The organism is Halomonas getboli (assembly GCF_023094245.1).
In the GTDB taxonomy this organism is placed as follows: Bacteria; Pseudomonadota; Gammaproteobacteria; order Pseudomonadales; family Halomonadaceae; genus Halomonas; species Halomonas getboli.
Map to the genome: position 1 here is coordinate 338,017 of NZ_JALMEW010000005.1, position 41,951 is coordinate 379,967.

Here is a 41,951-nt window from a genome sequence, read left to right on the forward strand (position 1 = left end):
CCTACAAGATGGGCGAGCAGCCGACGTACACCGCCGAGCACCCCGAGGGCCGGCCGTCCGCTGAAGCCGACCAGGCATCGCTTCGTGAAGGAGTCCGCGCATGAGCCAGCTCAATCGTCTCGCCCAGGGCGGCCGCATCGACCGCTCTCGTCAGCTGAGCTTCACCTTCAACGGGAAGACGTATCAGGGCCATGCCGGTGACACCCTGGCCTCCGCCCTGCTGGCCAACGGCGTCGACATCGTCAACCGCAGCTTCAAGTACTCGCGTCCCCGCGGCATCTTCGCCGCCGGCGCCGAGGAGCCGAACGCGCTGGTCCAGCTCGGTGCCACCGAAGCCGGCCAGGTGCCGAACGTGCGCGCCACCCAGCAGGCGCTGTACGACGGTCTGACCGCGCGCAGCACCAACGGCTGGCCCAACGTCCAGCGCGACCTGATGGGGCTGGTCGGCAAGCTGGGCGGCGGCTTCATGCCGCCGGGCTTCTACTACAAGACCTTCATGGCCCCGGCCTCCATGTGGATGACCTACGAGAAGTACATCCGCAAGGGCGCCGGCCTCGGTCGCAGCCCGATGGAAAGCGATCCGGACATCTACGACCACATGCACCAGCACTGCGACGTGCTGGTGGTCGGCGCCGGCCCGGCCGGCCTGGCCGCCGCCCTGGCCGCCGCCAGGAGCGGCGCGCGGGTGATCGTCGCCGACGAGCAGGAAGAGATGGGCGGCACGCTGCTCGACTCCCGCGAGCTGCTCGACGACAAGCCGGCCGACCAGTGGGTCGCCGAGACCGTCGAAGCGCTGTCCGGCATGGACAACGTCACCCTGTTGCCGCGCACCACTGCCAACGGCTATCACGATCACAACTTCGTGACCCTGCACGAGCGCCGTACCGAGCACCTGGCCGACACCGCGCCGCTCAAGGACGGCCTGCGTCAGGTCCGTTCACGCCTGCATCGCGTGCGTGCCGGCCGCGTCGTGCTGGCCACCGGCGCCCACGAGCGTCCGCTGGTCTACGGCAACAACGACGTGCCGGGCAACATGCTGGCCGGCGCCGTTTCCACCTACGTCCGCCGCTACGGCGTGGTGCCGGGCAACAAGCTGGTGTTGTCCGTCAGCAACGACCACGCCTACCGCGCCGCCCTGGACTGGGTCGAGGCCGGCCGCGAAGTGGTCGCCATCGCCGACGCCCGGGCCAACCCGGACGGTGAGCTGGTCGAGCAGGCCCGCGCCAAGGGCATCCGTATCATCGCCGGCTCCGCGGTCGTCGAGGCCAAGGGCGACTCGCGCGTCAGCGCCGCCCGCATCGCCAAGGTCGACCTCCAGGGCTTCCGCGTGGTCGGTGGCTCCGAGACCCTGAGCTGCGACACCATCGCCAGCTCCGGCGGCTACAGCCCGGTCATCCACCTGGCGTCCCACACCGGCAGCCGTCCGACCTGGAACGAGGAGCTGCTCGGCTTCGTCCCGAACACCGTGAAGGGCGTCGCCGCCGCCGGTGGCGCGCGTGGCGTCTATGCCACCGGCGCGGTGCTGGCCGACGGCGTCGAGGCCGGCCTTGACGCGGCCGCCGAGGCCGGCTTCTCCGCCGCCTCCGTGAGCCTGCCCCAGGTCGCCGAGCGCCGTGACGGCGCCGCCGTGGCGCTCTACCAGGTGCCCCACGAGAAGGCGACCCTGCGCGCGCCGAAGCAATTCGTCGACCTGCAGAACGACGTCACCGCGGCCGGCATCGAAGTGGCCACCCGCGAGGGCTTCGAGTCCATCGAGCACGTCAAGCGCTACACCGCGATGGGCTTCGGCACCGACCAGGGCAAGCTCGGCAACATCAACGGCATGGCCATCGCCGCTCGCGTCCTGGGGCGCTCGATCCCCGAGGTCGGCACCACGGTGTTCCGTCCGAACTACACCCCGGTGACCTTCGGTTCCATCGTCGGCCGCCACTGCGGCGAGCTGTTCGAGCCCGAGCGCTACACCGCCATGCATCAGTGGCACGTGGAGCAGGGCGCCGCGTTCGAGGACGTGGGCCAGTGGAAGCGCCCCTGGTACTTCCCGCGCAAGGTCAACGGTAAGGTCGAGACCATGCACGAGGCGGTCGCCCGCGAGTGCCTGGCGGTGCGCGAGAAGGTGGGCATCCTCGATGCCTCCACCCTGGGCAAGATCGACATCCAGGGCCCGGACGCGCGCGAGTTCCTGGGTCGCGTCTACACCAACAAGTGGGCCAAGCTGGCCCCCGGCCGCGTCCGCTATGGCCTGATGTGCAAGGACGACGGCATGGTGTTCGACGACGGCACCACCAGCTGCCTCGGCGACAACCACTTCCTGATGACCACCAGCACCGGCGGCGCCGCCACCGTGCTCGAGTGGCTCGAGATCTGGCACCAGACCGAGTGGCCGGAGCTGGACGTCTACTTCAACTCGGTGACCGATCACTGGGCGACCATGACCATCACCGGTCCGGAAGCGCGCAAACTGATGGAAGAGGTCACCACCGAGGTCGACCTCGACAAGGACAGCTTCAAGTTCATGGACTGGAAGGAAGGCAAGGTGGCCGGCGTGCCGGCGCGCATCTTCCGCATCTCCTTCACCGGTGAGCTGGCCTACGAGATCAACGTCCAGGCCAACTACGCCCTGCATGTCTGGGAGACGCTGTTCGCCCACGGCGACAAGTACGGCCTGACGCCGTACGGCACCGAGACCATGCACGTGCTGCGCGCCGAGAAGGGCTTCATCATCGCCGGTCAGGACACCGACGGCTCGGTGACGCCGGAAGACCTCGGCATGCACTGGGCGATCGGCTACGACAAGCCGTTCTCCTGGATCGGCAAGCGTGCCCTGACGCGTCCGGATACCTCGCGCGAGAACCGCAAGCAGATGGTCGGCCTCAAGCCGAAGGATCCGAAGGTGGTGCTGGAAGAGGGCGCGCAGATCGTGCTCGACCCGAACCACGCGATCCCGATGCCGATGGAAGGTCACGTGACCTCCAGCTACTACAGCCCGACCCTGGAATCCGGCTTCGCCCTGGCCGTGGTCAAGGGCGGTCACAAGAAGATGGGCGAGACCGTCTATCTGCCCATGGTCGACGGCCAGGTCCACGAGGCCGAGATCGTCAGCCCCATCTTCCTCGACCCCAAGGGAGAGCGTCAGAATGTCTAACGTTGCCACCTTCGATACCCACACCGAGGCCAAGATCCCGGTCGAATCGCCGCTCACCTACAGCTATCGTCGTTCGGGGGCCCCGGCCCCCACCGCCAAGAGCCGGGTGGTGATGCGCGAGAAGGCCTTCCTCGGCCACCTGGTGCTGCGCGGCGGCGCCGTGGTGCTCGACGGCGCGGTGCGCGCGGTGCTCGGCATCTCCCTGCCCGGCGAGCCCCAGGGCCTGGTCCTGGACGACGAGGGCCAACGCTCGATCCAGTGGATCTCCCCGGACGAGTGGCTGGTGATCGTGCCCGGCGGCGAGGAGTTCGAGCTCGAGAACCGCCTGCGCGCGGCGCTGGGCGACGCCCACTTCGCGATCAGCAACGTCAGCGGCGGCCAGACCCTGGTCGAGCTCGAGGGCGAGGCCGCCCGCGAGGTGCTGATGAAGTCGGTGGTCTATGACGTCCATCCGAGCCACTTCCCGGTCGGCAAGGGCGTGACCACCATCTTCGCCAAGACCACCGTGGTGCTGCGTCGTCCGAGCGAGGAGCGCTGGGAGCTGGTGGTGCGCCGCAGCTTCGCCGACTACACCTATCGCTGGCTGCTGGATGCCGGAGAAGAGTACGCTATCGGCGTCGAGCGCTGAGCGTCGCCGGTCGCAGAAGATCAGATCAGGCCGGGGCTCGCCCCGGCCTGCTTCGTCAGGAGACATCCCATGAGCCATCGTAGCGTCGGCAAGAGCGCCGATACCTGGATTCTCACTGCCCAGTGCCCCAGCCGCCTGGGTACCGTCGACGTGGTGACCCGCTTCCTGAAGGAGAGCCGCTGCTACATCACCGAGCAGCAGTCCTTCGACGATCATCACGGCGAGCGCTTCTTCATCCGCACCGAGTTCCGCCCGCTGGAGCCGGACTTCGACGCCGAGGTCTTCCAGGCCGCCTTCGCCGCCCGGGCCGCCGAGTTCGAGATGGCCTTCGAGCTGACTGCGCCGGACGCGCGGATGCCGGTGGTGATCATGGTATCCAAGGCCGATCACTGCCTCAACGACCTGCTGTATCGCTACCGTACCGGCCAGCTGCCGATCGAGATTCGCGCGGTGGTGTCCAACCACCCGGACCTCGAGCCGCTGGCCGACTGGCACGGGCTGCCGTATTACCACTTCCCGATCACCGCCGAGACCAAGGCCGAGCAGGAGGCCAAGGTCTGGCAGGTGGTCGAGGAGACCGGCGCCGAGCTGGTGATCCTGGCCCGCTACATGCAGGTGCTCTCCAGCGACATGTGCGAGAAGCTCTCCGGCCGGGCGATCAACATCCATCACTCGCTGCTGCCGGGCTTCAAGGGCGCCAAGCCCTATCACCAGGCCTTCGAGAAGGGCGTCAAGCTGGTCGGTGCCACCGCGCACTACATCAACGACGACCTAGACGAGGGGCCGATCATCACCCAGGGCGTGGAGCCGGTCGGCCACGCGGATTCGCCCGAGGACCTGGTGGCCAAGGGCCGCGACATCGAATGCCTGACCCTGGCGCGTGCGGTGGAGGCCCACGTGGCGCGTCGGGTGTTCCTGCACGGCCGGCGTACGGTGGTGTTCTCGCGCTAGTTGCCGCCTCCTCGCCGCATCCCCGCCGCCGTCCCTCCGGGCGGCGCTGCACGGCCATCGTCTCCCCGGCGATGGCCGTCGTCCTTTCCGCTCTCCTCCCGCCGCGGCCGCTCGTCACTCGTTCAATAGTCGTAGGGCGGGGGTTTCGCCTGTGCCGCCCACGATGGTGAATTGTTATATATAACAGCGTGTTACTTCGTGTAAGGGCCGTGGCGTCGAGCGATCTACGTTGAAAGTCGCTGTTGGCCGCGGCTCGCGAGGACACTACGTTTTGATGCGGAAGGTATTTCCAGAGACATGGATCCTGTTGTCCATGCCGCCGGGCCTCCAGGCCGCCGGGCGACATGGGGTGAAACCAGCCAAGACAACAACAAGCCTCCCGTCGTCGCCGCGAGCGGGGCGGGCGCAACACCAACGAGGAGTCCTCGCCATGCAAGACGACCAGCAGCCCAAGCGCACTGCGACCGACACCGTCGAATCGTCGATCACCGGTGCCGGCAATCGTCGTAACTTCCTGAAGGCCGCCGCGATCGGCTCCGCGGCGGCGGTGGCGGCCCCCTGGGTCGGCAATGTCCAGGCCCAGCAGGGCATCCGCATCCGCATGCAGTCTTCCTGGCAGCCTGGTACCACCGGCTATCGGATCTTCGAGGAGTGGGCCAAGGGAGTGGCCGAGGCCACCGGCGGAGAAGTCTCCATCGAGCCGTTCCCGGCCGGCGCCGTGGCCGGGGCCTTCGAGGTCGCCGATGCGGTGCGCAACGGCGTGCTCGACGGCCAGAACTGGTTCACCGTCTACTGGCCCGGCAAGATGCCGGCCGGTGTCTTCCTCACCGCCTATCCCATGGGGCTCTCGGTGCCCCATCAGTGGGACATCATGTTCGGCGCCTACGGCGGCTTCGGCATCGCCAAGGACCTCTATCGCAAGCAGGGCCAGGAGCTGCTGGGCTATGTCCATCACGACCTCAACCTGATCCACTCCAAGGTGCCGCTGCGCAGCTTCGACGACTTCAAGGGCGTCAAGATCCGCATGCCCGGCGGCATCGTCGCCGAGACCTTCGCCTCCATCGGCGCCCAGACCACCCTGCTGCCGGGTTCGGAGGTCTATCCGGCCCTCGAGAAAGGCACCATCGACGCCGCCGACTACACCGGCGCGGCGGTCAACTACGAGCTGGGCTTCTGGCAGGTCGCCGACTACATCATCATGGGCCCGCCCTCCACGCCCTGCCTGCACCAGGCGGTCGACCTGATGGATATCTCGGTCAACCGCCGCGTGTTCGAACGCATGTCGCCGCAGACCCAGGACCTCATGCATGACCTGGTGGCGGCCTATTCACGCGAGCACTACGCGGCGATCCAGAAGGCCAACGCCGAGGCCTGGCCCAAGTACCGCGAGAAGGGCGTGGAGATCATCCACCTGTCCGAGAATGACGCCGATCGCTTCCGCGAAGCCGCCATCCCGCTGTGGTTCAAGTGGGCCAACAAGGACCCGGATGCCGCGCGGCTGTTCAAGGCCCATCTCGACACCATGATGGATCCGGCGGTGGCGCTGATCACCGACGAGGACATCAAGGACTACGAGCTCAACGTCTAAGCATCAGCCTGCCGGGCCGGTGGTCGTCCATGGGCGGCCATCGGCCCGGTCGGTGATAGACCCGTGCATCCCGCCATTCCCCGAGTCGTTGATCCGTGGCCGTCGCCGGGAAGCGATGGCGCAACGGAGGAGTGTCCATGAACCTTGATATCGAATTCGTCCTGCCCCACTGGCTCTACTGGTCCGTGCTGGCCTTTCTGCCGCTGGTGGTGATGTTCTTCGTCGACCGCAGCTTCCGCCGCGGCGCCGTGGTCAGCGGCGGCGATACCGCCGAGGTCCCCGGCGAAGCCCCGGTGGAGCGCTACCAGCCGCCGGGTAACCTCTTCACTGCCGCCGTCGACCGGGTCTCCGGCTTCTTCGGCCGCTATGTCGCCTACTGGTCGCTGATCGCGCCTTTCGCCTTCGCCTACGAGGTGCTGGTGCGCTACGCCTTCAACTCGCCGACCAACTGGGTCCACGAGTCGATGACCCTGATGTTCGGCATGCAGTACCTGATCGCCGGGGCCTTCGCCCTGCGCGAGGGCGGTCATGTGCGGGTGGATATCCTCTACCAGCGTGCCCGTCCGCTGAACAAGGCGGCCCTGGACCTGCTGACCTCGGTGTTCTTCTTCATCTTCACCCTCGCGCTGCTGGTGACCGGCTGGAAGTTCTTCTCCCAGGCGGTCAGCGACAAGTTCTTCTTCGGCTCGAGCTACGCCAACGAGACTTCCTTCACCGAGTGGGCCATCGAGTTCTACCCGGTGAAGTTCATGCTCTTCTTCGGTGCCCTGCTGCTGCTGCTGCAAGGGGTCGCCCAGCTGATCCGTGACTTCCAGGCCTTTCGCCACCATCACGCCCGCGAGCGCCAGGGCCGCGGCTTCGCCCACCTGCTGGTGGCGCTGGGCGCGCTGCTGGCCGCCTGGGGGCTGTTCGAGATGGTCAACATCAGCGTCACCGACTATCAGAGCCTGGCCGGCAGCCTCGAGCACAGCCTCAGCGGCCTGGGCATCGGCGGCCTGACCCTGGTGATGTTCGGCACCCTGATGGTGGTGCTGGTGGCAGGCCTGCCGCTGGCCTTCGTCACCGGCGGCCTGGGGGTGACCTTCCTCTACCTGGTGGGCGACCAGCACATGCTCAACCTGATGCCGTCGCGCATCTTCCCGATGATGACCAACTATCAGCTGTCGGCCATCCCGCTGTTCATCTTCATGGCCTCGGTGCTGGAGAAGGCCGGGATCATCGAGGAGCTGTTCGACGTCGTCTACAAGTGGATGGGCGGGCTCAAGGCCGGCCTGGCCATTGCCACCATCATCGCCTCGACGCTGCTCGCGGCGATGGTCGGGGTGATCGGCGCGGCGGTGGTGACCATGGGGCTGATCGCACTGCCGGCGATGCTCAAGCGCAACTACAACCCCGAGATCGCGCTGGGGTCGATCATGGCCGGCGGCACCCTGGGGATTCTGATTCCGCCGTCGATCCTGGCCATCATCTATGGCGTCATCGCCCAGCAGTCGGTGGGCGAACTCTATCTCGGCTCGCTGATTCCCGGCCTGCTGCTGGCCGCCATGTATGCTGGCTACTGCTGGCTGCGCGGCACCCTGAACATCCGCATGGCGCCGCCGATGCCGGTGGAGGATCGCGTCGACATGAGCGAGAAGCTGCGCCTGCTGCGCAACATGCTGGCGCCCATCGTGCTGGTCATCCTGGTGCTGGGCATCATCTTCACCGGCATCGCCACCCCGGTGGAGGCGGCCGGCATCGGCACCTTCGGCGCGCTGGTGGTGGCGGCGATGCACAAGCGCCTGACCTGGGCCAACCTGCACGCCGCCTGCATGACCACTCTGGTGGCCTCGGCGATGGTGATGTGGATCATCTTCGGCGCCAGCATCTTCGTCGGCTTCTACATCCTGCAGGGCGGCCAGACCTTCGTGCAGGAGCTGATCTCCGGTGCGGGCCTCGGCCCCTACGCGGTGCTGGCGGTGATGATGGTGCTGCTGGTGGCGCTGGGCATGTTCCTCGACTGGGTGGGCATCCTGCTGCTGGCGGTGCCGATCTTCGTGCCGTTGATCCAGGGGCTGTCCTTCGACGGGGTGTTCGGGCTGCCCGGCGTGGCGCCCTCCGACGTCTCGCTGTGGTTCGGGGTCATCTACCTGGTGAACATGCAGATGTCGTTCCTGAGCCCGCCGTTCGGCTATGCGCTGTTCTACATCAAGGGCGTGTGCCCGCCGCATATCACCATGGCGCAGATCTTCCGCTCGTCCTTCCCGTTCCTGGGGCTTCAGGCGCTGGGGCTGCTGCTGGTGATCCTGTTCCCGGCGCTGGTCACCTGGTTGCCTAACCTGGCCTATGGCTGATCCGGCAGACGCCGACCCTTGACGACAACGCTCCCGCTTGGGAGCGTTGTTTTTTCAAACTGTTACACGATCATGGTGAACCCTTGGCCGAGTTCCCCGTCACAGGGGGGCAGTCAACGCATGCATGACAATGATTTTCGGAGGTATCTATGCAACGAATCACCGCCCTGTTCTCCGCCGCCCTGCTCAGCGCCGGCCTGATGAGTTCCATGGCCTATGCCCAGGACGACGCCGCTGGCGCCGCGACCCAGCAGGCCCCGGCCGAGGCACAGGCGCCGGCCCAGGACTTCTCCGACGCCCAGCTGCAGAAGTTTGCCGATGCCTCCGAGCAGATCGCGATGATTTCTCAGGATTACACCCAGCAGCTGCAGAACGCCGAGGGCGATGAGGCCAAGCAGCAGGTGCGCCAGGAGGCCAACGACAAGATGGTCGACGCGGTGAAGAACAGCGGCCTCGAGGTAGAGACCTTCAACGCCATCGGCAAGGCGATCCAGCAGGATCCCGAGCTGATGCAGCGCGTCCAGGGCATGGCGCAGGGCAACGGCGAATCCGCTTCCTAATCCTGTCATCCCGCTAGATCCCTGTGCGATGAAAGGCCACCCCACGGGGTGGCCTTTCTGCGTTCGGGAGCGGCGTTCCTTTCCGTGACGGCAACGCTTTACACCGCCCCTGGCCCCTTTCAGACTTGAGGCATCTCTCAACCACCGAGCGGGCACCTGGCCATGGATGTGGAACTGCTGGAAATCCGTCAGCATCTGGGGCGCTTCCCGCCCTTCGAGACGCTCTCCGACGAGCTGCTGGACGAGGTGGCGAGCCAGGTCGAGGTGGCCTACTTCAAGGCCGACACCGATATCCTGACCCTCGACCAGGAGCTCCACGAGCTGTGCTATATCCGCAGCGGCGCCGTGGAGGTCTATCGACGCGGCGGCGAACTCTACAACCGCCGGGGGGAGGGCGAGATCTTCGGCCAGTTCAGCCTGCTGCGGAACAACCGGGTCCGCTATCCGGTGCGGACCATGGAAGACTCGCTGATCTACTTCATTCCCGAGTCGGTCTTCCATCACCTGTGCGAGGTCGACGACGACTTCGCCGACTTCGTCGAGCTTTCTCGCCCGCGGCTCGAGAGCGTGGTCGAGGAGCAGAAGAAGAACAACGACATGATGATCACCCGGGTGCGCAAGCTGGTCACGCGCTATCCGCTGATGGTCGAGGCCTCGACCAGCGTCCAGGAGGCCGCCAGCCAGATCACCGATTTCCAGGCCTCGGCGGTGCTGGTGCTGGATACGCCCACCGAGGACGACAATCCGCGCTACTCCTTCGTCGACAGCGAGGAGCGATCCTGGCAGCTGCGCGGCATTCTCACCGACAGCGACTTTCGCACCCGGGTGGTGGCGGAGGGGCTGTCGCCGGACACGCCGGTCGGCGACGTCGTGGCCGGGAACGTCATCGCGATCCAGTCCGACGAGTCGGTGCAGGAGGCGATGCTGATCATGCTGCGCCACAACATCCATCACCTGCCGGTCATGTATCGCCGCCGACCGGTGGGCATCGTGCACCTGTCGGACATCATCCGCTACGAGACCCAGAGCAGCCTCTATCTGGTCAGCAACATCTATCACCAGCCCAGCGCCGAGGGCCTGGCCCGTCTGGCGCCGGACGTGCGGGCGGCCTTCGTGCGCATGGTCGAGGAGGGCGCCGACTCGCGCATGCTGGGCAGCGCCCTGTCGACCATCGGACGCAGCTTCACCCGCCGCCTGCTGGAGCTGGGCGAGGAGCGCCTGGGGCCGCCGCCGGTGCCCTACTGCTTCATGGCGCTGGGCTCCATGGCGCGCAACGAGCAGTCGATCTCCACCGACCAGGACAACGCCCTGGTGCTGTCAGACGACTTCGACCCCGAGCAGCACGATGCCTACTTCCTCGCGCTGGCCCAGTTCGTCAGCGACGGCCTGGATGCCTGCGGCTACCCCTACTGCAAGGGCGACATCATGGCTACCAACAAGAGCTGGCGGCAGCCGTTGTCGGTGTGGAAACGCTACTTCAGCGAGTGGATCGCCGACCCGAGCCCGGAGCGGCTGCTGCACAGCTCGATCTTCTTCGATCTCGACGCCGTTTACGGGGAGCACGTGCTGGTGGAGCAGCTCCAGGACCTGGTGGCCCAGCAGGCCGCACGGCATCCGCGCTTCCTGGCGGCGATGGCGCGCAATGCCCTCAACCGCACACCGCCGCTGGGCTTCTTCCGCACCTTCGTGATGGAGAAGGACGGCAAGCACAACAACTCGATCAACCTGAAGCGCCGCGGTACCGCGCCGATGGTCGACCTGATCCGGGTGCACGCCCTAGCCTGCGGCTCCAGCGCCCAGAACAGCTTCGACCGCCTCGACGACATCGACCGCACCCAGCTGCTGGCGCCCGGGGTCAGCGACCGGCTGCGCTATGCCCTGGAGTTCCTGTCGATGTCGCGTATCCACCACCAGGTGATCGACATCCAGCACGACCAGACGCCGGACAACAACATCGAGCCGGAGAACGTCTCGAGCAGCGAGCGTCATCACCTCAAGGATGCCTTCCAGGCGCTGAGTCACGCCCAGAAGTTCCTCAAGTTCCGCTACCCGATGCCCGCCCGGGGCAAGTGAGCGAGGTGCAGGGATGCTGATGCGACGCAGGACCCAGATTCCCGACTGGACGAGCTACCTGGCGAGCCGCGCCGAGCTGGCCCGAGACGCGCGCCTGGCGCGCTTCTTCGCCGCGGGCGCCCCGGCCCCGGAAACGCCGATCGGCGAGGCCCCGCTGGTGGCGCTGGACATGGAGACCACCGGCCTCGATGCCCGACGCAACTCCATCGTCAGCATCGGGCTGGTGCCCTTCACCCTAGGGCGCGTCTTGCCGGGCCGGAGCCGCTACTGGATCGTGCGACCGCGGCGCACGCTCAGCGCCGAGTCGGTGACCTTCCATCACATTACCCATGCCGATATCGCCGAGGCCCCGGAGCTGGACGACATCCTGGGCGAGCTGCTCGAGGCCCTGGCCGGGCGACTGGCGGTGGTGCACTACCGGCATATCGAGCGCCCCTTCCTCGACGTGGCGGTCAAGGCGCGGCTGGGGGAGGGCGTGGTCTACCCGATGATCGACACCATGTCGCTCGAGGCGCGTATCCACCGCCAGTCGATGGTGGCGCGCTTCAAGCGCTGGATCGGACATCCGCCGGCGTCGATTCGGCTGTTCGACAGCCGCGCGCGCTATGGCCTGCCGCCGTACCAGGGGCACCACGCCCTGACGGATGCGCTGGCCACTGCGGAGCTGCTGCAGGCGCAGATCGCCCATCATTACAGCCCCGAGACGCCGGTGGGGACGCTCTGGAGCTGATGCTGGACCCGCAGGAACGCGTCTTCTCGTCGAGTGCCGGGGGGGGGGAAGCGGCGCGAGGGGGTTTTTTGGACCAGGGATGGGTTCATCGCGCCCTCGCGACGTCGGCATGGCACCTGCCCCGGCTAGTAATCGATGCCGCGCCGCGCCTCCAGGCCTGCATTGAAGGCGTGGCGCACCTCCGCCATCTCGGTGATGGTGTCGGCCATCTCGCGTAGCTCGCGGTGGGCGTTGCGTCCGGTGACGATCACCGTCTGCTCGACGGGGCGATTTTCCAGCGCCTGCCTGACTGTGGTGATGTCCAGATAGCCGAACTTGAGCATGTAGGTGATCTCGTCGAGCACCACCAAGTAGACCTCGGGGTCGGCGAGCATCTTCTCGGCGTCGGCCCACACCGTGCGGCAGGCTTCGGTGTCGCTCTCGCGGTTCTGGGTTTCCCAGGTGAAGCCGGTGGCCATGATCGCCACCTCCAGGTGGGGGTCGTCCTCGAGCCGGTTGCGCTCGCCGCACTCCCACTGGCCCTTGATGAACTGCACCACGCCGACCTTGTAGCCGTAGCCCAGCGCGCGGGTCACGGTCCCCCAGGCGGCGGTGGTCTTGCCCTTGCCGTTGCCGGTGAACACCAGCAGCTGGCCGCGCCGTTCATCGGCCGCGGCGACCTTTTCGTCGACGCGGGACTTGAGGGTCTGCATGGCCTTGCGGTGGCGGTCGTCACGCTCGCTCATCTCGGCTCCTGTGCGTATCGAGGTGGGGAGGGAAGCCTACCCCAGGCGGCGGGTGGCGTCAGCCGCTGGTGCGCCCCGCTTGAGCCGACTATGTCGAGGTGTGGTCGCAGACTGAAAAGATTTCATCGCTGATGCCAAAGACAGCATCCTCCATGGCGCTCAGAATCCTCGAGTAGTGCTTCTGGAAGCCCCGTCATGTCCGCGATCCTTCGCCCCGCGACCGCCGCCGATCTCGCCGCGCTGCATGCCCTGGAGCAGCTGGCCTTCAGCGGTGACCGCTTCACCCGTCGCCAGCTCTGGCACCTGCTCAACCGCGCCCATGCCCTGACGCTGTTGGCCGAGGACGGCACGGGCCGGCTGCTCGGCTACGGTACCCTGCTGTTTCGCCAGGGCAGCGACCGGGCGCGGCTCTACTCGTTCTGCGTGCATCCCGAGGCGCGCGGCGTCGGCCTCGGTCGTCGCATGCTCGAATGGCTGGAGGCCGAGGCCTGGGAGCGGGGCGGCGACTGGCTGGTGCTCGAGGTGCGCGTCGACAATCACGCCGCGCTGGCGCTCTACCGGGGCACGGGCTTCGCGCCGAGCGAATGGATGGCCGACTACTACGAGGACGGTTGTGCCGCCTGGCGCATGAGCAAGGCGTTGACGCCGCTAATCGCCGGCGCCGAGGCCCGGGCCGGCTAGATGTGGGCGGCCCCTGGCGCTTAGAATGGCGCCATCGTCCATCATCGGGAATTCACCATGCCCTCCTTCGATATCGTCTCCGAGTTCGACAAGCACGAGGCGAGCAACGCCGTCGACCAGGCCAACCGCGAGCTGCAGAGCCGCTTCGACTTCAAGGGCGTGACCGCTTCCTTCGCGCTCGAGGGCGAGACCGTCAGCCTCGAGGCCGAGGTCGACTTTCAGCTGCGTCAGATGCTCGACATGCTGCGCAACAAGCTGATCGGACGCGGCATCGATCCGCGTTGCCTGGAGGTCGACGAGCCCGAGCTCTCCGGCGTGCGTGCCCGCCAGACCGTGCGCCTCAAGCAGGGGCTCGAGCAGAAGGAGGCCAAGGACATCGTCAAGCGCATCAAGGACACCAAGCTCAAGGTCCAGGCCCAGATCCAGGGCGAGAAGGTGCGCGTCACCGGCAAGAAGCGCGACGACCTGCAGCAGGTCATGGCCCTGCTCAAGGGCGAGGACGGTCCCGACCTGGCGCTGCAGTTCGACAACTTCCGCGACTGAGCCCGCCGTTCGCCGCCATCGCCCGGCGCTGTTGTCCTCATTGGCGATGGCGATTGGCAGCGGAGAGCGGCTTGGGCTTCAATATGCCCAAGCCCTGACGCCAAAGGAGTGAGCGCTCGATGTCACCTGCGCGCCGCATCGTTTACCTGACCATTGCCGGGACCAGCTTCGCCCTGGGCGTGATCGGCGCCTTCCTGCCGCTGATGCCCACCACCTGCTTCATGTTGGTGGCGGTGTGGGCGGCCTCCAAGGGCTCGCCGCGCTTCGCCGGCTGGATTCGCTCGCACCCGCGCTTCGGGGCCACCATCGTGGCCTGGGAATCCGAGCGGGCCATTCCCCGCCATGCCAAGTGGACCGCCGGCGTCATGCTGCTGATCTCGATGGTGATCCTGGCCTTCGTCATCGGCTTGCTGTGGCTGAAGCTGGCGCTGATCCTTGGCCTGGCCGCGCTCACCGGCTGGATCCTGACGCGCCCGGAGCCGGTCGCCGATTCCTGACGCGTCCGACGAGCCGCGTCGCCGTCGAACGCATCGAGGTTGATGGTGCACTTTGAGGTCGAGGCTGGGAGCGCCGTACAATGGTTGGCAATCTTCACAGGAGCCAGCCTCGATGTCCGAACCCCAGCCGATCTATCTGAGCGATTATCGTCCTCCCGCCTACCGCGTCACCCACACCGAGCTGACCTTCGATCTGGACCCCGCGGCCACCCGCGTCAAGGCGCGCCTGCACCTGGAACGTCATCCCCAGCGCGAGGCCGGCGAGCCGCTGGAACTGGACGGCGAGCAGCTCTCGCTCAAGACCATCGCCATCGATGGCCAGCCGCTGGGCGACGACGAATACACCCTGACCGAGCAGGGCCTGCGCATCGAGCGCGCACCGGCGCGCTTCCTGCTGGACACCGAGGTGGAAATCGCCCCCGAGGCCAACACCGCCCTGGAGGGGCTCTACCAGTCCGGCGGCATGTTCTGCACCCAGTGCGAGGCCGAGGGCTTCCGGCGCATCACCTTCTATCCCGATCGCCCCGACGTCATGGCGACCTTCTCCACCACCGTGATCGGCCGCGCCGACCGCGAGCCGGTGCTGCTGTCCAATGGCAACCCGGTGGAGCGCGGCGAGCTGCCGAACGGCCGCCACTTCGTCACCTGGGAAGATCCGCATCCCAAGCCCTGCTACCTGTTCGCGCTGGTGGCCGGCGACCTAGAGAAGGTCGAGGACCGCTTCACCACCATGAGCGGCCGCGAGGTGACGCTGCAGATCTGGGTCGAGCAAGAGAACCTCGGCAAGACCGACCACGCCATGGCTTCGCTCAAGCGCGCCATGCGCTGGGACGAGGAGACCTACGGCCGCGAGTACGATCTCGACCTGTTCATGATCGTGGCGGTCAACGACTTCAACATGGGCGCCATGGAGAACAAGGGGCTCAACATCTTCAACTCGGCGGCGGTGCTGACCCATCCCGACACCGCCACCGATGCCGCCTTCCAACGCGTCGAGGGCATCGTCGCCCACGAGTACTTCCACAACTGGTCCGGCAACCGCGTCACCTGCCGCGACTGGTTCCAGCTGTCGCTGAAGGAGGGCTTCACCGTCTTCCGCGACCAGACCTTCAGCGCCGACATCAACTCCGCCCCGGTCAAACGCATCGAGGAAGTGTCCTTCTTCCGTACCGCCCAGTTCGCCGAGGACGCCGGCCCCACCGCGCACCCCGTGCGGCCTGACCACTACATCGAGATCGGCAACTTCTACACCCTGACCATCTATGAGAAGGGCGCCGAGATCGTGCGCATGCTGCGTAACCTGGTGGGCTGGGAGGCCTTCCGCCGCGGCAGCGACCTGTACTTCTCGCGCTTCGACGGCCAGGCGGTGACCATCGAGGACTTCGTGGCCTGCATGGCCGAGGCCTCCGGCCAGGATCTCGACCAGTTCATGCGCTGGTACTCCCAGGCCGGCACCCCGGAGATCGACGCCCACGGCGAGTACGACTACGCCAACGGCGCCTATCGCCTGCTGCTGCGTCAGCGCACCCCGGCCACGCCGGGCCAGCCCGACAAGCAGCCGCTGCACATTCCCATGCGCCTGGGTCTGGTCGGCACCAAGAGCGGCCGCGACCTGCCGCTGACCCTGGACGGCGAGTCGCTCGGTACCGACGGCGTGATCCATCTGAGCGAGGAAGAGCAGGAGTTCCTGTTCACCGACGTGGAGGAGGCGCCGGTACCGTCGCTGGCGCGCGGCTTCTCGGCCCCGGCCAAGCTGCACTTCCCCTATTCCCGCGAGGACCTGGCCTTCCTGCAGACCCACGACAGCGACGGCTTCAACCGCTGGGACGCCGGCCAGCGCCTGTCTCTGCTGGCCCTGGACGACCTGATCGCCGCCCACCGCAATGGCGTCGAGAAGGTGATGGATCCGCGAGTGGTGGAAGCCTTCCGCGCGCTGCTGAACGGCGAGACCGACGACAAGGCGGTGCTGGCCGAGATGCTGACGCTGCCCTCCGAGGCCTACATCGCCGAGCAGCAACCGCTGGTCGACGTGGATGCCATCCATGCCGCCCGCCAGTTCGTGAAGCAGTCTCTGGCCACGGCCCTGCGCGATGACTTCCGTCGCGTCTACGAGGAGAACGTCAGCGACGCGCCCTACGCGCCGGAGCCCGAACAGATCGCCGCGCGCAGCCTCAAGAACGTGGCGCTGTCATACCTGGTCAGCATCGAGGACGAGGAGGGCCTCGAGCTGGCACGTCGCCAGTTCGAGGCCGGCCACAACATGACCGACGTGCGTGCCGCCCTGACGCTGCTGGTGCACTCCAGCCGCGACGAGCTGGCCGATCCGGCACTGCGTGCCTTCGGCGAGAAGTGGGCTCATGACCCGCTGGTCATGGACCAGTGGTTCGGCATCCAGGTCACCCGTCCGCAGGCCGACGCCCTGGACCGGGTCAAGTTCCTGATGGATCACCCGGCCTTCTCGCTGACCAACCCCAACAAGGTGCGTGCGCTGATCGGCGCCTTCGCCGGCCAGAACCGGGTCAACTTCCACCGCCTCGACGGTGAGGGCTACAAGCTGCTGGCCGACGTGGTCATCGAGCTCAACCGCCTGAACCCCGAGATCGCTTCGCGGCTGGTGACCCCTCTGACTCGCTGGCAGCGCTTCGACGAGGCCCGTCAGGCACTGATGAAGGGCGAGCTCGAGCGCATTCGCGAAGAAAAACTCTCGCCGAACGTGTATGAGGTGATCGAGAAGGCGCTGGCCTGATTGACGCGGCCACGGCCAGACGAAAGACGCCGCCCGGAAGGGCGGCGTCTTTGTTTAATCAGCAAGAACTGAACTGGGCGTGTAGGCTGTGCGTCGTGAGCGAGGATAGGTGGGGGCGCCTAGCCTGGTCACCGCCGGAGCGGAGCTACCGGAGTGTAGCCTGCTACATGAGGATAGCGACGGTCCGACGCTTCGGCACCGCCGGTGGCCAAGATATCGAGCGCAGCAGCTCAGCCACCGCCCAGCTAGCTGATCAGCCAGCTCAGCACGCTCACCCCCAGCAGCACCCAGATCAGGGTGGCGACCACGGCTCGCCGTCGCAGGGCGGCGAAGGCCTTCCACAGCAGCCACAGGCCGAGCACCAGCACCAGCAGACTGAGCAGGTTGGCGGGGATGCCGAGCGCCCCGGCGACGCCGCCAATCAGGCTGCCGGCGGCGTCGTCCAGGCCGTTCAGGCCGGCGCTGAGCGCATCGACGATGAAGCGGATGACGTGGCCGATGAACTGGCCGATGGCGGTGAAGAAGTCGTTCATGCGCGGGCAATCTCGGGAAAAGGGGCGTCGGGGCGCGGCGCCATGGTAGCACGCCCGCCGGGACGGGCGCGGCAATTCGGGCGGTGCTCTAGCCCAGCAGGCTGGTGCGCGAGGCCAGCCCGGCTTCCTCGGCGGCGCTGTCGGCCAGTGCGCGGCCGGCCTCGTCGTAGACGTGGAAGACGGCGCTGGCGCCGAGCTCGCGGATCGGCTCGATCTCCTCGGGGTATTCCACCACCGCGGTGATGCGCCCGGGAAAGTGGCGCGAACGCAGCTGCCGCAGGGCGGCCAGGTTACCGGCGTGGTGCGGCATGGCCAGCACCACCAGGCGCACCTCGGACGACATCAGCAACTTGTCCCAGAACTCCGAGTCCACGGCGTCGCCCTCGACGACGTTGAAGCCCATGGCGGTGAGGCGTTCGATGCTCTTGGGATTGCTGTCGATGCCCAGCACCTGCAGGCCGTATTCCTTCTGCAGCCGCCGGTAGACGCCCTTGCCGATGCGGCCCATGCCCAGCACCACCGCCTCGGCGTCGCCGACCTCGATGGGGCGGTCGCTGGGCGTCAGGTCATGCTCGTCGATCTCGGGCAGGCGCGGCTCCAGCCAGCGATAGAAGCGTTCGCCGACGCCGTTGACCACCGCCGAGGCGGCGAAGCTCAGCGCCACCGCCAGCGACAGCACCACCAGGAAGCTCTCCGGCAGCCAGCCCTTGGCGGTGGCGATGGCGCCGACGATCAGCCCGAACTCCGAGTAGTTGGTCAGGCTCAGGGCGGTCAGCACCGAGGTGCGGTGGCGCATGCGGAAGCGCATGAACACCAGCTGATAAAGCAGGCCCTTGAGCGGCAGCGCCAGCACCAGCAGCAGGGCGGCGCCGAGCAGCGCCCAGCTGGGCATGGCCGTCAGTCCCAGGCTGAGGAAGAAGCCCACCAGCAGCAGCTCCTTGAGGCTGAACATCGAACGCGCCAGGGCCTGGGCGGCGGGGTGGGGCGCCAGCAGCAGGCCGATGACCAGGGCGCCTAGATCGCCTTTGAGCCCCACCGCCGAGAACAGCGCATAGCCCAGCACCAGCGCCAGCAGCATGCCGAACAGCATCTGCATCTCGCCGTGGCCGAGGCGGTCGAGCAGCGCACGCAACGCCGGGGCCAGCGGGATCAGCAGCAGCAGCCCCAGCGCCCAGGGGCTCGGCAGGCTGCCGTTGGAGGCGGTGAGGAAGACGACGGCGAAGATGTCCTGCATGATCAGCACGCCGATGGCCAGGCGGCCGTAGGCGGTTTGGCTCTCGCTGCGCTTCTCCAGCACCTTGACCACGAACACCGTGCTGGAGAACGACAGCGCGAAGCCCAGCAGGGCCAGGGTCGGCCAGCCGGCCTCGGCCAGCAGCGGCAGGCCGAGTCCCTTCAGCAGCCCGAGCAGCGCCACCATGGCCAGGCTGGAGATCAGCATGTGTAGCGTGGCGCCGCCCCAGACGTCGCGCCGCAGCAGGGTGCGCACGTCGAGCTTGAGGCCGATGCTGAACAGCAGCAGGGTGACGCCGACATTGGCCACCAGCTCGAGCAACGGGGTGGAGGAAAACCCCAGTGCGTTGAGCACGAACCCGCCGGCCAGGAAGCCCACCAGGGGCGGCAGGCGCAGGCACATGGCGGCGAGGCCGCCGAGGAAGGCTGCCAGGAGGTAGGCCGGTGCGATCATGACAACTCCCTGTGTCGTGAGGGTCGAAGGGTACCGAGAGAAGACAGATAGTGTAAGGACGTCATAGAGTGAATGGGATTCATCCATCGAGCATGCCGGCCGCGCGTGAAATGGCCATGACGAGGATCAAGGAGAAGGAACGTGAGACCATGGTAACGCTGATCCTAAACGGCAAGTCGGCGCAGCTGCCGGCGGTCCGCCAGGCGGTCAATGCCTGTCGGGAGGCCGGTGCCGAGCTCGAGGTGAAGGTCACCTGGGAGGCGGGCGACGCCGCCCGCATGGCCGAACAGGCGGGGCGCGACGGCGTCGGGCGGGTCATCGTCGGCGGCGGCGACGGCTCGATCAACGAGGCGGTCAACGGCCTGATGCGGCTGCCGGCCGAGCGGCGTCCGGGGCTCGGCCTGCTGCCGCTGGGCAGCGCCAACGACCTGGCCAGCGCCCTGGGGCTGGCCCTGGAGCCTTTGGCCGCGCTGAAGGCGGCGCTGTCGCTGCCGCTGCATGCGGTGGACGTGCCTCGGCTCGATGACCAGTACTTCCTCAACATGGCCACCGGCGGCTTCGGCGCCGAGATCACCTCCTCGACGCCCAAGAGCCTGAAGCGGCTGCTGGGCGGCGGCGCCTACTCGCTGATCGGCGCGCTGAAGGCCTGGCAGTATCGGCCCTATCCAGCGCGGCTGTGCTGGGCGGAAGGTCAGCGCGAGGCGTCGCTGTTCGTGCTGGCGCTGGGCAACGGCACCCGCTCCGGCGGCGGCCAGCATCTGACCCCGGAGGCGCGCATCGACGATGGCCTGCTGGACGTGCTGATCCTGCGTGACTTCGCCTCGCTGCGCGACATGGCGGCGATGCGCCGCGAGCTGCAGCGCCGGCCGCGGGAGGGCACCTTCGTCGAGGCCTTCCGTACCGCCTGGCTCAGCGTCGAGGCCCATGGTGACCTGCCGCTGACCCTCGACGGCGAGCCCTGCCATCGCCGCGCCTTCCGGGTCGAGGTCACGCCGGGCGCGCTGTCGCTGGCGCTGCCGGACGACTGCCCGCTGCTGTCGGCGCCGGTGACTGGCCAGCCGGCGACGGCCGCGGCATCATGAAACCCTTCTGGCTCACGGAGGTGCATCCATGTTGACTCCCTTTCATCTTGCCATGCCGGTGCGCGACCTGGACGAGGCACGGCGCTTCTACGGCGAACTGCTGGGCTGCCCCGAGGGGCGCAGCAGCGAGACCTGGATCGACTTCAACCTCTACGGCCACCAGTTCGTCTGCCATCTCGACCCTTCTCTCGGCGAGTCGCCGCGAGAGACCCATCGCAATCCGGTGGACGGCCACGGCGTGCCGGTGCCGCACTTCGGCGTGGTGCTGGAGATGGACGACTGGGAGGCGCTGGTCGACCGGCTCACCGCCGCCGGCGTCCGCTTCGAGATCGAGCCCTACGTGCGCTTCGCCGGCGAGCCGGGGGAGCAGGCCACGATGTTCTTCCGCGATCCCAGCGGCAATGCCATCGAGTTCAAGGCCTTCCGCGATATCGACGGCCAGCTGTTCGCGCGCTGACGCGCCTTGCGGCGCCGGGTCCCCTTTGGTGCAATGACACGACACCCATTTATGAGAAGGAAGGCCATGATCCCCTGGAAACCGCTCGTCCTGGCGGTCACGCTCGCCCTGGCAGGCTGTGGCAACGACGAGGGCGAACCGAGCGGCGAGACCGCGCCCGCCGGCGACACGACGAGCGCGGCGCCCGTTGCTGATGAGGGGAACGCCTCTCAGGCCGCCGCCACGGCGGAACCGAGCCAGAGCGACCAAGCCGAGGCGGCGTCCGGCGCCGATGCGTCCGTCGAGGCAGACATGCCTGCCGGGGACGCGTCGGCCACGCCGGATGCCGCGGCCGAGGAGGCCGCGCCGGCCGGCGTGCCCGAGACTGCCGACGCCGTGCCCTCGGGCGAGATGGCGCCACCCTCCGAGCAGGAAACCGATGCCGAGGTCGAGCAGATCCTGCAGGACACCGAGCGTCGCTTCGAGGAGGCCAAGCAGAACATCGACAGCCAGTACGAGGAAGTGTCGCGGCAGGCACCCGACGAGGTGTCATCAGGCGAAGCGTCGCCCGGCGAGACGTTGCCCGGCGAGACGTCGCTGCCGGAGACGGACGCGACGGAGGCGAGCCCGCTGGACGATGCCCTCGGGACCGAGCCGATGTCGACCGACGGCCTCGCGCCGAGCTCCGACCCCGAGGTCGAGGCGATTCTGCAGGAGACGGAGCGCCGCTTCGAGGAGGCCAGCCGCAAGATCGACGAGCAGTTCGAGCAGGCCGAGCAGGGCGTGCCCAGCGAGATCCGTGAATCGACTCGTGTGCCGCAGGAGGAGGGTGCAGTCGCCGATGGCGAGACCTCCGGCAGCGACTCGCCCTGATCGGGGCCACGAAAAAGGCCCGCCGTAAGGCGGGCCTTCTTCTTATCGACCCGCCGGCGATACCGACGGGTCGATCGTCGTGTCGGTCGAGATTACTCGGCGACGCGAACGTTGGAGGCCTGAAGGCCTTTCTTTCCCTGAGTCACTTCGAAGGAGACCTTCTGGCCGTCCTGCAGGGACTTGAAGCCTTCAGCCTGGATTTCGGAGAAGTGGACGAACAGGTCATCGCCGCCGTCTTCCGGAGAGATGAAGCCGTAGCCCTTGGTGTCGTTGAACCACTTGACAGTGCCAGTTGCCATTGTCGATTTCCTTAACTAGCTAATATATGATGCTGGGCCGTGTTGGCCGCCAGTGCGGCACGAGCCCGTCTTGCGTGGGCAGACAAAGAAGAAGTGCGCACCGGGTGCATCGAAAGGAATCGAAGTACAACTGACGACTTTCTACTTGCTAACCTACGCAGCGGATAGTGCATCAGCACCAGGGTTGCGTCAACATCGTGGCGCAGTGAAACTGGTGCCTCCGCCCGCTAGGTCAATGTAGCCACTCCCTTCTCCGGCGTCCAGCGACCTCAAGGGCATCGACGAGACTTTTCCATGGAACACACACGTATCGCGTCCCAGGATACCCACAGCAAGGTGATCGGCTATCTGCTGTGGCTGTTCGGCTTCCTCGGCGCGCACCGCTTCTACTACGGCAAGCCGGTCACCGGCACGATCTGGTTCTTCACCTTCGGACTGCTGGGCATCGGCTGGCTGATCGATCTGTTCCTGATCCCGTCCATGGATCGCCAGGCCGATCTGCGCTTCCAGGCCGGGCCGACCAACTACACCCTGGCCTGGCTGCTGCTCACCTTCCTCGGCGTCTTCGGCGTGCACCGACTCTATCTCGGCAAGTGGATCACCGGCCTGATCTACCTGTGCACCTTCGGACTGTTCGGACTGGGCGTGCTCTACGATTTCTGGACGCTCAACGACCAGATATCGATGCGCCACGCCAAGCGCGGCGTGTTCGGCGGCTGAGGGCGGCATGATGTGGTTCGACGCGCAATTCTGGCCCTTTCTGGTGGCCATCACCCTGCTCAGCATCACGCCGGGGGTAGACACCCTGCTGGTGATCCGCAACACCGCCCGAGGCGGCCTGCGGGACGGCGTGCTGACCAGCCTGGCCATCTGCGCCGGGCTGTTCGTGCATGCCACCGTCTCGGCGCTGGGCATCTCGCTGATCCTGCTGCAGTCGGCCTGGGCCTTCGGCGTGCTCAAGCTGGCCGGCGCCGCCTACCTGATCTGGCTGGGCATCGCCAGCCTGGGCGCGGCGCGGCGCGGTCAGGGGCTGCCGGTCGGAGCGGTCGACGGCGAGCGGCGGCGAGTATCGGCCTGGCGGCCGCTGCGCGAAGGGCTACTGTCCAACGTGCTCAACCCCAAGACGGTGGTCTTCTACATGGCCTTCCTGCCGCAGTTCATCGCCCCCGGCGATCCGGCCCTGGCCAAGTCGCTGTGGCTCGCCGGCGTGCACTTCGTGATCGCCAACGTGTGGCAGATCGCCGTGGTACTGCTGGTCGGCCGCGCCGGCCGCTGGCTGGCGAGCCCGGCGCTGTCGCGCTGGCTCAACGGCCTCACCGGTGGCGTGCTGGTGGCCTTCGGCGCCAAGCTGGCGCTGACCAGGGCGCCGGCGTAAGTGAGGAGTGAGAGGTAAGGAGTGAGAGGTAAGGAGTGAGAGGTAAGGAGAAGGCGGAAGCCTTGCCTTTGTTCCTAACACCTCACCCCCTGTTCACCTCGCGCCTCGCGCCTCGCACCTCGCCCCTCACACCTCGCCCCTCACACCTCGCCCCTCACCATCTACCTCCTGGCCAGCAGCGAGCCGTTGTACTCGCCGCTGCGCTCCGCCTCGGTCAGCAGCGACACGCCGCGGGCGTCGCCGCCGTTGGCCAGGCTCTCGAAGATCACCCGGTAGGCCAGCACTGCCTGCACGTAGTGGCGCGTCTCGCGGAACGGGATCGACTCGACGAACAGGTCGAACTGCTGGGGCGCGTCGCGGAGCCAGCGGTCGACCCGACGCGGGCCGGCGTTGTAGGCCGCCGTGGCGGCCAGGCGGTTGCCGCGATAGCGTTCCAGCATCTCGCCGATATAGGCGCTGCCCAGGCGGATATTGGTCGAGGGCTCGAGCAGCCCGAAGCGGCCCGGGTCCGCGATGCCGAGCTGGCGGCTGACCTGGGTGGCGGTGCCCGGCATCAGCTGCATCAGGCCTCGGGCGCCGACCGGCGACAGGGCGTCGGGGTTATAGGCGCTCTCGCGGCGAGCGATGCCCATCAGCAGGTAGGGGTCGACGTCGTTGACGCGGCCCCAGCGCAGGAAATCGTCGCGGTAGGCTTCGGGGAAGCGCCATTCGAGGGCGTCCCACAGCCGGGCGGCGATGGTGGTCTGTACCAGCCGGGCGGGCCAGCCGCGGCGCGCCGCGTAGTCGGCCATGGCCATGGCCTGCTGGGGCATGGCGCGGGCGGCGGCGGCGTACCACTCGCTGCTGGCCAGTCCCGGCTCGTCGATGCGCAGCAGCGCCTCGGCGCGGCGTACCGCCGGCAGGCGGCCGATCTCGCGGCGACGGGCCTCGTCGACCGAGGTGTCGGCCTGGTTCAGGGCGTAGGGCTGGCCGAGGTGATCGGCGGCGGCGAAGCCGTAGAAGCTGCGCTGATCGGCGGCGCGGGCGTAGGCCGCTTTCGCGCCCGCGGCGTCGCCGAGCTGTTCCTTGGCGCGCGCCTGCCAGTACTGCCAGCGGGCCTCGCTGGCCTCTTCCGCGGGCAGGCGGCCGGCCCAGTCCAGCACGCCGGCCCAGTCGCGATCGGCCAGGGCGACCCGGATGCGCAGCACGGTGAGGTCGGTGTCGTCGAGGCGCGGCAGCACGCCGTCGACCCAGCCGCGGTTGGGCGCGACGTCGCGCACCAGCGAGTAGAAGGCCAGGTCGTGTTCGATGGCGTGGCGATGGGCGTCGTCGATGGCCAACCGCGACGACAGCTGCTGCCAGGCTGCCAGCGCCGCCTCGGTGTCGGCGCGGGTGTAGTCATGCATGGCGGCGGCGAACAGCGCGCCGCTGCCGCGACAGCCCGGGCCGATGCAGCTCGGCACTCGGGTGATCGCCGAGATGTCGTCGTCGATACGTTCCAGGGCGGCGCGGGCGCCGCGCCAGTCGTCGCCCAGCTGGCGGCCGAGGTAGCTCACCATGCCGCTTTCGCCGGCCTGCCAGGCCAGGGTGAGACGCTCCCAGACCTGCTCGGGGCCGATCTCGCCGCGCTCGCGCAGGGCGTTGAACAGCGGGTCGCAGGCGTCGGGCTGGGAGTGCCCGACCCGCCACAGTTCACGGCCGCCCTCGGCGGCCGCCGCCGGGTCGCTGCCGAGCAGGGCGGTATAGTAGTAACACTGGCGCTCGGTGCCGCGGGGCTTGCCGTCGGCCACCGCCAGCAGCGCCTGGTAGCGGCCGGCCTCGCCGTAGGCCGAGATGGCCTGGCCACGCATCCAGCCGGCCAGCGGCGAGTCGGCGTTGGCGTCGATGAAGGCCTGCACGTCGTGCACGGTGGCGCCAGGCAGCCGCGCCTTGAGGCGGTGGTAGTCGACGTAGCCGGCCAGCACGTGATCGGCGATGGCGGCCCGGTCGATGTCCTGCCAATCCTTGGCCCGCGCCGCCTGGAGGGCGTCGCGCATGGCACCATCGGTGGACTGGGTCTGGCCGACCGATGGCAGACACAGCAGCGCGGCGGTCAGCATAAGCTTCCAGGGCATGCGGAATGGGGTGCTGGGCATCGTGTCGCCTCTCGCAGGTGTACGGTGAGCGGGCCCTCATGGTCGCCCATGGCGCGGCGCTTGAGTAGTGTCTCCCGGGGCCGACGGCTGGCATTGTGCCGGAACACTCCTCATTCTTTAGCGATGAATCCGCGACTCGGCAAGGAGAACGCCCATGGCCCGCCCCGATGGTTCCCCGCCGCTCACGCGCCTCAAGCGCCGCGCCGGCGTCTTCCTGCGCATGCGCCGCGCCCTGCGCTGGTTCCCGCCGATGCTGGCCGACGTGGCGCGCGGCCGCTATCGCCCGGTGCCCTGGCCGGCGCTGGGCTGGATGCTGGCCGCCCTGGTCTATCTGATCTCGCCGCTGGATCTGATTCCGGACATGCTGCTGGCGGTGGGGCTGGTCGATGACGCCATGATCGTCGGCTGGCTGCTGACCCGGGTCGACCGGGCGCTTACGGACTATCGCACCTGGCGCGAGACAGACGGTTGAAAAACCAACGCCGGTCCCCATATCGACGGTATCCAAGCAACGGGTGGCCTCGCCACCGCCGAACCGTCGACAAGGGGTCCGCAAGAGATGACCACTGCTACTCGTGAAGAGACTCTCGGCTTCCAGACCGAGGTCAAGCAACTGCTGCACCTGATGATCCACTCCCTGTACTCCAACAGGGAGATCTTCCTGCGCGAGCTGATCTCCAACGCCGCCGACGCCTGCGACAAGCTGCGCTACGCCGCGCTGGACAACGATGCCCTGTACGAAGGCGACAGCGAGCTGCGCATCGAGATCGAGCACGATGCCGAGGCCGGCACCGTGACCGTGCGCGACAACGGCATCGGCATGAATCGCGACGAGGTGATCGAGAACCTCGGCACCATCGCCCGCAGTGGCACTGCCGAGTTCCTCAAGCAGCTCTCCGGCGAGCAGCAGAAGGACGCGCGCCTGATCGGCCAGTTCGGCGTCGGCTTCTATTCCGGCTTCATCGTCGCCGACGAGGTCACGGTGCGCACCCGCAAGGCGGGCACCGATCAGGGCGAAGGCGTCGAATGGCACTCCCGCGGCGAGGGCGAATTCAGCGTCGCCGACATCGAGCGCGAGGTGCACGGCACCGAGATCGTGCTGCACCTCAAGGAAGACGCCGGCGAGTTCGCCGACGACTTCCGCCTGCAGAACCTGGTGCGCAAGTACTCCGACCACATCGAAGTGCCGGTGCGCATGCCCAAGGTCGAGGCCGCCCGCGACGAGGACGGCAACGAGATCGAGGGCAGCGAGACCGTCAGCTGGGAGACCGTCAACGAGGCCACCGCGCTGTGGGTGCGCCCCAAGAGCGAGCTCACCGACGACGAGTACAAGGCCTTCTACAAGCACGTGGCCCACGACTTCAGCGATCCGCTGACCTGGAGCCACAACAAGGTCGAGGGCAAGCTCGAGTACACCAGCCTGCTCTACGTGCCGGGCCGCGCCCCGTTCGACCTCTACGAGCGTGACGGCGCACGGGGCGTGAAGCTCTACGTGCAGCGCGTCTTCATCATGGACGACGCCGAGCAGTTCCTGCCGCTCTACCTGCGCTTCGTGAAGGGCGTGCTGGACACTCGCGATCTGTCGCTCAACGTCTCCCGCGAGCTGCTGCAGCAGGACCCGCAGGTCGAGAAGATCAAGAGCGCGCTGACCAAGCGTTCCCTCGACATGCTCAAGAAGCTGGCCAAGGACCCCGAGGCCTACCAGACCTTCTGGAACACCTTCGGTAGCGTGCTCAAGGAAGGCCCGGCGGAGGATCACGCCAACCGCGAGAAGATCGCCGGCCTGCTGCGCTTCTCCAGCACCCACACCGACAGCGCCACCCAGGACCAGTCGCTGGCCGACTACCTCGGGCGCATGAAGGAAGGGCAGGAGAAGATCTACTACATCGTCGCCGACGGCTTCAACGCGACCAAGAACAGCCCGCATCTGGAGATCTTCCGCAAGAAGGGCATCGAGGTCCTGCTGCTTCACGATCGCATCGACGAGTGGCTGATGAGCCACCTCACCGAGTTCGAGGGCAAGAAGTTCGTCGACGTCGCCAAGGGCGACCTGGATCTCGGCGAAGTCGAGGACGAGGAAGAGAAGAAGGCTCAGGAAGAGACCGCCAAGGCCAAGGAAGACCTGATCAAGCGCGTCAAGGAAGCGCTCGGTGACGAGGTCCAGGAGGTCAAGGTGACCCATCGTCTGACCGATTCCCCGGCCTGCGTGGTGCTGCCGGAACACGAGATGGGCTACCAGATGCGCCGCATCATGGAAGCCGCCGGCCAGCCGCTGCCCGAGGTCAAGCCGATCCTCGAGCTCAACCCCGAGCATGCCCTGGTGGCGCGCCTCGAGAGCGTCGAGGGCGACGGCTTTGCCGACCTGTCGCGGATCCTGCTCGACCAGGCGATCATCGCCGAGGGCGGCCATCTCGACGACCCGGCGGCCTACGTCAAGCGTCTGAACGCCCTGCTGAGCGCCTGATAGCGGCGCCCCGAGCGCCGGTGCCGCCCGACGGCATCCAGCACGCGCCGACCACCCTGAGGTGGTCGGCGCGTTTTTTTTCTGCCTGCCGACCGGCATGGCTTGCCGCCTGCTTGCCCTCCGGCGCCTGGTCGCCCTCGCGGCAAGGCGTGCCGTCGTACCGCGCCCCATTGCTTGACCTTGACGTTCACGTCATATCAAACGTGCATTTTTTCAAGGACATATCGTTTCCGACAGCGACGCTGTCATGGCCGTCATGCGGGTTGAGATTCCCCGCGAGCTAGGCAAGACTGCTGTGTTTTGAAAGTTTCCATAACGCCAAAACGGGAGATCCAACGTGAAGATTGGTGCACCCAAGGAGCACGCCCCCGGCGAAGCGCGCGTCGCGCTGACGCCGGAGAGTGCCCAACAGATCCAGAAGCTGGGACACGAATGCCTGATCGAGGCCGGCGCCGGTGCGGCCGCCGGGTTCGATGACGACGCCTACCGTTCGGCCGGCGTCACCGTCGTCGACGGCGCCGAGGCGCTGTGGAACGCCGCCGAGGTGGTGGTCAAGGTCCGCGAGCCGGTCGAGGAAGAGGTGGGCTACCTCGAGAAGGGCAAGACCCTGATCTCGTTCTTCTGGCCGGCCCAGAACGAACCGCTGCTGGAGCGCTGCCGCGACACCGGCGCCAACGTCATCGCCATGGACATGGTGCCGCGTATCTCGCGGGCCCAGAAGATGGACGCCCTGTCGTCCACCGCCAACATCGCCGGCTACCGTGCGGTGATCGAGGCCGGTAACCAGTTCGGGCGCTTCTTCACCGGCCAGGTGACCGCCGCGGGCAAGGTGCCGCCGGCCAAGGTGCTGATCGTCGGCGCCGGCGTCGCTGGGCTCGCCGCCATCGGCACCGCGACCAGCCTCGGCGCCGTGGTGCGCGCCTTCGACGTGCGCCCCGAAGTGGCCGAGCAGATCGAGTCCATGGGCGCCGAGTTCCTGTTCCTCGACTTCGAGGACAGCCAGGACGGCTCGGGCAGCGGCGGGTATGCGGCGCCCTCGAGCCCCGAGTTCCGCGAGAAGCAGCTGGCGCTGTTCCGCGAGCAGGCTCCCGAGGTCGACATCGTCATCACCACCGCGCTGATCCCCGGCCGTCCGGCACCCAAGCTGTGGCTCGAGGACATGGTCAAGGCCATGAAGCCGGGCTCGGTGATCGTCGACCTGGCCGCCGAGAAGGGCGGCAACTGCGACCTGACCGTGCCGGACCAGCGCGTGGTCACCGACAACGGCGTGATCGTGGTCGGCTACACCGACTTCCCGTCGCGCATGGCGACCCAGGCCTCGCTGCTCTACGCCACCAACATCCGTCACATGCTGACCGACCTGACGCCGGAGAAGGATGGCGTCATCAATCACAACATGGACGACGACGTCATCCGCGGCGCCACCGTGGCCTTCGAAGGCGACATCACCTTCCCGCCGCCCCCGCCCAAGGTGCAGGCGATCGCCGCGGCCAAGCCGAAGCCGAAGGAGCCCGAGCCCACGCCGGAGGAGAAGAAGGCCGCCGAACACGCCGCCTTCGTGTCCCAGACCAAGCGTCAGGCGACGCTGCTGGGCGTCGGCGGTGCGCTGATGCTGCTGCTCGGGCAGGTGGCGCCGGCGTCGTTCATGTCGCACTTCATCGTCTTCGCCCTGGCCTGCTTCGTGGGCTTCCAGGTGATCTGGGGCGTCAGCCACTCGCTGCACACCCCGCTGATGGCCGTGACCAACGCCATCTCCGGCATCATCGTGCTCGGCGCGGTGCTGCAGATCGGCTCCGGCAGCGTCCTGGTGAGCCTGCTTGCCGGCATTTCGGTGCTGATCGCCACCATCAACATCGTGGGGGGCTTCCAGGTCACGCGCCGGATGCTCGCCATGTTCCAGAAATCCTGAGGCCGGAGAACGATCAATGTTGGGACAAGGTTTCGTATCTGCCGCCTCGATCGCGGCAAGCGTACTGTTCATCCTCTCGCTGGGGGGCTTGAGCAACCAGGAGAAGGCCAAGCGTGCCGTCTGGTACGGCATCATCGGCATGGCCGTGGCCGTCTTCTTCACCGGCCTGGGGCCGGGCATCGGCGGCTACTGGTGGATGCTGCCGATGATGATCATCGGCGCCGTCATCGGTGCCTATCTGGCCAAGAAGGTCGAGATGACCGAGATGCCGCAGCTGGTGGCGGCACTGCACAGCTTCGTCGGCCTGGCGGCGGTGTTCGTCGGCTTCAACGCCGACCTGGAGCGTCGTCGCGTGCTGGCCAGCCAGCTGGCCGAGCAGGGCGCCGAGGGCTTCTCGGCCTTCGCCGCCCTGCTGGCGCACAAGACGCCGGCGGAGCTCACCTTCCTGCAGATCGAGGTGGTGCTCGGCGTGTTCATCGGTGCGGTGACCTTCACCGGCTCGGTGATCGCCTTCGGCAAGCTGGCCGGCAAGGTCGACGGCAAGCCGAAGCAGCTGCCCGGCGGCCACCTGCTGAACGCCGGTGCCGCGGCGCTGGCCGTGGTGCTGGCGATGCTCTACTTCAACGGCGCGGGTTTCTGGACCCTGCTGCTCGTCGCGCTGCTGGCCTTCTTCATCGGCTACCACCTGATCATGGGCATCGGCGGCGCCGACATGCCGGTGGTGGTGTCGATGCTGAACAGCTACTCCGGCTGGGCCGCGGCGGCCATCGGCTTCACGCTGTCCAATGACCTGCTGATCGTGGTCGGCGCCCTGGTGGGCTCCTCCGGTGCGATTCTCTCCTACATCATGTGCAAGGCGATGAACCGCAACTTCGTCAACGTGATCCTGGGCGGCTTCGGCGGCAGCAAGGGCCCGGCGGCGGAGATCGAGGGCGAGCAGGTCGCCATCGACACCGCCGGGGTGGCCAGCGCGCTGAACGACGCCGACAGCGTGGTCATCGTGCCGGGCTACGGCATGGCGGTGGCCCAGGCGCAGAACGCGGTCAGCGAGCTGACCCGCAAGCTGCGCAGCGCCGGCAAGAACGTGCGCTTCGGCATCCACCCGGTCGCCGGCCGCCTGCCGGGGCACATGAACGTGCTGCTGGCCGAGGCCAAGGTGCCCTACGACATCGTGCTCGAGATGGACGAGATCAACGACGATTTCGCCAGCACCGACGTGGTGATCGTCATCGGCTCCAACGACATCGTCAATCCGGCCGCCCAGGAAGACCCGAACAGCCCGATCGCCGGCATGCCGGTGCTGAAGGTCTGGGAAGCCAAGAACGTGTTCGTCTGCAAGCGTGGCCAGGGTACCGGCTACTCCGGCATCGAGAACCCGCTGTTCTTCAAGGAGAACACGCGGATGCTCTACGGCGATGCCCGTTCGAGCATCGACACCCTGGTGCCGCTGATCGACTGATCCGCCGTGCGGGCCGCCGCGGCGGCCCGCCGCCAGGAGTCAAGACGCCCCCTCAGGGGGCGTTTTTCGTTACAATCGCCGGACCATTTCCAGTCTCGGGGCGACCATGTCCGACGATCAACGCCTTGATCGCAGCAATCCTGATGGCCACCGCGATGAGCGCAGTCAGCGGGTGGCGGTGCTCGGTGGCGGCAGCTTCGGCACGGCGCTGGCCAGCATCGCTGCCGACAACGGCTTCGAGGTGCGCCAGTGGCTGCGCGACCCGGCGCTGGTCGAGCAGATCAACCGCGAGCATCGCAACGGCCGCTATCTGCCCGACTACGCCATCAATCCCGCCGTGAAGGCCTCGAACGCCTTCGAGGACGTGCTGCCCGGCGCCGGCCTGGTGCTGGTGGCGATCCCGTCTCAGGCCTTCCGCCAGGTAGTGCGCCAGGCGCTGCCCTGGATGACGCCGTCCCAGATCCTGGTCAGCACCACCAAGGGCATCCAGGAGGACGGCTTCAAGCTGATGAGCCAGATCCTCGAGGAGGAAACCGGCTTCACCCACATCGGCGTGCTCTCCGGCCCCAACCTGGCCACCGAGGTCGCCGAGCGCCAGCTCACCGCCACGGTGATCGCCAGTGACGATCCGCTGACCCGCACCCGGGTGCAGACGGCGCTGGGCTGCGACTACTTCCGCGTCTATGCCAGCAACGACCGCTACGGCGTCGAGCTGGGCGGGGCGCTGAAGAACGTCTACGCCATCGCCGCCGGCATGGCCGCGGCGCTGGGCATGGGCGAGAACACCCGCAGCATGCTGATGACCCGGGCGCTGGCCGAGATGGGGCGCTTCGCCGTGGCCCGGGGCGCCAACCCCATGACCTTCCTCGGTCTGGCCGGCGTCGGCGACCTGATCGTCACCTGCTCGTCGAGCCGCTCGCGCAACTACCGGGTCGGCTTCGCCCTGGGCGAGGGGCGCACCCTCGACGAGGCCGTCGAGGCGCTGGGCCAGGTCGCCGAGGGCGTCAACACCGTGCGCCTGGTGCGCGACAAGGCCCGCGAGGAAGGCGTCTACATGCCGATCGCCGAGGGGCTCTATCAGGTGCTGTTCGAGGGCGTGCCCGCGCGCGAGATGGCGCGGCTGCTGATGCGCGGCGAGCAGAGCAGCGACGTCGAGTTCGTGCTCTCGCGGGAGAACGTGCAGCAGGACCATCGCGACACCGGAGGCGGCCATGACTGAACCGCTGCTGATCATGCGCCACGGCGAGGCCGGGCCGGGTAGCCCCGACCCGCTCCGCGAGCTGACCGCTCGCGGCATCGACGAGGCCGCCCGCATGGGCGCCTGGCTGGCCGGGCGAGAGTATCTCGATGCCGCGCGACTGCGGTTGGTGGCGAGCCCGTATCGACGTGCCCAGCAGACCGCGGCGTGGGTTGGCGAGGCACTCGGCGTGCCGGTGGAGACGCTGTCCTGCATCACCCCGGACGATCCGCCCCAGGCGGTGGTCGACTGGCTGCTCGAGCAGGACGACGACCGCCCGCTGCTGCTGGTCAGCCACATGCCGCTGGTGGGGGCGCTCACGGGGCTGCTGGTCGAGGGGCGCGGCGATCGCGGCCTCGGCTTTCCCACTGCCGCCGTCGCCGAGCTCGACGCCGAGGTTCGGGCGGCCGGCTGCGCGCGGCTGCGTCGTGTCACGTCCCCCGCCGACATAACCTGAGCGAAGAAAGGGCCGCATCCATGAGCTATATCGTCAATAACCGCATCCACGTGAACCCGGGCTTCGAGGACGAATTCGAGGCCCGCTTCCGCGCCCGCGCCGGGGAGATCGACAAGCAGCCGGGATTCGTCGCCATGCGCGTACTGCGCCCCCAGGGCAACCAGGCGCCCTACGTGGTGGAGACCGAGTGGGAGAGCCAGGACGCCTTCCGCGCCTGGGTGGGCAGCGATGACTTCCAGCGTGCCCACGCCAACCCGCTGCCGGCGGAGGCCACTGCCGAGGGCGGAGGCATCGAGCAGTTCGAGGTGGTCGAGGGCACCGTGGCCGGCGCCTATCGCTGATCCGGCGACGCTTGCCATGCCACCACGACGACGGCGCCCCGCGGGGCGCCGTCGTCGTTTCCGGCGTCGGGCAAACGGCCTATATCAGGCCCGCGGCGCGTAGGGTGAAGATTCCCAGCGTCACCGTGATGCTGGCCATCAGCGTGGTCATGGCGATGATGTTGGCGGTCAGGGTCTCGTCGTTGCCCATGGCCTTGGCCATCACGAAGGCGGCCGCGGCGGTGGGGCTGGCGAAGAACAGGAACAGCACGCCCAGCGCCGGGCCAGTGAAGCCCGCCAACACGGCCAGCAGCGTGGCCAAGGCCGGCACCACCACCATCTTGGCCAGGCTGGCGCTGACGGTGGTGCGATAGCCCTTCTTCAGCGCGCGGGTGGAGAGCGTGGCGCCGATGCAGATCAGTGCCAGGGGCAGGGTCAGCGAGGCGAAGTAGTCGCCGGTGGTAGTGAGCCAGGCGGGCAGCGGGATCTCGAATACGGCGAAGGGCGTGGCCGCGATCACCGCGAGGATCAGCGGGTTGGTCACGATGTGGCGCACGATGTTGCCCCAGTCGACGCCCTTGTCGCCTTCCTTTCGGGGCTGGTAGGTGGCCAGCGCGATCACCGACAGCACGTTGTAGCTCAGGATCACCACGCCCAGCAGCAGGCCGCCCAGCGACAGGCCCTCGTCACCGTACATGCCGGCGGCCAGGGCCAGCCCGACGATGCCGCAGTTGCCACGAAACGCGCCCTGGACGTAGACGCCGCGCAGCGGTCGCCGCACGCGCAGTAGCGCCCAGCCCCAGGTGGCGGCGAAGCTCAGCAGGGTGGCGAGAGCGAAGAAGGTCAGCATCCAGGGATCGAGCGTCGCCTCGAGATCGGCGTCGGCCAGGCCGAAGAACAGCATGGCCGGCAGGGTGCCGCGGAAGACCAGCCGGGATGCCGTGTTGACGAAGGCCTGGTCGATCCAATGGAAGCGCTTCAGGCCGATGCCGATGAAGACCATGGCGAACACCGGCAGGGTGATGTTCAGCGTCGAGAGGAAGATGTCGATCAATGACATTGCTGCGTCCAGGGCGGGGAGGGGCGTGCTGCTGCAACTTTGGTCTAAATCTACCATAGCGCCTGTTGTCAGTCAGTCGAGGGGCCGCTAGTTTGTCATTTGTATGATGTATGACATGAGGACGACGCCTTCCTCGTGTCCCTCCCGGCCAGACGAGACGGCCAGACGAGACGGATAGACAAGAGGACGATCAGGTGACCTTTACACGCGAAGATGTCAAACGAGCGATCAGTGACGGGCTGCTTTCCTTCCCGATCACCGATTTCGACGCCGAGGGGCGTTTCGATGCCGAGCGCTATCGGCAGCGTCTCGAGTGGTTCATCAGCCACGAGATCTCGGCGGTATTCGTCGCCGGAGGGACCGGAGAATTCTTCAACCTGTCCCAGGACGAGTTCCGAGAGATCGTGCGCTTGGCGGTGAAGGTCGTCGACGGCAAGCTGCCGGTCATCGCCAGCGCCGGACTGAGCGTGGCCACCGGCAGCGCCCTGGCGAAGATCGCCGAGGAGGAGGGTGCCGACGGCATTCTGCTGATGCCACCCTACCTGACCGAGTGCCCGCAGGACGGTCTGGTGGAGTACGCCCGCCGGATCTGCGACTCAACGTCCATCAGCGTGATCTACTACAACCGCGGCAACGGCGTGATGGGGCCGGCTTCCGTGCAACGCCTGGCCGATGCCTGCCCCAACCTGATCGGTCTCAAGGACGGCAAGGGCGACATGCAGGCCCTTAACCGGATCATCAAGACCGTCGGCGAGCGCCTGGCCTACGTCGGCGGCGTGCCCACCGCCGAGATCATGGCCGAGGCCTACCTGGCCGTCGGCGTCAACACCTACTCCAGCGCGGTGTTCAACTTCGTGCCGGACATGGCGGTCACCTTCTACAAGGCACTGCGCGCCGGCGATACCGATACCGTACGCCGCATCTCCCGCGAGTTCTTCGTGCCCTTCGTCGACCTGCGCGACCACAAGGCCGGCTATGCCGTCAGCCTGATCAAGGCCGGCGCCGAGATCATCGGGCGTCCCGCCGGTAGCGTTCGCGCGCCGCTGGAGATGCCCAATGCCGAGGAGAAGGCACAGCTGGAAGCCTTGGTCGAAGCCGCCAAGCGCTACTGAGCCTCTCCCTTTCACCCACACCCAACAACGACAGCCAAGAGGTGAATTCATGAGCATGCCCAGCATCTACAAGACCCTCGGAACCTCCGTGCTGATGGCCGGCATGGCCTTCGGCGGCTCTGCCGCCATGGCCGCCGACGCGCACCTGCCCGGAAACGTCCGCGTGGTGATCGGTTCGACCTCCACCGGCGGGGATACCTACCAGAATTCCAGCATCGTCGCCGACGCCCTGGCCAAGCATCTCGATATCAACATGAAGGTGGACGCGGTCGGCGCGAGCTCGGCCTTCCGCTTCCTGGATCGTGACCCGCGCGGCAACACCCTGATGATCTTCCACGATCAGTCCTATCTGGGGAACCTGTATGGCGTCGAGGGCTATAGCGATATCTTCGACAAGTACACCATCGGGCCGACCGTGGCCATCAATCCGGGCAATGCCTATCTGGTGCCCAAGGACTCGCCCTATCAGACCCTGGATGACGTGATCGAGGCGGTCGGCAACGGCGAGGAGGTGCGTGTCGCCATTCAGCCCGGCGGTGTCTCCGAGATCGGCTTCAGCGCCCTGAAGAACGCGATCGCCCTCGAGCATCCGGGCATGGAAGACAACCTGGTGGCCGTCAATACGGGTTCCCAGGCCGACAAGAACCAGCAGCTCTTCGACGGTCAGGCCGACATGATCAACGGCACCGTGCAGGCCAACGAGCAGTACACCCGCCTGCCGGCTGACGATCAGAAGGCCATGCGTTTCCTGTGGCTCACCGCGCGGGAGAGCACGATCGCTCAGGCGCCGGAGGATGGCCTCGGCCAGACCACTCGCGAGCAGCTGCTGCAGTATGTCGAGCCCAACGTCACCGTGCCCATGGGCAACGGCGACAACTTCACCTTCGATAAGGAATTCTTCTTCCTTTTCAACAAGGACATGGATCCGGCCATCGTCGATCAGATCGATCAGGCGCTGACCGAAATCTATGCCGACGGCGAGATCCAGGAGACCCAGAAGAACGCCTTCTTCATCCCCGACTTCAAGCCCTCCGACGAGGCTGCCGAGTACCTGGAAACCAAGATGTCCGTGTACAAGGACATCATCACCAACATCCAGTAAGGCAGGGTCGCCGGCGGCTCAGGCCGCCGGCGATCGCGGCTGCTGCTTCATCCTCATCACGATAGAAAGGCCCATCTGACGAGAGCCTTCACCGGAGCCGCCATGGAATCAGGACTGTCATCCCTGCTGAGCGTCTCGATCGACTTCGAGACCTCCCACCTGTTCTTCCCCCATATCATTCACTGGCTGCTGGGCGGTCTCTTTGCCCTGATCCTGGTGTTCAACGTGGTGCCCTTCCTCGTCGCCGTCAGGCGAGGGGAAAAGACGCTGCCGATCCTGGGCGAGTCCATGGACAAGTTCCGCTTCTTTGGAACCCTGGCGCTGATCGCCGCCTATTTCTATCTGATGTCGGTGGTCGGCAATCTCTTTCCCTACACGGGCTACGGCTTCCTGTTCGTCTCGATGCCCTTCCTGCTCCTGATGTCGCTGATGTACATGCACACCAGGACCACGCGCAAGGTCATCACGGCGGCCATCAACGCCCTCGTGGCGCCGACGCTGGCGTGGTTCATCCTCGCCAAGCTGTTCCAGATCACCCTGCCGTAGCGGAGTCATAGCCATGCTCGATATCCTGTCGCTACTCGATATCTCCTTTTTCCTGCTGGCGGCCCTGGGGGCCCTGGTCGGTATCATCTTCGGCGCGATACCCGGGATGACCGCGACCATGGCCGTCGCGGTGTGCCTGCCGCTGACCTATGCGCTCGGCCTCAATCACGGCCTGGCGCTGCTGCTCGGCCTCTACGTGGGCGGCATCTCCGGCGGCATGGTGCCGGCCGTGCTGCTCAACATCCCCGGCACGCCATCGTCCATCACCACCACCTTCGACGGCTATCCCATGGCCCAGAAGGGCGAGGGTGAACGTGCCCTGAAGGTCTGCGTGGTAGCATCCCTGGTCGGTGGCCTTCTCAGTGCCGCGGTGCTGTTCCTGTTCGCGCCGCTGCTGGCCGAGTTCTCGATCAAGTTCTCCTACGTCGAGAAGTTCCTGATCATCCTGCTGGCGCTGACCGTGATTGCCTCCATGTCGCGTAACATGCTGGTCGGCATCTTCAGTGGCGTGCTGGGCATCTGGCTGAGCCTGATCGGCACCTACAGCATTTCCGACGGCGGCAATGGCCATACCCGGCTGATGTTCGATTTCCTCGAGCCCTATCTCTTCGACGGCTTTTCGCTGCTGCCGGTGCTGATCGGCATCTTCGGTATCGCGACCATCCTTCTGGAAGCCGAAGAGGGCATCAAGGGCGGCCTGGGCGGCAAGCACGTCGAATTCGGCAAGGGCAGCGGCTTCTCTTTCGGCCTCTTCAAGGGCCGCCTGACCAATCTGGTACGTTCCTCCTTCATCGGCACCTTCGTCGGCATGTTGCCGGGCGTCGGCGGCAGCGCCGCCTCGGTGCTGGCCTATACCCAGGAGAAGAATCTCGCTCGCGACTCCAGCGAGATGGGCAAGGGCGCCCCGCAGGGCCTGATCGCCTCCGAGTCGGCCAACAACGCCCTGACCGGCGGCGCCCTGATCCCGCTGCTGTCGCTCGGCATTCCCGGCGACTCCACGACCGCGGTGCTGATCGGGGCCTTCACGCTGCAGGGCATCCAGGTCGGGCCGCTGTTCATTCCCGAGAACGCCGATACCTGGTACGTGATGATGACCGCCCTGGTGTTCGCCAATGTCGTGATGTTCTTCCTGATGTTCTATGCCATCAAGCACATCGCCAAGGTCGTGCTGGTGCCCAAGTACATCCTCTATCCGATCATCGTGATGATGTGCGTGGTCGGCGCCTACGCGATCAACTACGGCATCATGTTCGACGTCTGGACGCTGCTGATCTTCGGCGTGCTGGGCTACCTGATCCAGAAGGTCGGGCTCGAGGTCGCGCCGCTGATCATCGGTTTCATCCTCGGCGGTCAGGCGGAGGTCTACTTCGTCAAGAGCCTGGAGTCCTTCGGCACCTATTCGATCTTCTTCACCAAGAGCCCGATCGCCGTGGTGCTGTGGCTGTTGATCGCCGCTTCCGTGGCCTTCTCGGTGATCATAAGCCTGAAGGGTCGGGCCAAGCGTCAGGCGGAGGCATTCTGATGACGATTCCCTCACGGACGCCACGCGTGATCCGCATCCATTCCAGTGACAACGTCGCCGTCGTGGTCGAGCGCGGCGGGCTATCCGCCGGCGAGCGCCTCGACGGGGGCATCGAGCTCCGGGCCGACGTGCCCCAGGGCCACAAGGTGGCGCTGGTGGCGCTGGCGGAAGGGGCGCCGGTGATTCGCTACGGCGAGGTCATCGGCACCGCGGCCGCGGCCATCCCGCAGGGCGGTCACGTCAATGAGACCAACCTGCACATGCCCACGCCGCCGGCGCTGGAGGACCTGCCGCTGGCGACGCGGCAGGCACCGCAGACCGAGCCGCTGGAAGGCTACACCTTCGAGGGCTTCCGCAACGCCGACGGCAGCGTCGGCACCAAGAACGTGCTCGGCATCACCACCAGCGTGCAGTGCGTGGCCGGCACCGTCGATCACGTGGTCCAGCGCATCAAGCGCGAGCTGCTGCCGCGCTTTCCCAACGTCGATGACGTGGTGGGACTCAACCACAGCTACGGCTGCGGCGTGGCGATCAACGCGCCGGCCGCGGTGGTGCCGATCCGCACCCTCAAGCACCTGGCCCTGAACCCCAACTTCGGCAACGAGGTGATGGTCATCGGCCTGGGCTGCGAGAAGCTGCAGCCCTCGACCCTGGTCGAGGATCGGCCGGTGAAGATCTATGAGAACACCGAGGCGGCCGACCCCGAGGCCAACGTGCTGAGCCTGCAGGACGAGTCCTTCACGGGCTTCGGCGAGATGATCGAGGGCATCATGGCCATGGCCGAGCGCCACCTCGAGCGCCTCGATCGCCGCCGCCGCGAGACCTGTCCGGCCTCCGAACTGGTGGTCGGCATGCAGTGCGGCGGCAGCGATGCCTTCTCGGGGCTGACCGCCAACCCGACGGTGGGCTTCGCCACCGACCTGATCGTGCGGGCCGGGGGCAGTGTGATGTTCTCCGAGGTCACCGAGGTGCGCGACGCCATCCACCTGCTGACGCCGCGGGCGGTGAGCCCCGAGGTCGGCCAGGCGCTGATCGACCAGATGGCCTGGTACGACGACTATCTGTCCCAGGGGCAGGCGGACCGCAGCGCCAATACCTCGCCGGGCAACAAGAGGGGCGGGCTGTCCAACATCGTCGAAAAGGCGCTCGGCTCGGTGATCAAGTCCGGCGACTCGCCGATCGTCGACGTCATCGGGCCGGGCGAGCGGGTGCGCAAGCGCGGCCTGACCTTTGCCGCCACGCCGGCCAGCGATTTCATCTGCGGCACCCTGCAGGCCGCCGCCGGCATGAACCTGCAGGTCTTCACCACCGGCCGCGGCACGCCCTACAACCTGCCGATGACGCCGGTCATCAAGGTCTCCAGCAATTCCACCCTGGGGCAGCGCTGGCACGACCTGATCGATCTCGACGCCGGGCGTATCGCTACCGGCGACGCCACCATCGAGGACATGGGCTGGGAGCTGTTCCATCTGATCCTCGACGTGGCCAGCGGCCGTCAACGCGTTGCCGCCGACCGGCTTGGGCTCTACAACGACCTGGTGCTGTTCAATCCCGCACCGGTGACCTGACTGTCTTTAGATGGCTCTTTCGAACGTACAAGAGGCAATGCCATGTTTCCCAAGATCACCAAGATGAACATCGTGCCGGTCGCCGGCGAGGATGGTTTCCTGCTCAACCTGAGCGGCGGCCACGCGCCCTGGTTCATCCGCTGCGTGCTGGTGCTGGAGGACGAGTCCGGCAACCGCGGCGTCGGCGAGATACCCACCAGCGAGGGCATCCAGAAGGGCCTCGACAAGTGCCGCGGCCTGGTGGAAGGCGCGCGCGTCAACGAGGTCAAGCAGATACTCAGCCGCTGCCGCGACCTGCTGGCCCAGGGCGGCCCCGAGGAGCGCGGTCGCCAGACCTTCGACCTGCGCGTGGCCGTGCACGTCATCACCGCCATCGAGTCGGCGCTGTTCGATCTCTTCGGCCAGGCGCTGGGCATGCCGGTCGCCGACCTGCTGGGCCAGTACGGCCGCCAGCGCGACGAGGTCGAGGCGCTGGGCTACCTGTTCCTGCTCGGCGACCCGGACAAGACCGACCTGCCGTACCCGCGCGTGACCGACCCGGTCGATGCCTGGGACGAGGTGCGCTATCGCGAGGCCATGACGCCCGAGGCCGTCGCCAACCTGGCCAAGGCCGCCTACGACCGTTACGGCTTCAAGGACTTCAAGCTCAAGGGCGGCGTGCTGCGCGGCGAGGAGGAGGCCGACTGCATCCGTGCGTTGCACGAGGCCTTCCCCGAGGCGCGCCTGACCCTGGATCCCAACGGCGCCTGGACGCTGGACGAGGCGGTGCGCGTGCTGGAGCCGATCAAGCACCTGCTCAGCTACGCCGAGGACCCCTGCGGTCAGGAAGGCGGCTTCTCCGGCCGCGAGACCATGGCGGAGTTCAAGAAGCGCACCGGGCTGCCCACCGCCACCAACATGATCGCCACCGACCACAAGCAGCTGCAGCTGGCCGTGCAGCTCAACTCGGTCGATATCCCGCTGGCCGACTGCCACTTCTGGACCATGCAGGGCGCCGTGGCCGTGGGCGAGCTGTGCCACGAGTGGGGCATGACCTGGGGCTCGCACAGCAACAACCACTTCGACATCTCGCTGGCGATGATGACCCACGTGGCCGCCGCCTGCCCGGGCGGGATCACCGCCATCGACACCCACTGGATCTGGCAGGACGGCCAGCGTATCACCAAGGACCCGCTGCAGATCCGCGACGGCAAGCTGACCGTGCCGAAGGCGCCGGGCCTCGGCATCGAGCTGGACGACGACAAGCTCATGGAGGCGCACGAGAAGTACAAGCGCCTCGACGTCACCCAGCGCAACGACGCCATGGCGATGCAGTACCTGATCCAGGGCTGGGAGTTCGATCCCAAGCGTCCGGCGCTGGTCCGCTGATGCGGATGCGCTGAGATATCCCCCCATTGCCAGGCGAGGCGATATTCATCGCCCGCCCGACCTGAACGGCGCCGTGATCCGGCGCCCCTCGACAGGAGAAGCCGCATGACCCTGGAAGGCAAGCAACTGATCGGCCAGCAGGCCGTGCTCAGCGACGGCAAGGCGATCCACGCCGTCGATCCCGCCACCGGCGAGACCCTGTCCCCGGGCTATCCCGCCGGCGGCCAGGCC

The 41,951-nt window shown here is 67.1% G+C and carries 37 protein-coding genes (1 of these 37 running past the window's edge); 31 read left to right on the top strand and 6 right to left on the bottom strand.

Annotated features, from left to right (window positions below; genetic code table 11):
• From MYL53_RS12795 to MYL53_RS12835, 9 genes are all read left to right on the top strand, one after another.
• Positions 1-104, top strand: partial view of a sarcosine oxidase subunit delta gene (locus MYL53_RS12795; RefSeq protein WP_247854331.1) — the final stretch only. It extends 244 nt beyond the left edge of the window; the window shows 104 of its 348 coding nt (coding positions 245-348); its start codon lies off the left edge, out of view; the stop codon is at positions 102-104.
• On the top strand, positions 101-3,142 hold the full coding sequence (locus MYL53_RS12800) for a sarcosine oxidase subunit alpha family protein (RefSeq protein WP_247854332.1): 3,042 nt from the start codon (positions 101-103) through the stop codon (positions 3,140-3,142). The genes MYL53_RS12795 and MYL53_RS12800 overlap by 4 nt, the downstream gene beginning before the upstream one ends.
• A complete protein-coding gene (locus MYL53_RS12805) occupies positions 3,135-3,770 on the top strand; it encodes a sarcosine oxidase subunit gamma (RefSeq protein WP_247854333.1) in 636 nt (211 codons plus the stop codon). The genes MYL53_RS12800 and MYL53_RS12805 overlap by 8 nt, the downstream gene beginning before the upstream one ends.
• A 69-nt stretch (positions 3,771-3,839) precedes the next feature.
• Complete coding sequence (gene purU, locus MYL53_RS12810; RefSeq protein WP_247854334.1) at positions 3,840-4,721, top strand: formyltetrahydrofolate deformylase; 882 nt, start codon at positions 3,840-3,842, stop codon at positions 4,719-4,721.
• Positions 4,722-5,151: 430 nt separating this feature from the next.
• Entirely contained in the window at positions 5,152-6,309 is a 1,158-nt protein-coding gene (dctP, locus tag MYL53_RS12815; protein ID WP_247854335.1) for a TRAP transporter substrate-binding protein DctP, read from the top strand.
• 137 nt (positions 6,310-6,446) lie between these two features.
• Complete coding sequence (locus MYL53_RS12820; protein WP_247854336.1) at positions 6,447-8,642, top strand: TRAP transporter large permease subunit; 2,196 nt, start codon at positions 6,447-6,449, stop codon at positions 8,640-8,642.
• 149 nt (positions 8,643-8,791) lie between these two features.
• Positions 8,792-9,202, top strand: coding sequence for a DUF4168 domain-containing protein (locus tag MYL53_RS12825; protein WP_247854337.1), 411 nt, complete (start codon positions 8,792-8,794; stop codon positions 9,200-9,202).
• A 162-nt stretch (positions 9,203-9,364) separates the two neighbouring features.
• Positions 9,365-11,275 carry a DUF294 nucleotidyltransferase-like domain-containing protein gene (locus MYL53_RS12830; protein ID WP_247854338.1) on the top strand — a complete coding sequence of 637 codons (1,911 nt, stop codon included), beginning with the start codon at positions 9,365-9,367 and terminating at the stop codon, positions 11,273-11,275.
• A gap of 13 nt (positions 11,276-11,288) precedes the next feature.
• The gene (locus MYL53_RS12835) at positions 11,289-12,005 is read left to right on the top strand and encodes a 3'-5' exonuclease (protein ID WP_247854339.1); all 717 of its coding nucleotides are present in this window, start codon (positions 11,289-11,291) and stop codon (positions 12,003-12,005) included.
• A 125-nt stretch (positions 12,006-12,130) separates the two neighbouring features.
• Here the strand turns inward: MYL53_RS12835 and cobO are convergent, their stop codons facing one another.
• A complete protein-coding gene (gene cobO / locus MYL53_RS12840; RefSeq protein ID WP_247854340.1) occupies positions 12,131-12,730 on the bottom strand; it encodes a cob(I)yrinic acid a,c-diamide adenosyltransferase in 600 nt (199 codons plus the stop codon).
• Positions 12,731-12,925: 195 nt separating this feature from the next.
• Between cobO and MYL53_RS12845 the strand changes: the two genes are divergently transcribed.
• The 4 genes from MYL53_RS12845 to pepN all read left to right on the top strand — a co-directional run bounded on the left by MYL53_RS12845 (position 12,926) and on the right by pepN (position 17,197).
• Positions 12,926-13,411, top strand: coding sequence for a GNAT family N-acetyltransferase (locus MYL53_RS12845; RefSeq protein WP_247854341.1), 486 nt, complete (start codon positions 12,926-12,928; stop codon positions 13,409-13,411).
• 57 nt (positions 13,412-13,468) lie between these two features.
• Complete coding sequence (locus MYL53_RS12850) at positions 13,469-13,954, top strand: YajQ family cyclic di-GMP-binding protein (protein ID WP_247854342.1); 486 nt, start codon at positions 13,469-13,471, stop codon at positions 13,952-13,954.
• Between the two features lie 119 nt (positions 13,955-14,073).
• Positions 14,074-14,451 carry a YbaN family protein gene (locus tag MYL53_RS12855; RefSeq protein ID WP_247854343.1) on the top strand — a complete coding sequence of 126 codons (378 nt, stop codon included), beginning with the start codon at positions 14,074-14,076 and terminating at the stop codon, positions 14,449-14,451.
• 112 nt (positions 14,452-14,563) lie between these two features.
• Positions 14,564-17,197, top strand: coding sequence for an aminopeptidase N (gene pepN / locus MYL53_RS12860; RefSeq protein WP_247854344.1), 2,634 nt, complete (start codon positions 14,564-14,566; stop codon positions 17,195-17,197).
• 245 nt (positions 17,198-17,442) lie between these two features.
• Here the strand turns inward: pepN and MYL53_RS12865 are convergent, their stop codons facing one another.
• Complete coding sequence (locus tag MYL53_RS12865) at positions 17,443-17,730, bottom strand: hypothetical protein (protein WP_247854345.1); 288 nt, start codon at positions 17,728-17,730, stop codon at positions 17,443-17,445.
• 88 nt (positions 17,731-17,818) lie between these two features.
• Positions 17,819-19,417: a cation:proton antiporter family protein gene (locus tag MYL53_RS12870; protein ID WP_247854346.1), complete on the bottom strand. Its 1,599-nt coding sequence runs from the start codon at positions 19,415-19,417 to the stop codon at positions 17,819-17,821.
• A gap of 116 nt (positions 19,418-19,533) precedes the next feature.
• On the opposite strand from MYL53_RS12870, the gene yegS reads away from it, so the two are divergent.
• The 3 genes from yegS (at position 19,534) to MYL53_RS12885 (ending at position 21,808) form a co-directional block, all read left to right on the top strand.
• Complete coding sequence (gene yegS / locus MYL53_RS12875; protein ID WP_247854347.1) at positions 19,534-20,499, top strand: lipid kinase YegS; 966 nt, start codon at positions 19,534-19,536, stop codon at positions 20,497-20,499.
• 28 nt (positions 20,500-20,527) lie between these two features.
• The gene (locus MYL53_RS12880; protein ID WP_247854348.1) at positions 20,528-20,956 is read left to right on the top strand and encodes a VOC family protein; all 429 of its coding nucleotides are present in this window, start codon (positions 20,528-20,530) and stop codon (positions 20,954-20,956) included.
• Between the two features lie 66 nt (positions 20,957-21,022).
• Positions 21,023-21,808 carry a hypothetical protein gene (locus MYL53_RS12885; protein ID WP_247854349.1) on the top strand — a complete coding sequence of 262 codons (786 nt, stop codon included), beginning with the start codon at positions 21,023-21,025 and terminating at the stop codon, positions 21,806-21,808.
• 92 nt (positions 21,809-21,900) lie between these two features.
• On the opposite strand, the gene MYL53_RS12890 is transcribed toward MYL53_RS12885, so the two are convergent.
• Positions 21,901-22,107 (bottom strand): cold-shock protein, encoded by a 207-nt coding sequence (locus MYL53_RS12890; RefSeq protein ID WP_016853765.1) that lies wholly within the window; start codon positions 22,105-22,107, stop codon positions 21,901-21,903.
• Positions 22,108-22,401: 294 nt separating this feature from the next.
• On the opposite strand from MYL53_RS12890, the gene MYL53_RS12895 reads away from it, so the two are divergent.
• The gene (locus MYL53_RS12895; RefSeq protein ID WP_247854350.1) at positions 22,402-22,827 is read left to right on the top strand and encodes an NINE protein; all 426 of its coding nucleotides are present in this window, start codon (positions 22,402-22,404) and stop codon (positions 22,825-22,827) included.
• Between the two features lie 10 nt (positions 22,828-22,837).
• A complete protein-coding gene (locus MYL53_RS12900) occupies positions 22,838-23,482 on the top strand; it encodes a LysE family translocator (protein WP_425591758.1) in 645 nt (214 codons plus the stop codon).
• Between the two features lie 161 nt (positions 23,483-23,643).
• Here the strand turns inward: MYL53_RS12900 and MYL53_RS12905 are convergent, their stop codons facing one another.
• Complete coding sequence (locus tag MYL53_RS12905) at positions 23,644-25,596, bottom strand: transglycosylase SLT domain-containing protein (RefSeq protein ID WP_247854352.1); 1,953 nt, start codon at positions 25,594-25,596, stop codon at positions 23,644-23,646.
• A 154-nt stretch (positions 25,597-25,750) separates the two neighbouring features.
• Between MYL53_RS12905 and MYL53_RS12910 the strand changes: the two genes are divergently transcribed.
• The 7 genes from MYL53_RS12910 to MYL53_RS12940 all read left to right on the top strand — a co-directional run bounded on the left by MYL53_RS12910 (position 25,751) and on the right by MYL53_RS12940 (position 33,463).
• Positions 25,751-26,068, top strand: coding sequence for a YkvA family protein (locus tag MYL53_RS12910; protein WP_247854353.1), 318 nt, complete (start codon positions 25,751-25,753; stop codon positions 26,066-26,068).
• 87 nt (positions 26,069-26,155) lie between these two features.
• Complete coding sequence (gene htpG / locus MYL53_RS12915) at positions 26,156-28,060, top strand: molecular chaperone HtpG (RefSeq protein ID WP_247854354.1); 1,905 nt, start codon at positions 26,156-26,158, stop codon at positions 28,058-28,060.
• Positions 28,061-28,397: 337 nt separating this feature from the next.
• The gene (locus tag MYL53_RS12920; protein ID WP_247854355.1) at positions 28,398-29,969 is read left to right on the top strand and encodes a Re/Si-specific NAD(P)(+) transhydrogenase subunit alpha; all 1,572 of its coding nucleotides are present in this window, start codon (positions 28,398-28,400) and stop codon (positions 29,967-29,969) included.
• 16 nt (positions 29,970-29,985) lie between these two features.
• A complete protein-coding gene (locus MYL53_RS12925) occupies positions 29,986-31,428 on the top strand; it encodes an NAD(P)(+) transhydrogenase (Re/Si-specific) subunit beta (RefSeq protein ID WP_247854356.1) in 1,443 nt (480 codons plus the stop codon).
• A 106-nt stretch (positions 31,429-31,534) separates the two neighbouring features.
• Positions 31,535-32,647, top strand: a complete 1,113-nt coding sequence (locus tag MYL53_RS12930; RefSeq protein WP_247854357.1) for an NAD(P)H-dependent glycerol-3-phosphate dehydrogenase — start codon at positions 31,535-31,537, stop codon at positions 32,645-32,647.
• Positions 32,640-33,122 carry a phosphohistidine phosphatase SixA gene (gene sixA / locus MYL53_RS12935; RefSeq protein ID WP_247854358.1) on the top strand — a complete coding sequence of 161 codons (483 nt, stop codon included), beginning with the start codon at positions 32,640-32,642 and terminating at the stop codon, positions 33,120-33,122. Before MYL53_RS12930 ends, sixA begins: the two co-directional genes overlap by 8 nt.
• 20 nt (positions 33,123-33,142) lie before the next feature.
• Positions 33,143-33,463, top strand: coding sequence for an antibiotic biosynthesis monooxygenase family protein (locus tag MYL53_RS12940; RefSeq protein WP_247854359.1), 321 nt, complete (start codon positions 33,143-33,145; stop codon positions 33,461-33,463).
• Positions 33,464-33,542: 79 nt separating this feature from the next.
• Here MYL53_RS12940 and MYL53_RS12945 read toward each other — a convergent pair whose 3' ends face one another.
• Complete coding sequence (locus tag MYL53_RS12945; RefSeq protein ID WP_247854360.1) at positions 33,543-34,502, bottom strand: AEC family transporter; 960 nt, start codon at positions 34,500-34,502, stop codon at positions 33,543-33,545.
• Between the two features lie 194 nt (positions 34,503-34,696).
• Between MYL53_RS12945 and kdgD the strand changes: the two genes are divergently transcribed.
• From kdgD to MYL53_RS12975, 6 genes are all read left to right on the top strand, one after another.
• Positions 34,697-35,614 carry a 5-dehydro-4-deoxyglucarate dehydratase gene (gene kdgD / locus MYL53_RS12950; protein ID WP_247854361.1) on the top strand — a complete coding sequence of 306 codons (918 nt, stop codon included), beginning with the start codon at positions 34,697-34,699 and terminating at the stop codon, positions 35,612-35,614.
• A 49-nt stretch (positions 35,615-35,663) separates the two neighbouring features.
• Complete coding sequence (locus tag MYL53_RS12955) at positions 35,664-36,716, top strand: type 2 periplasmic-binding domain-containing protein (protein WP_247854362.1); 1,053 nt, start codon at positions 35,664-35,666, stop codon at positions 36,714-36,716.
• 102 nt (positions 36,717-36,818) lie between these two features.
• The gene (locus MYL53_RS12960) at positions 36,819-37,262 is read left to right on the top strand and encodes a tripartite tricarboxylate transporter TctB family protein (RefSeq protein WP_247854363.1); all 444 of its coding nucleotides are present in this window, start codon (positions 36,819-36,821) and stop codon (positions 37,260-37,262) included.
• 13 nt (positions 37,263-37,275) lie between these two features.
• Positions 37,276-38,784, top strand: a complete 1,509-nt coding sequence (locus MYL53_RS12965; RefSeq protein ID WP_247854364.1) for a tripartite tricarboxylate transporter permease — start codon at positions 37,276-37,278, stop codon at positions 38,782-38,784.
• Positions 38,784-40,352 carry a galactarate dehydratase gene (gene garD, locus MYL53_RS12970; protein ID WP_247854365.1) on the top strand — a complete coding sequence of 523 codons (1,569 nt, stop codon included), beginning with the start codon at positions 38,784-38,786 and terminating at the stop codon, positions 40,350-40,352. Before MYL53_RS12965 ends, garD begins: the two co-directional genes overlap by 1 nt.
• A 42-nt stretch (positions 40,353-40,394) precedes the next feature.
• A complete protein-coding gene (locus MYL53_RS12975) occupies positions 40,395-41,720 on the top strand; it encodes an enolase C-terminal domain-like protein (protein ID WP_247854366.1) in 1,326 nt (441 codons plus the stop codon).
• Positions 41,721-41,951: the final 231 nt, after the last annotated feature.

Bases quoted from the DNA above. Each gene is read 5' to 3' on its own strand.
- MYL53_RS12800 (WP_247854332.1), top strand. From the start codon at position 101: ATGAGCCAGCTCAATCGTCTCGCCCAGGGCGGCCGCATCGACCGCTCT.
- MYL53_RS12805 (WP_247854333.1), top strand. From the start codon at position 3,135: ATGTCTAACGTTGCCACCTTCGATACCCACACCGAGGCCAAGATCCCG.
- purU (WP_247854334.1), top strand. From the start codon at position 3,840: ATGAGCCATCGTAGCGTCGGCAAGAGCGCCGATACCTGGATTCTCACT.
- dctP (WP_247854335.1), top strand. From the start codon at position 5,152: ATGCAAGACGACCAGCAGCCCAAGCGCACTGCGACCGACACCGTCGAA.
- MYL53_RS12820 (WP_247854336.1), top strand. From the start codon at position 6,447: ATGAACCTTGATATCGAATTCGTCCTGCCCCACTGGCTCTACTGGTCC.
- MYL53_RS12825 (WP_247854337.1), top strand. From the start codon at position 8,792: ATGCAACGAATCACCGCCCTGTTCTCCGCCGCCCTGCTCAGCGCCGGC.
- MYL53_RS12830 (WP_247854338.1), top strand. From the start codon at position 9,365: ATGGATGTGGAACTGCTGGAAATCCGTCAGCATCTGGGGCGCTTCCCG.
- MYL53_RS12835 (WP_247854339.1), top strand. From the start codon at position 11,289: ATGCTGATGCGACGCAGGACCCAGATTCCCGACTGGACGAGCTACCTG.
- cobO (WP_247854340.1), bottom strand. From the start codon at position 12,730: ATGAGCGAGCGTGACGACCGCCACCGCAAGGCCATGCAGACCCTCAAG.
- MYL53_RS12845 (WP_247854341.1), top strand. From the start codon at position 12,926: ATGTCCGCGATCCTTCGCCCCGCGACCGCCGCCGATCTCGCCGCGCTG.
- MYL53_RS12850 (WP_247854342.1), top strand. From the start codon at position 13,469: ATGCCCTCCTTCGATATCGTCTCCGAGTTCGACAAGCACGAGGCGAGC.
- MYL53_RS12855 (WP_247854343.1), top strand. From the start codon at position 14,074: ATGTCACCTGCGCGCCGCATCGTTTACCTGACCATTGCCGGGACCAGC.
- pepN (WP_247854344.1), top strand. From the start codon at position 14,564: ATGTCCGAACCCCAGCCGATCTATCTGAGCGATTATCGTCCTCCCGCC.
- MYL53_RS12865 (WP_247854345.1), bottom strand. From the start codon at position 17,730: ATGAACGACTTCTTCACCGCCATCGGCCAGTTCATCGGCCACGTCATC.
- MYL53_RS12870 (WP_247854346.1), bottom strand. From the start codon at position 19,417: ATGATCGCACCGGCCTACCTCCTGGCAGCCTTCCTCGGCGGCCTCGCC.
- yegS (WP_247854347.1), top strand. From the start codon at position 19,534: ATGACGAGGATCAAGGAGAAGGAACGTGAGACCATGGTAACGCTGATC.
- MYL53_RS12880 (WP_247854348.1), top strand. From the start codon at position 20,528: ATGTTGACTCCCTTTCATCTTGCCATGCCGGTGCGCGACCTGGACGAG.
- MYL53_RS12885 (WP_247854349.1), top strand. From the start codon at position 21,023: ATGATCCCCTGGAAACCGCTCGTCCTGGCGGTCACGCTCGCCCTGGCA.
- MYL53_RS12890 (WP_016853765.1), bottom strand. From the start codon at position 22,107: ATGGCAACTGGCACTGTCAAGTGGTTCAACGACACCAAGGGCTACGGC.
- MYL53_RS12895 (WP_247854350.1), top strand. From the start codon at position 22,402: ATGGAACACACACGTATCGCGTCCCAGGATACCCACAGCAAGGTGATC.
- MYL53_RS12900 (WP_425591758.1), top strand. From the start codon at position 22,838: ATGTGGTTCGACGCGCAATTCTGGCCCTTTCTGGTGGCCATCACCCTG.
- MYL53_RS12905 (WP_247854352.1), bottom strand. From the start codon at position 25,596: ATGCCCAGCACCCCATTCCGCATGCCCTGGAAGCTTATGCTGACCGCC.
- MYL53_RS12910 (WP_247854353.1), top strand. From the start codon at position 25,751: ATGGCCCGCCCCGATGGTTCCCCGCCGCTCACGCGCCTCAAGCGCCGC.
- htpG (WP_247854354.1), top strand. From the start codon at position 26,156: ATGACCACTGCTACTCGTGAAGAGACTCTCGGCTTCCAGACCGAGGTC.
- MYL53_RS12925 (WP_247854356.1), top strand. From the start codon at position 29,986: ATGTTGGGACAAGGTTTCGTATCTGCCGCCTCGATCGCGGCAAGCGTA.
- MYL53_RS12930 (WP_247854357.1), top strand. From the start codon at position 31,535: ATGTCCGACGATCAACGCCTTGATCGCAGCAATCCTGATGGCCACCGC.
- sixA (WP_247854358.1), top strand. From the start codon at position 32,640: ATGACTGAACCGCTGCTGATCATGCGCCACGGCGAGGCCGGGCCGGGT.
- MYL53_RS12940 (WP_247854359.1), top strand. From the start codon at position 33,143: ATGAGCTATATCGTCAATAACCGCATCCACGTGAACCCGGGCTTCGAG.
- MYL53_RS12945 (WP_247854360.1), bottom strand. From the start codon at position 34,502: ATGTCATTGATCGACATCTTCCTCTCGACGCTGAACATCACCCTGCCG.
- MYL53_RS12955 (WP_247854362.1), top strand. From the start codon at position 35,664: ATGAGCATGCCCAGCATCTACAAGACCCTCGGAACCTCCGTGCTGATG.
- MYL53_RS12960 (WP_247854363.1), top strand. From the start codon at position 36,819: ATGGAATCAGGACTGTCATCCCTGCTGAGCGTCTCGATCGACTTCGAG.
- MYL53_RS12965 (WP_247854364.1), top strand. From the start codon at position 37,276: ATGCTCGATATCCTGTCGCTACTCGATATCTCCTTTTTCCTGCTGGCG.
- garD (WP_247854365.1), top strand. From the start codon at position 38,784: ATGACGATTCCCTCACGGACGCCACGCGTGATCCGCATCCATTCCAGT.
- MYL53_RS12975 (WP_247854366.1), top strand. From the start codon at position 40,395: ATGTTTCCCAAGATCACCAAGATGAACATCGTGCCGGTCGCCGGCGAG.